The following is a 43174-nucleotide window of genomic DNA, read 5'->3' as shown; positions in this document are numbered from 1 at the left end:
TGTGACTTTTGCAGTAGGATCATCAACCGTTCCATGCAATGCAGGTGTATTATCATTACTCAATTGGGTAGAAACCGTAACTTTTGGAGGAATGTGATCAGAATTATCAACTGGAGTAGGACCACTATTTCCACCACCCCCTCCGCTACTACCAAGCGCTGCCGCAATAGCACCAACAGCAGCTACACCGCCCACCCAAGCCCACGGGCTAATAGCATTACCATGTTCGTCATATAATAAAGGTTCAACATTATTTAATGGTTCATAGACCACAGGATTAACGGTATTGCCTTGTGCATCGACAAATTGAGCCCACATTAATTTATTTGGTGCATCTTCAAATACAAGGCTATTGTTAGTGGCAGTCTGGGTACTGAAAAAATCCTGAATAATGATTTTTTCCCCATTTTTTAATTCAACTACCGCACTTGTTCCATCTCTAGTAATTGAATTTACTTCACTAGAAGGTGTTTTAATTAATACAACAGATGCTTCTGTTAATTTAACGGTGCTGGCAGTGGTGTCAGTGACGGTTGCATGACTTGCTTTAGCTATAATTTGTATTTCAGACATGTTCATATTCCTTATTTATAAAAATATTGGGGCTTTATTTGTAATTATTTCACTGTCATATCTTTAATTTTAAAATGAGAGATACTTCAGTTTTTATATAAATATTATTTAAAACCTAAAATTAAAAAAATAAAATATGCAAAAAATTACACATTACAAAGATTATGATAATTACATCACCTTAACACTTAAACAAAAATCCAAATGATTGTTTAATAAAATTATTTTTTTAAAAGAATAAATATTGTTCACACTTTATATACCTTTTCGATACAAATAATACACTATAACTTTCATTATTATTTAGAAAAACTTTAATTTAATTATTTTAGCTTTAATGTTATTTAACAAATTAACTATTAAATTAATTCTTTCTAATCTATTTATTTAAAAATCATAAATAAAAGGGTTAAAAGCTTACACACGTTAAACATTTAACCCCATAAATATTATTACTTATGTAATTACTTAGAAATTATCAGGATTTTCTAAACGTTTCACTTCTTCGATTTTGTTAGGATTATGCACGGATGTAATTCCATCGTCTGATTTTTTATCAATAATGACTTCGGGATTATAAATTGTAATTGTTTCAACTCCATTGGCATCTTCTCCTACAATATATTTAAAACCTCTACGATTCATTTTATGACATAGTTGTTGATACCAACCTTTAAAGCCTTGTTTTTCTTCGTTTGGGTTATAATAAAAAGCATTCATTACTGCTGGTAAACCCAAACCGCAAACCACTCCTGAAAGTAATACACTAATAAAAGTATAACCGATTAAAATACTACTATATTCACGTAATTCTGGAACATTTGCGACAGCAAGTATTAATGCTAATGAAATACCCCCACGCACTCCTCCCCAAGACAATATTGTCAAACTACCGTTATAACTCTTTGTTCTAAATGCAGGAAAAAAGGAAAAAGATAAAAAATTTGCAGCAAATCTAGAAATATGTAGTGCAATAAAAGCAATAATCCCACCCAAAATCATACTTGCATTTAAATCTAGAATAAAAAGTTCAAGACCAATTAATGTGAAAAGAAAAGAATTAATAATCCCTTCAACAGTATGCCAAAAATGATTTACTTCACGTATTTCGCGTTCCTGCAATATTTCTTTCCATTTATTTCCGACAATCAAACCACCAATCACACAGGCAATCGGTGCAGATGCATGCGCAAATAGTGCCACTAAATATGATCCACACGCGAGTAAAGCTGTAGTTAAAATCAGCGACTCCATTTCATGTTTCCCACGGAGTAAGCGCAAAATTGCTACACCAAATGCCCAGCCAATCAACGCCGCAACCACAATCTCATAAACAAAGCTTTCTAAAGTATGCACTAATGAAAAATGCTCGCCTTGTAGGACATTCAATAACGTCATAAAGACTGCAATACACATGGCATCATTAAATAATGACTCACCTTCTAGTTTGACAATTAAATGGTGAGGTGCTCGAACTGAACTAAGTACCCCTTTAATTCCTATGGGATCTGTTGCACCCAATGCCGAACCTAAAAGTAATAACACCAGAATTGGAACAGGATTCCCGATTAAAAATTGAAATCCATATAAAAGACCTGCAAAAAATATCGCACAAAGTAACAAAGCAATGGTGGCAAGAATCCCAATCGGTTTCCAGTGATTCCTTAAATCTGAAATTTTAAATTTGAGTGCCGATGAAGTTAAAATAAAACAGATTACCCCATTAATTAAAAAATCATAAAAATCAATACCACGAACCGCTTCTTCAATGTTATGAATATTAATCGTAATAAATTGGTTGCCTTGAAGTAGATTTGCCCCCCATTGCAAAATAAAAACTAAAACAGCGGAAACGATAGGCACCCCAATGGCTTGAGGAAAATCTAAAATTCGCTTATTGAACATTGTGGTTGCAATTGACAGTGCAAATACCACGCTAAGTGCCTGTAGTAAAAAATAATTACCCATAAAAGTCCTTCACTTATTACAGGAATAACCGAAACCTCTTTCAATTATTTCTAATAAAAATACAAATCAAAATGTCATTTCAAAGTAATGATAATTTTAACGAAAAGTTTCGTATAATCTGTGAAATAATTAATTTTTTTAACATAAAACCTTATTCTGAAATGCATATGGTTTTTTCCAGAGCCCCTTCAGCTTATGATGGATGCTGTTAAAATTTATCTTTTTCAATATTTCCCACTCTTTTGTAGATGACTATGCATCAAACTATTAAGAAAGTATTTCGCTTAAGTCTGGCGATTTGTATTTTTGTGATTACAGCTGCGTTAGTGATTACTTGCGTTGTAAAGGCAGAAGATATTTTAAAAGGCACTGAAGCCTATCAAAGCCGAAAAGTCATCCAATTTGATACAGATGCAAATCATCAATATATTTTAATGTCGAATAATCAGAGGCCAGATCAAGCAGCTCTAATCGTTTTGAAAGATCAGGGTTATATGGCTAAGCTCAGTTGCGAACACTATCTAGCAACTGTTTGTACAGATCAATACAATCTGTTTAGCACACGTTATCTCCACAAAGCGACCATTCAGTCAATCGGAAATTATTTTTATTTCCAAAACCTTCAATGGATTGATATTCAAAATAATCAATCCACTTCACTGACCTGGTCACAACAGGATATTCAACAATTTTATCAAAATGATATCAACAATTTAAAATACATTTTAGGGGCACTAATTTTATTTTCATTCAGCGGATTATACGTTTGTTATCGAATCCTACGTAATTTTAAAACATTCATTCATTAAGTCGGTCAAATTCAAAGAGAGGCTCAAAAACAATGATTTGACCAACAATTTTTACTTAATGACTCAAATTTTTGATAAAAATACAAATGAAAACTAGCTCAAATTTAATCATATAACACTCCAAAAGTTTAAGGATTGCATCGTTAAATTTGAGCCAATATCAGTCCTTATTATTTTGTTGCATAAAATCGGTCAGTAATGGTTTGAATACGCTGGGCGTAACTTTTTACTGTTTCGATATCGCCTTGTGGAATTTCATCTACACTAGCATCAGAGGGAGTTTGAATAAGTGCACCGACTGAACCGCCCAGATTATTGATATCCTGACGAGTTGCTGTCTTGGTATTTGCAGGTAATAACCCTAAACTAACCCAAATACCACCATGTTGTGATGCCAATGTCTGGAACTGAATTAGAGTGACTTGCTTGTCACCATTAAGACTAGCACTGTTGGTAAAACCACCAAAAATTTTATCTTGCCATGTGCGTGTAAACCATTTTTTAGAGGTGGCATCAGCAAATTTTTTAAATTGCCAAGGTGCAGCCGCCATATAAGTCGGCGCAGCAAAAACAATCGCAGCGGAATCATCCAGTATCTGCCAGTCTTGTTCTTTGATATCACCTTCTTGATTAATTTCGATCAGATTTGCACCTATCTGGGCTGCAAAAGTTTCAGCTAGAACTTGAGTATGACCATAACCAGAAAAATAAACGAGAGATACATTCGCCATCAGAAATGCTCTATTTGCATGAAGATAGTTTAATGATATATTTTAGAAACTAGGTGTCAATTAGTTACCAATAAGTAACTTATCATTTTATGGCGGAATACTTACATAAAGTCTACAATTTAGGAGTGCTATGATGGATTGTGCGTTCAACTATAATGTTTATAGCCAGCATTGCCCTGCTCGCTTATTCTTTGAAAAAATTGCAGATAAATGGGTTTTGCTTATTTTAAATGTATTAGAAGAACAACCGATTCATTTCAATCTACTCAAAAAAAAGATTGAAGGAATTTCTCCAAAAGTTTTATCACAAAAACTTAAGATATTGGAACGTGATGGATTTATTATCCGTCAAGTACAAGGTACAGCACCCATTCGAGTCGAATATCGCTTGACTGATTTGGGTCGCGATGTGTCCAAAACAGCATTACAATTAAAAGGATGGGCTGAAACACATATTGAAGCTGTACTCAAGGCACAAAAAAATTATGATTCAACTCAAGGTATAAGCGCATAATATAAAGAACTTTGTAACGCTAAGTCTTTAATTATAGTTGATCTATAGCCAACACGATCAACCCATACTAGCGCTTACAAGAGTATACGGGAATACGGTGAGTACGACCAATTCTTCGATGAAAACAAGAAAATAGTCTTGCAATTAGATGAGTACCGAACACACCTTTACCTTCTGCTTAGAAATCCAAATCGACTTAGAGTCAATGGTCTATTCAGTTGGTAAAAGCATACGTTTTAATGTCCATGCACAATATTCGGACAGGGATCAAATTAAAATTTTGAAAAGATCCAACGTTAACTGAAGTGCTATGGATGGCGAAGTTTGGTTTAAATATCCTGATAGTTATACCATTGTGACAAAAAATTATGAGGATATTTAAACTGTTTCCTTACGACAAAGGCCGAAAACCTTGTTGTCGCCACGCCTCATAAACAATCACTGCGGTGGCATTTGATAAATTCAAACTACGTGAATTTTCAGCCATAGGTAAACGTATCCAGTTTTTCTGAGGAAACATTAAACGCACAGATTCAGGCAAACCACGGGTTTCAGGCCCCATCAGTAATGCAACTGGACGATTTAAATCCACCGTGTGAGGCGTAGCACTGCCTTTGGTGGTAAGTGGAAAAATATCAGATTCAGTAATACCTTGCGAATTTAGAAATTCAAGACATTGTTCAATGTTATCCCAAAGCTTCATCCGTGCATATTCATGATAATCTAAGCCCGCACGTTTCAGCTTTTTATCATCAAGTTCAAAGCCTAAGGGCCTAATCAAATGCAATTGTGCCCCTGTATTGGCACATAAACGAATGATATTACCGGTATTAGCGGGAATTTCAGGCTCAAACAATACAACGTGGATCACGAAATTTCTCGACTTATATTAAGGATAAACAGTAAATATTTAACCAGCATTAACCAATGTCTCTTTTGTTATTCACCGCGGAACAGCTTTAAAATCATGAGGTTTATCATTCAAAAAGTCTGTAATTAGCTTGGTTGAAGATGAATGTTCAAACAGACCACTTTAACTGCTCTCGCAATGTAACCACTTCACCAATGATAGTCAAAGTAGGCGCATGGATTTGATACTCTGTGACTTTGGATGCAATATCAGCCAAGGTACCCACCACAACTTTCTGCTCAGGTGTTGTACCTTTAGAGATTAACGCTACAGGCATATCACTGCGTTGACCATGTGCAATCAACTGCTGACAAATATGTTCAAGCCCTAATAATCCCATATACAGTACAAGCGTTTGATTTTCATAAATTAGTTCATTCCAAGGTAGTTCTGGTGACCCCTCTTTCAAATGCCCTGTCAAGAAACGTACGCTTTGCGCATAATCACGATGCGTCAGAGGGATACCCGCATAAGCAGCACAGCCAGATGCCGCGGTAATGCCCGGTACCACCTGAAAAGAAACGCCCGAAGCAAATAGCTCCTGAATTTCCTCACCACCACGTCCAAAAATAAAAGGGTCGCCGCCTTTTAAACGGCACACTCGCTTACCTGCCTGCGCATATTTGACCAATAAAGTATTAATATCCTCTTGCGGTACGCTATGGTTAGAACGGGCTTTACCGACATAAACCTTTTGTGCATCACGACGACAGAGTTCTAAAATCGGTTGAGAGACTAAACGATCATAAATCACCACATCTGCCTGCTGCATTAAACGTAAGGCTTTTAAGGTCAATAACTCAGGATCACCTGGCCCAGCCCCGACCAAATAAACCTCACCTTTGGGTGTAGTCCAATCGGAAAGTGCTTGAGTCATCATTTGATTAGCTGCATCCAGATTGTCATTAAACACCTGTTCTTTGAGCGGGCTAATGTACAGCTCTTCCCAAAAAATACGGCGTTCATCTGGATTAGTAATTTGTGCTTTGACACGGTTACGCCATTGCCCAGAAAACTCAGCCAGCTTACCCATGCCATGTGGCACCAGTGTCTCAATCTGTGTACGGAGCTGACGTGATAACACGGGTGAAGCACCGTTAGATGCAACCGAAATCAATAAAGGTGAACGATCAATAATCGCAGGCATCATAAAACGACAATTGGGAATGTCATCGACACTATTTACTAACAGATTTCTCATCTCTGCCTGCTCAAACACCCTTCGATTGACAGCAGCATTGCTAGTTGCAGCAATCACTAAACGATAGCTTTGATCAAGATCAATATCTTCAAATGCTTTTAAATGGAACTTGCCTTTACTTTGTTCAACCAATGTCTTGAGTTGATCTTCAATTTCAGGTGCAATCACATCTAAAATTGCGCCTGCTTTAAGCAATAATAGCGCTTTTCGGTAAGCGATATGCCCCCCACCCACGATCAGACAACGTTGCTGTTGCAACTTGAGTGAAATTGGAAAAATTTCCACAGCCGACCTCTACATCAATATTTTGGGTGGGTTAAAGCAAAAATCATGCACAAAATCGATTAATCGATATAAGATGCACCGCCCATATAAGCACGTAATACTTCTGGGATCTCAATCGAACCATCGGCTCGTTGATAATTTTCCATTACGGCCAAAAGAGTACGACCTACTGCTAAACCAGAGCCATTTAAGGTATGTACTAATTCAGTTTTCTTTTGGTCCGCACGGTAACGCGCCATCATCCGACGTGCTTGAAAATCACCCATATTTGAACAGCTAGAAATCTCTCGATACGTATTTTGGCTTGGCACCCACACTTCTAAATCATAAGTTTTAGTGGAACCGAAACCCATATCACCGCCACAAAGTAAAATTTTACGATAGGGTAAGCCCAATGCCTGTAAAACTCCTTCCGCATGGCTTGTCAATTCCTCTAATGCCTGCATCGAATTTTCTGGTTTGACGATTTGCACCATCTCTACTTTGTCAAACTGATGTTGACGAATCAGGCCACGGGTATCTCGTCCATAAGAACCTGCTTCACTTCGGAAACATGGTGTGTGTGCTGCATATTTAAGAGGTAAACGATCTGCATCAATGATTTCGTCGCGCACAAAGTTCGTCACTGGTACTTCGGCAGTAGGTATCAAATAATATTCTTTTTCACCTTGTAACTTGAATAAATCTTCTTCAAATTTGGGTAACTGACCTGTGCCACGTAATGAATCGGCATTGACCAAGTACGGCACATACGCTTCCGTATAACCATTTTTTAAGGTATGCGTATCTAGCATAAATTGTGTTAAAGCGCGTTGTAAACGAGCCAATGGTCCTTTCAATACACTAAAGCGTGAGCCTGTTAGCTTGGTTGCAGTTTCAAACTCAAGACCACCCATCCACTCGCCTAGATCGGTATGATCTTTAATTTCAAAATCAAATTGACGTGGTGTACCCCATTTTGAGATTTCCACATTGTCATTTTCATCCTTACCCGCTGGTACAGATTCATCCGGCAAGTTTGGAATACTTAAGGCTTTTTCTTCAATTTCGGCTTGTAATTCTGCCAAAGCTACTTCCGCAGCTTTAATTTCATCTCCGATAGCTTGCATACGTGCCATAATGTCAGATGCATCACCACCTGCTTTTTTTATCTGCCCTACCTGTTTAGCACCAGAATTACGTTCTGCTTGTAAGCTTTCAGTTTTGGATTGAAGTTCTTTACGGCGGACTTCCAAAGATGCCCATTCAGCAGGGTCCAATTGCACACCACGTTTTGCCAAAGCCTGATTTACAGCTTCAATATTATTTCTGAGTAATTTTGGGTCGATCATAGTCAATCATAAGTTGAAGAGAAGAAACTGCCTATAGTGTAAGTGCTTCACAGCAAAAAATATAGTCACCGTTAAGTGACTATATTTATAAATCATGATTTTTAGCTTCTAGACATTTGTTATTCTTTAGGTAGCAGTGGCTGACTAGGTAAATACTCAGGTTTTACCACATCTGTTGCCTGATCGTAAGGCAATGTCAATTCAGTTAGACCCTCGGCATAAGAAGCTAATTCATAGAGTGGATAAACAAAAACGATACCTTCATTGCCATAATAAAAATTATCACTCAATTGTAATTTATCTTTTTCAATATTATGTTCTTCTAGCCAACTTTGATTATAGCTGTACAAACGATCACGCACTGTTGTGTCGCTTCCCTCTTTAAGCAAATCTGCAACGCTCACTCGTTTTTTCTTATTCAAATCAAAAATAACATATTCCTCATGATGCATCCCATGGGCAGCACCCGCCGAATAAGTATAGGTATATAATTGAAACGAAGCCAAATTGTAATTTTGTCCTAGATAACGCACAAATATAGTACTTTCACCCTCCTGCGGCATTCCCTCAGGCAGTTTGACTTGTTGATCCTGAATATTATCAAAAGCATTTGGATCAGCTTTCTTGATCCGATTCATAAAATACTCATTGATCCAAGGCTGATTGGTTTCTACAGTCTGAAAATGGTATTCGGTACAGCCATCTTCAAGACAAAGCTTATTTTTTGGCAATTTAACTGCAACAACTTTGGATTGGATAACAGGAATACTGACTTTTTCAACTTTAGTTTCTGTCGAGGTTTCCTTTTTGCTGTCTGTTTTTGGTTGACAACCTACAGTTAAAAATACAGCACTTAAAAATGGCAGAATTAATAATGTTTTTTTAAAGTGTCGTGCAGACATTGCCGCCCCTTTTGATCGTTTTCGATGTTCATTTTTATCTACTATACAAAGCTCTATTTATACTGAACATTGAAAATATGTATCTATTTGATCAACCCATAACAAATTAACCGCCCAAAATGAGCGGTTAATTTAAATAATATTGAAAAATTAGCTAAAAATTATTGGTCAATAATATCGGTACCTTTTGGTGGCGTAAAATTAAACGTCCCCGCAGGAATAGATGGATTTAGTTTCACATTATTAAACCTTACATACGTTGTTTGACCAAGAGAATCCTGCAAGATCATCAAACTTGGCGCTTTATTTGCACCAAAACTAATCGTTAGGCTTTGAAAAGCCCCTTCACTATCTTTTGGATATAAAGTGTAGTAGGTTTTGCTACTATCAGGCTGAGTCACACGATACGACTGCATAATCTGATTAGTATTCCCAGATAATAATAAAGCAGGCGTATTAGCAACCTGATCATCCAAATTTTGGCGAACAGCTTGCTGTAAATCAGGGTCATAAATCCAGACGGTTTTACCTGTTGTAGCAATAGTTTGTTTTGAAGGCGACGTGGTTTCCCAGAAGAATTTACCAGGACGCTCCACTTTCATCACACCTGTAAACGTCTGATTCATATGTTGCGCAGTCAAACCTTTATTTTTTGGTGTACGCGTATTATTTGTCGCTTTAGTGGTTTGCTCAAAATTGGCAGATAAACTTTGCATACCGCTCAATTGTTTCACAAGGTTTGAGGTTGCTTGTTGTTCCGACGCTGCCGTGGCTGCAAAAGTATTTACACTCATTACAGGTGCAACCACACTTGCCGTTAAAGTTAATCCATATGCCACTTTTTTTACGGAATTCATAAAATAAAACCTCTAATCAGTTTTTACTGTTATGTAGATATCTTACTGTTTTTGAAAACTAAAACTGTGGAGAAACACATATATTTTGTGTAATTACTGTCTCCAAGAACAATTTTATGTACAAAAATCACAGCATTATGAAGAAAATAATAAGATAAAGATATTCACTCAGATGAATGTTTAATTCAGCAACATACTAAAAATTAAAATACAGTGTTCTATTATGTGGACTGACCCCGTCTTAATAAAACAACTATGCTCCTCCTAATAATACATTTAAAAAATAATGGAGTTCCCCCATGAAAAGCCTAGCATTTATTCATCGTAATAGTACCCGTTTTTCAGTCGGTGATTTCTATCCGGTACTTTCTGTATTTTCTTATCAGGAACTTGGCAATACAACTTCACCATTTTTATTGCTAGATCATTTAGGGCCAGGAACATTAGTGCCAGCGGATAAAAGACGCGGTGTAAATCAACACCCACATCGTGGTTTTGAGACCGTCACCCTAATGTTCGAAGGCGAACTAGAACATCGCGATTCATCAGGCGGTGGCGGTATAATTGCAAAAGGTGATGTGCAGTGGATGACCGCCGCTTCAGGGGTCATGCATCGTGAACAATTTAGTCCTGCTTTCCGCGAGCGTGGAGGTGCATTTGAAATGGTGCAACTTTGGATCAATTTACCAGCCAAATATAAGATGACCGAGCCGCGCTACCAAAGTTTAAAGAGTCGCGACATTCCAACTATCAAGCTTGAGCATGATGCAGGCACAGTTCGAGTCATTGCTGGCCAATATCAACAAATCCATGGCCCTGCATTGACCTATAGCCCGATAAGCGTTTTAGATATTCAATTGCATCAAGGACAAAGCACCATTTTATCTGCGCAAGAAGGTGAAACAACACTGATTTATTTGCGGAGTGGACAAATACGATTTACGCAACACGATGATGTATTAGATGAACAAGGATTGGCCGTTATGTCAAATACTGGAAAAGATTTAAGAATCACTGCTCTACATAACAGTAAGCTACTTTTGCTTTCAGGACAGCCCCTTAATGAACCGATCAATGGTCATGGGCCATTTGTAATGAATAGTTATGATGAAATTCTGCAAGCCTATGATGACATTAAACATCATCGATTTATTCGTACGCCAGCAAAAGAAACCAACTCATCCTTGTAAACTGCAAATCCTAGCTGTAAAAAAACCCGCAAAATGCGGGTTTTTTAACTATTTCAACTTATACAGTTTCAACAGTTACATAGCGACGGCCAAATTGACCTTTCACTTCAAACTTTACTACGCCATCAGCAGTAGCAAATAAAGTATGATCACGACCCATACCTACGTTTGCACCAGCGTGGAACTCAGTACCACGTTGACGAACAATGATGTTACCAGCAGTTACTGATTGACCACCGTAGATTTTAACACCTAACATTTTAGGATTCGAATCACGACCGTTTTTAGTCGATCCACCAGCTTTTTTAGAAGCCATGTCTATTACTCCTCGTGATTAGCCTGCAATACCAGTAATTTTCAACTCGGTAAACCATTGACGGTGACCTTGTTGTTTACGGTAGTGTTTACGACGACGCATTTTGATGATGCGGATTTTGTCGTGACGACCATGACCAACCACTTCTGCAGTTACTTTTGCGCCAGCAACAACTGGAGCACCGATTTGAATGCTATCACCGTTTACAACCATTAATACGTCATCAAACGTAATAGTTGAACCAGTTTCAGCTTTCAACAATTCAACTTTAAGGGTTTCACCCTCAACTACACGGTGCTGTTTACCACCGCTTTGGATTACTGCGTACATGAATGTACTCCAACCAAGCCCGTGTCGTCGTGCCGATAAAGGGATATATCGATCTTAAAACGAACGCCACTGGGATGTATAAGGCGAAAGATTTTAAGGGATAACTTGGCAAACAACAAGTATTTTGATGCAAAAATACTCAAGCTAAAACAAAAAACATGAAGAAAACCACTTAAGCTTTATGATCGGCTGAATCAATCTAGTATTTCGTTTGAATATGTGTAAAATCACAAATAAGGTTTAAAAAACAAATTGCTACTATAAAACCACTCAACATGGAGTTTCTTCCTAAAGTTGACTCAATGACACTCAACATGAAACGGTCATACAAGGTCTGCAATGTATGAAGTCATCTTTTGTCATTCATTTGAGTTTAAGATTTTATAGCTTTAATACATTTAGCAAATTACCAATATTTTGATGAGGTTTCCTTTCATATGGCCATCGATTTTAAGCAAGATATACTCGCGCCTGTCGCTAACGACTTTGCTGTGATGGACAAATTTATTAATGAAGGCATTACCTCCAAAGTTGCTTTAGTCATGGCCGTAAGTAAACATGTGGTCGAAGCAGGTGGCAAGCGGATGCGCCCCATCATGTGCTTGCTTGCAGGCAAAGCTTGTGGTGTTGAGGACTTAGAGCATCATCGCAAATTAGCTGCAATTATTGAAATGCTACATACCGCAACGCTGGTTCATGATGATGTAGTAGATGAATCAGGATTACGCCGTGGACGTCCTACTGCAAATGCGACCTGGAATAACCAAACAGCAGTATTGGTAGGCGATTTTCTTATTTCACGTGCTTTTGACTTGTTGGTCGATCTCAATGATATGGTCTTACTCAAAGACTTTTCGACTGGAACCTGTGAAATTGCAGAAGGTGAAGTGCTTCAGCTTCAATCTCAACATGATCCCGACACGACTGAAACGACTTATTTAAATATTATTCACGGTAAAACCTCTCGCCTGTTTGAACTGGCAACTGAAGGTGCAGCGATATTAGCCAATACACCACAACACCGTGAGCCTTTGCGTCATTTTGCAGGTCATTTTGGCAATGCTTTTCAGATTATTGACGATATTTTGGACTATACCTCTGATGCAGACACCTTAGGTAAAAATATTGGTGATGACTTGATGGAAGGTAAACCGACTCTGCCACTTATCGCCGCTTTACAAAAAACTACTGGCGAAGAACATGATATTATTCGTAAAAGTATCTCCACAGGGGGCATTAGTCAGTTGGAGCAAGTCATCCAGATTGTGCAAAACTCTGGTGCTTTAGAGTATTGCCGTACTCGTGCTGAACAAGAAACTCAAGCTGCGCTTAATGCTTTAAATCAATTACCTGACAGCGAAGCGCGTCAGGCTTTAACTAACCTTACTTTAATGGCTTTACATCGAATTCAATAACCTTTTGCCTATGCATATAAATTTATCTGATCTATATACTCAAATGCAGCAACAGCTTGATCATAACCAAGCTGTTTTAGATGAAAATATTATTATTGAGCTGGTCAATCGTATCCGTCCAGCAGACACTAAAGATCAAGATGACATTAATGCCAAATTTGATGCATTTTTAGAATCTTTACTCATTACACCTGATGCAGCTAATACCTTACAAAGCTTTCTATTACGGCTAATCAATCAATATAAACAAATCAGTTTATATGCTGACAGCGGTATTTTATCTTTAGATGGTTTTTGGAACCAGTTAGTTAAACGTTTGGGGGCACATTTTTTACCCTTAATTCAGGATGATCTTGATCTTAGTACATTGATTGGCAAAGTATTTCACCAACGCAGTGATAAATACTGGCTAAATGCAATCGATCAAAAACGTTGGCATACACTTTTTGAACTCATTGGCCAAAGTAATAGCAATATCGATGAAAAACGCGCTATTCAGGATCAAATGATTAAAGCGATTACGGTTTTATCCTACCGAATTAGTGGTATTGGCTTATATCCTGAATTTATTAATGCGCAACCTGAGCTGACCGAATACGAATCCCCTTTTCTGGTACAAAATCGTGAAGTCATCGATTTTATTGAAAAATTCAAAAAGCAACATTATACCGGTCACGAAATTGCCGTACTTGAACCACCCGATGCCTCTCAGGCCTTTGTTATGTTTGAGCAATGTCGAGAGGTCGTTTTAAAAATACGACGTGCTACCAAACGTATTGGAGTAAGTCTAAGTCTCACTTATCTGTTGTCTTTGCTCGAACAATGTCTGGATCGAATTGAATTACTCTTAAACATTATGGTTGGAGATGCTCAAACTCGCTATATGTCGATGGGTGAGTTTCTCGAAGACATTACAGAGGCACATTACAGCGAAAAAAGTGTACGCTCACTGATGACTACAAACAGTGAGTTGATCGCTTTACAAGTGACTGAAAATGCCAGTCGTACAGGTGAACACTATGTAAGTACTGATAAAAAAGGCTTTGTTGAAATGTATAGAGCCGCCGCAGGTGCTGGCGTCATTATTGCAACAATGGCTACACTTAAAATTTTAGCAGCACGATTAACCCTTGCCCCGTTGATGCATGCTTTTATTTATAGCATGAACTATTCACTGGGCTTTGTTCTGATTCATGTTTTACATTTTACAGTTGCGACCAAACAACCGGCGATGACAGCAGCGGCACTTGCCTCTACCGTACAACAACGTAAAGGTTCCCGAACTGCCCAAATAGCAGAACTTGCTGCCTTGATTATCAACATTATCAGGACTCAGTTCGTTGCGATTTTAGGAAATATTTCCATTGCCATACCTACGGCTGCACTGATTACTTATCTTTGGCAATACTTTTTGGATGAGCCTTTGCTCACACATGCCAAAGCCAACGCCCTATTGCATAGTCTAAATCCATTTACCTCTCTTGCTATTCCACATGCAGCCATTGCTGGGGTCTGTTTATTTTTATCAGGTTTGCTTGCAGGCTATTTCGATAACATGGCTGTTTATCGTAAGGTTGGCCCGCGTCTTAAAGCACATCGACGCTTAGCAAACTGGATGGGGCAAGAACGTTTAAATAAATTTGCAGATTATATTCAACTCAATCTTGGTGCACTCTCTGGTAATTTTATTTTCGGCATTATGCTCGGAAGCATGGGGACTCTAGGCTTTATTTTAGGCTTACCCCTCGATATTCGCCATATTGCTTTTGCCTCTGCCAATTTTATACAGGGTTTAATGTGTGTTAATGGTCCACCCGATGTGGGCCTGATCATCGTGTCATTTATGGGGGTATTGCTGATTGGTTTAACTAACCTCTTTGTGAGTTTCTCATTGACTATTATTGTCGCTTTACGTGCACGTCGCGTCCGCTTTGAACAATGGAAACCTTTGGCTAAACTGGTTGTGACGCATTTTTTAACCCGTCCAAGTGACTTTTTCTGGCCACCACAGCAACCGCTTGAAGTAGATGATGGAACACCAAAATCAGGTTCAACACACTAGACAAATTATCATGATGATGGAGAAAATGTGCCAAAAATCACTTAAAATTGTTATCTTTATGTGCTGATTGTTAAATATTTTTCGAAAAGAAATTAGTATAAATAACCTAGACTTGAAAAAAAGTGTACTGACGAGTACACTTCAAGAACATATTCCAACCGATGAGCTTGGTTAAACTGAAGGTTATAAAATATGCCTTACCTAATACTTTGTATTGGTTGCATTTTATTTTTATTGAGTGTGTTTGGCTTATATTCTCCCTTCATTTCAGGATTTGATTTACATGCAGTTCAAACCCTGAGTGAACACCGAAATAAGGTGCTTGATCAAGTTATTATTGTTCTGGCTTATCTGGGTGGCATGCCATTTGTATTATTTTTTACATCAGTCTGGTGTTTATGTTGCGCTTGGTATAAAAAGTATTCAACACTCATCTTCATTTTAATGGGGATCAGCGGCAGTATTGCTTTAGGATGGTTGTTAAAGTGGTGTTTTAATCGGCCCAGACCGCCAGAGATTTACCATCTGGTGCAAAATTATGGTGCGTCATTTCCCAGTGCCCATAGCGTCTATGCCGCCACATTTGCCAGTTTAATAATGTTGATTTCTCAGAACCATTTCCAAAAAGTGTATTTCATGGGGGCCTCCTGTTTATGGTTGCTTTTTATGGGGTTATCCAGAATTTATGCTGGGGTTCATTATCCTACGGACGTTCTAGCGGGATGGAGTATTGGTTTTATTTGGATCTCACTGCTTTGGCTCTGGTTACAAAGTAGGTTGGACAACAACAAATTATTTGTTAGATAAAAATCTAAACGAGGTGGAACAATGATGTCTGCAAAGCTTTGGGCTCCAGCCCTTACTGCTTGCACATTAGCAGCAAGTATCGCACTTGTTGGCTGTAGCAAAGATCCCAAAAATGCGCAGCAAGCTGGTGCAGCTCAGCAAATGCCCCCTACTGAAGTCGGCGTGCTTGTTGCACAGCCACAAAGTGTCGAGCAAACGGTTGAGCTTTCTGGGCGTACAACAGCCTATCAAATTTCTGAAGTACGTCCTCAGACTAGCGGTGTGATTCTGAAGCGTTTATTTACTGAGGGAAGTTATGTTCGTGAGGGTCAGTCATTATATGAACTGGATTCACGGACAAACCGCGCCACTTTAGATAATGCCAAAGCAGCATTGTTGCAACAGGATGCAAATCTAAGCTCACTTAAGACCAAAATGAATCGTTATAAACAACTGGTTTCAAGTAATGCTGTTTCAAAGCAGGAATATGATGACCTAGTGGGTCAAGTGAATGTTGCAGAAGCACAAGTTGCCGCGGCCAAAGCACAAGTTAAAAATGCTGAAGTTGATTTAGGTTATTCGACCATTCGCTCACCAATTTCTGGGCAATCTGGTCGTTCTTCTGTCACTGCGGGTGCTTTAGTTACAGCAAATCAGACTGATCCTCTAGTCACAATTCAGCAACTTGATCCGATTTATGTCGATATTAATCAATCCAGTGCAGAACTATTACGTTTACGTCAAAAGTTAAGCAAAGGTAGTCTGGACAATAGTAATAATACCAAAGTCAAACTGCGCCTTGAAGACGGATCGACTTATCCAGTAGAAGGACACCTTGCTTTCTCTGATGCGAGTGTAAGCCCAGATACAGGTACAGTAACTTTGCGTGCAGTCTTCTCAAACCCAAATCATTTATTACTTCCAGGTATGTATGCCACTGCCCAGATTACGCAAGCAGTTATTCCAAATGCATATCTAGTACCACAACAGGTCGTCACACGTACACCAACTGGACAGGCTGTTGCTATGCTGGTTAATGAAAAAGGTGTCGTAGAATCTCGTCAAATCGAGACTGTAGGTGTACAAGGTAGTAGCTGGATTGTGACCAGTGGTTTAAAAACAGGTGACAAGATCATTGTTGATGGGATAGCAAAAATTAAAGAAGGCCAGCAAGTTTCTGCAAAACCGTATCAGGCGCCTGCAGCTCAAACTGGCACTCAACCGCAAGCCCCAAATGCAAAAGCAAATGCTGAAAATGCAAAACCAGTTGAACAGAACAAAGCTCAATCTGAACAAAAAGCTACTTCAAATACATAAGGGGTAGACTGAATGGCTCAATTTTTTATTCATCGTCCCATCTTTGCATGGGTGATCGCGTTGGTGATTATGTTGGCGGGGATTATCACGCTAACAAAAATGCCAATTTCACAGTATCCAACGATTGCACCGCCTAAAATTTCGATTTCGGCGTCTTATCCTGGTGCGTCTGCTGAAACGATTGAAAACTCAGTAACTCAGGTAATTGAGCAACAGCTTAATGGTCTGGATGGGTTGCGTTATATCAGTTCACAAAGCTTATCGAATGGTAGCGTTGCAATTGATGTTAACTTCAATCAGGGTGTAGATGCCAACATCGCGCAAGTACAGGTACAAAATAAGCTGCAAACTGCGACAGCATCTTTACCTGAAGTTGTACAGCGTCAAGGGATTACTATTAAGAAATCTGGTGCCAGTTTCTTACAGGTTATTTCTTTCTACTCGCCAGATGGTTCATTATCTGGTGCAGACATCAAAGACTATATTAATGCCAACATTAAGGATCCTTTAAGTCGTGTTCCGGGTGTAGGTGAAGTACAGGTCTTTGGTGGTCAGTATTCAATGCGCGTATGGCTTGACCCTGCAAAGCTAAATACTTACCAATTGACTCCTGTTGATGTATCTAACGCGATTCAAGCGCAAAATGCTCAAGTTGCGGTGGGTCAGGTCGGTGGTGCACCTGCTGTACAAGGCCAAGCCATCAATGCAACCATTAATGCTCAAAGCCTATTACAAACACCAGAGCAATTCCGTAATATTTTCCTTAAGAATACTACGTCGGGTGCTCAGGTTCGCTTAGGTGATGTTGCTCGAGTTGAGCTAGGTTCGGAAAACTATCAGTTCAATTCAAAATATAATGGTAAAGAAGCAGGTGGTATTGCCATCCGTCTTTCTACGGGTGCCAATGCCCTAGATACTGCCAACAATGTACAGGCAGCATTAGACAAGCTTCGTCCCAACTATCCAGCAGGATTTAAAGACGAAATTGCTTTCGATACCACACCATTCGTTAAATTATCGATTGAAAACGTGGTTCATACTTTAATCGAAGCGGTAGTATTGGTATTTATCGTGATGTTCCTGTTCTTGCAGAACTGGCGTGCGACGATTATTCCAACTCTTGCAGTTCCAGTCGTGGTTCTTGGAACTTTTGCAGTGATCAATCTGTTTGGATTTAGTATTAACACCTTGACCATGTTTGCGATGGTTCTCGCAATTGGTCTACTGGTGGATGATGCCATTGTCGTCGTAGAAAACGTCGAACGGATTATGCAAGAGGAGCATCTCGAACCTATTCCTGCAACCGAAAAATCCATGCAGCAGATTTCAGGTGCCCTGATCGGTATTACCAGTGTTCTGACTGCGGTGTTCGTACCTATGGCATTTTTTGGAGGTACCACTGGGGTTATTTATCGACAATTCTCGATTACACTCGTAACAGCCATGATCTTATCTTTGATCATTGCGCTGACCTTTACCCCGGCCCTGTGTGCAACATTCCTGAAACAACATGATCCGAATAAAGAGCAAAGCAACAATATCTTTGCGCGCTTCTTTAGATGGTTTAATAGTAGTTTTGACAAAATTTCTGGTAAATATCAAAATGGTGTAGACCGTATGACACACCATAAAATATTCTCTGGAATATTTTATGTCATCATTATTGCGATATTTGTTCTAATCTTCCGTAATTTACCAACTTCGTTCCTACCTGATGAAGATCAGGGTGTGGTCATGACGTTAATTCAATTACCACCAAATGCATCTTTAGAAAGAACAGACCAAACACTGGATAAAGTGACTGACTACTTCTTAAAACAAGAAGAGAAAAGCGTTGCCTCTATTTTTACAGTTTCTGGATTCTCGTTTACAGGTCAAGGACAAAACCAAGGTCTGGCTTTTGTACGACTTAAAGACTGGTCGGAACGAACTTCTGACGATACTCAAGTTGGCTCTATTATTGGTCGAGCTATGCGTTTGAATGGTATGGTACAAGATGCATCGATGATCTTCCCGCTTCAGCTTCCCGCTATGCCTGAGCTTGGAGTAAGTCAAGGTTTTGACTTCATCTTAAAAGATGTGGATGGTCAAGGTCACCAGAAACTTATTCAGGCACGTAATACTATTCTTGGTCTTGCATCTCAAGATAAACGTCTGATGGCTGTACGTCCAAATGGTATGGAAGATACACCTCAGTACCAGATTGAAATCGATCAAGCGAAAGCTGGTGCGATGGGCGTTAGTCTGGCAGATATCAACAATACGATGAGTATTGCTTGGGGTAGTAGCTATGTAAATGACTTTATTGATCGTGGTCGTATCAAAAAAGTTTATTTGCAAGGTGAAGCTGCCGCACGGATGATGCCAGAAGATCTAGACAAATGGTATGTAAGAAACAGTGCGGGTACGATGGTCCCATTCTCAGCCTTTACCACGGGTCACTGGACGTATGGTTCACCACGTCTGGAACGTTATAATGGCGTATCATCTGTAAACATTCAGGGGTCACCAGCAACGGGCGTAAGCTCAGGCGAAGCTATGCAGGCTATGGAAGATATCATGCAGAAACTTCCGTCGATGGGACTTTCTGGATTTGACCATGAATGGACAGGACTTTCATTAGAAGAAAGAGATTCTGGACAATCAGGTACAGCTTTATATGTGCTTTCATTGCTCATTGTATTCCTCTGCCTTGCAGCACTGTATGAAAGCTGGTCAATTCCGTTTTCTGTTATGTTGGTGGTGCCATTAGGCGTTTTAGGTGCAGTATTATTGACCTACTTTGGATTCCACATTCTGCACAATCCCAACCTTTCCAATAACATCTACTTTAGGGTGGCTATCATTGCGGTGATTGGTCTATCTGCAAAGAATGCGATTCTAATTGTTGAATTTGCTAAAGAGTTACAGGAAAAAGGCGAGGAATTGTTTGCAGCAACTATGCATGCAGCCAAAATGCGTTTACGCCCAATCATCATGACTACCCTTGCCTTCGGTTTCGGTGTTCTACCACTTGCCATCTCTTCGGGTGCGGGTGCAGGAAGCCAGCACTCAGTAGGTTTTGGTGTACTAGGTGGCGTACTCAGTTCAACACTTTTAGGTATTTTCTTTATCCCTGTATTTTATGTATGGATTCGTAGTATCTTTAAGTACAAACCAAAAACCCCAAATAATCAGGAGCAAACATCGTGATGCAAAAAGTATGGTCTATTTCGGGTCGTAGCATTGCGGTATCTGCACTTGCGCTTGCTTTGACAGCTTGTCAAAGCATGCGTGGCCCAGAACCAGTTACCAAAGCCGATATTCCTGAAAGCTATAGTTATGGTGCTTCAGGTACATCTATTGCAGAACAAGGCTACAAAGACTTTTTCTCTGACCCTCGCTTATTGCAAGTGATTGAGTTGGCTCTAGATAATAACCGTGACTTGCGTACTGCTACTTTGAATATTCAACGTGCACAGCAACAATATCAGATTACTGAAAATAATCAGTTACCTACTATTGGTGCAAGTGGTAGTGCGATTCGTCAGGTAACGCCTAGCCGTGATCCAAATAATCCTTATTCAACTTTTCAAGTCGGATTAGGTGTAACCTCTTATGAGTTGGATTTCTGGGGACGTGTGCGTAGTCTAAAAGATGCTGCGCTAGATAATTATCTGTCGACTCAAAGTGCGCGTGATGCCACACAAATTAGTCTGGTCAGTCAAGTTGCTCAGGCATGGTTAAGCTACTCTTTCGCTAGTGCGAATTTAAAATTAGCTGATCAAACCCTTAAAGCACAACTTGACTCATATAACCTGAACAAAAGACGTTTTGATGTTGGTATTGATAGTGAAGTACCTTTACGTCAGGCCCAGATTTCTGTTGAAACAGCCCGTAATGATGTCGCGAATTACAAGACCCAGATTGCACAGGCACAAAACCTGTTAAATCTGTTAGTGGGTCAAGCTGTTCCGCAGAACTTACTTCCAAATCAGCCTGTTAAATCTGTTACACGTCAAAATGTATTTGCTACAGGTTTACCAAGTGACTTGTTGAATAATCGTCCAGACGTAAAATCTGCAGAGTATCAATTGAGCGCCGCTGGTGCCAATATTGGAGCAGCAAAAGCCGCATTATTCCCAACGATTAGCCTGACGGGTTCAGCAGGTTATGCTTCGGCTGAATTAAGTGATTTGTTTAAAGGCGGTTCAGGTGCATGGTCAATTGGACCAAGCATTGATCTTCCAATCTTTGACTGGGGCACTCGACGCGCTAACATCAAGATTTCTGAAACTGACCAGAAAATTGCATTGTCTGATTATGAAAAATCAATTCAGTCTGCATTCCGTGAAGTTAACGATGCTTTAGCAACGCGTGCCAATATTGGAGACCGCATCTCTGCGCAACGTCGTCTGGTAGAAGCCACCAATACTACATATAACTTATCTAATGCTCGTTTCCGTGCGGGTATCGATAACTATCTGACTGTATTGGATGCCCAACGTTCATCTTACTCAGCAGAACAAGGTTTATTGTTACTTGAACAAGCCAATTTGAACAACCAAATTGAATTGTACAAAACTTTAGGTGGCGGTTTAAAAGAGAATTCTACCGATACCGTAGTGCATCAGCCATCTAGTGCTGACCTGAAAAAACAGTAATCTCTAAAATTAAAAAGTCCACTTCGGTGGACTTTTTATGATGAACAATTATACGTTTATTTAACTTTCATCTTACGAATCATTTTATAAAGCAAGCTTGGTGCTAATCGAGAAACCAACACTCCTAATTTCTCTTTTGCTCCCCCAACTACAATATATTCTTCTTCTTGCATCAGTGCCTTTACGACTTCCTGAGCAAACACATCTGCTTCCAAACCATTTTCAATCGCGTCATCCTGATGCCCCTGTGGCTTACCTTCACCGTTCAGGGCATTAAAGGAAACATTGGTTTTCACAAAGCCTGGAAAAATAACCGAAACGCCCACACCAAATTGGGCAATTTCAGCACGTAGGCTGTTTGCCCACATATGAATGGCTGCTTTGGCCGCTGAATAACTTGCACGATACTGAGTACCTAATAGTCCTGCAACACTCGAAACAAAAGCAATACGACCAGATTTTTGCTGAATAAATGTTGGAAGCACAATTTTGGTAAGATAGACCTGTGAAAAATAATCAATTTCCATAATCGCGCGTTCAGTTTGCATGGTTGTATCCTGAATTAATGCGCGCTGACTTAATCCTGCATTGTTAATCAACCAGTCAATTTTTCCTTTTTCTTCGAGTACTTGTACATAAGCATGCCGGATTTGAGATTCATCAGTAATATCAGCAGCAATTGAAATATGTCGTTCAGGTTTAAATAAACCAATTCTCACATTTTCCAGTTCATCGTATCGACGTGCCGTCAAAACCACTTGTGCACCCTGTAATGCACATTCTCTTGCCAAAGCCTTACCTAAACCCGATGATGCCCCAGTAATCCAGACGATTTTATTTTCAAGTGTTGTTAGCTTCGCCATATTTATTCCCTTATCAATGATTCGATCACGCTTCTTTTTGCATAAAAATTAGAAAGTGTTCAATATATTCATTTGCTGTCACAGAATCAATTTTTTCACCTAGTTTCTCAAGCCGTTTATATCCCAAATGTGTCGTCATATTAATTACCCCATTTAAGGTTTTATCGACGACCATATTAAACTTGAGTAGTTTTTTAGGCTTGCGAATGAGGCTGGTTACGCCTTCATCTACAATTTGCGTGAGTACATGAAATGCCTTAGGAACATAGCTCATTTGCCCTGCACGTACTTTTTCAATATGTGCAAAAGCTTCTTGAACTAAAATAGGATCTAATTCATAGCGTACATAAATCTGTCGATTATGTTCATTTAATAAGTCTGAAAAGTAATTCACTAAAGGGGTCAAACGTTCGTTACTAAAAAAAGAAACAGACCATGGCATATATTTACGCATGGTGTCTAAAATTTGCTGAATCACTTTTTCCGATTCTGCTGCATGTTTCTGTGCATGTGCATCATTTTTTTGTTTTTGTTGATGCAATAATTCAGCAAAAACCTGTTCAATAATCTCACAGGCAATCTCAGATAAAACGCTCCCCAATGCCTTAGACTGACTTTGTTCTGCACCCAAATTCAACTGTGTTCTAATGTTTTCAAAACGACCATGTGTCGCTTCATTAATCTTTAAAAAGACTGCATATCCCATTGCATCATCCTTAAATTCCTAACTCGTCTTCTATAGCTTATTTTTGTAGAGTAGTTAAATGACTATCTGATATAAATTTAACAACTTTCGGTCAAAACATAAACTTTTTTACTGACTCAACAGACCACTTTACAATCAAAATAAATAACAATTTTCTTCGCTAAGCCAATCTGATCGCAACGCGCCATTTTCATTGTTTTTTTGCTACAATAGATACAATTTTTTATTCTCTTTTGACTTTTAAATTATGTCTGACGCAAACGCTCAATCTGCTCAAAACATTGCGACCACTTACGATCCAACTGAGATCGAAAAAAAATGGTATCAAACTTGGGAACAGCAAGGTTACTTTAAGCCATCTGGTCAGGGGGAATCATTTTGTATCATGATTCCACCTCCAAATGTGACAGGTAGCTTGCATATGGGGCATGGTTTTAATAATACCATTATGGATGCCCTCACCCGCTACAACCGTATGATGGGTAAAAATACCTTGTGGCAACCTGGAACAGATCATGCGGGTATCGCTACACAAATGGTGGTTGAACGTCAATTGGCTGCACAGGATGTGAGTCGCCATGACTTAGGCCGCGAGCAATTTATTGAAAAAGTTTGGGAATGGAAAGAACAATCTGGTGGCACCATTACTAAACAAATTCGTCGTTTGGGTTCATCGGTAGACTGGTCACGTGAACGTTTTACCATGGATGAAGGTTTATCCAATGCAGTGAAGGAAGTCTTTGTTCAACTTCATGAACAAGGCTTAATTTATCGTGGTAAACGTTTGGTGAACTGGGATCCAAAATTACAAACGGCCCTCTCTGATCTGGAAGTTGAATCAGTTGAAGAAAAAGGTTCTTTATGGCATTTCAAATATTTCTTTGAAGATAAATCGTTAAAAACTCAAGAGGGTAATGACTATCTAGTCGTAGCGACTACGCGCCCTGAAACATTGTTAGGCGATAGTGCAGTTGCGGTACATCCTGAAGATGAACGCTATCAACATCTCATCGGTCAAAATATTGTATTACCAATTACGGGCCGTTTAGTTCCAATTGTAGCTGACGAATATGTCGAAAAGGACTTTGGTACTGGCTGTGTTAAAATCACACCTGCACATGACTTTAATGACTATGACTTAGGCAGACGTCATGATCTGCCAATTATCAATATCTTCAATAAAAATGCTGAAATTTTGGCTGATTTTGAATTTATTGCCAAAGCTGGTGAACAGATTTCAGCAACCATTGCTGCACCGACTGACTATATTGGTTTAGAGCGTTTTGCTGCCCGTAAAAAATTGGTGGCACAAGCAGAAACCGAAGGCTGGTTAGAGCAAATTCAACCCTATGATTTGAAAGCACCTCGTGGTGACCGTTCAGGTGTAATCGTTGAACCATTATTGACAGATCAATGGTATGTAAAAATTGCCCCTCTTGCCAAACCTGCAATTGAAGCTGTTCAGGACGGTCGCATTAAATTTGTTCCCGAACAATATACCAATATGTATATGGCTTGGATGAACAATATTCAGGACTGGTGTATTTCACGTCAGCTTTGGTGGGGCCATCGTATTCCTGCATGGTACGATCTAGATGGCAACATTTACGTGGGACGTAATGAAGAAGAAATACGTGCAAAAAATAATATTTCTGACGATGTGACCTTACAACAGGACGAAGATGTTCTGGACACCTGGTTTTCATCGGGTCTTTGGACATTCTCAACCTTGGGTTGGACTGGTGATACAGCCAAGGATAAAGAAAATTATTTTTTAAACACCTTCCACCCGACTGATGTTCTTGTGACTGGTTTTGATATTATCTTCTTCTGGGTCGCACGTATGATTATGCTGACCATGCACTTTATGAAGAATGAAGATGGTACTGCGCAAGTTCCTTTCAAAACCGTCTATGTTCATGGATTAGTACGTGACGGTGAAGGCCAGAAAATGTCAAAATCTAAAGGCAATGTACTTGATCCTTTAGACTTGATTGATGGGATTGACCTGGAAAGTCTAGTTGCTAAACGTACTTTTGGCTTGATGAATCCCAAACAAGCTGAAAAGATTGAAAAATCTACTCGCAAGGAATTTCCTGAAGGAATTAATGCCTACGGTACAGATGCAGTACGCTTTACTTTCTGTGCGCTTGCCAATACGGGTCGTGACATTAAGTTCGATTTGAAACGTGTTGAAGGCTACCGTAACTTCTGCAATAAGATCTGGAATGCAACGCGTTTCGTTCTTATGAATGTTGAAGGCCAAACCGTGGCTCAAGAAGCTCGTCCAGAGCTTTGGGAACTACCTGAACAGTGGATTATGAGTCGTTTGCAAAAAGCTGAGCAAGCAGTTCATCAAGCATTTGCAACATATCGTTTAGATCTTGCCGCCCAAACCATTTATGACTTTATCTGGAATGAATACTGCGACTGGTATGTTGAACTCACTAAACCCGTTCTCAATGATGCTGATGTATCTACCGAACGTAAAGCAGAAGTTCGCCGTGTCCTTCTGGCAGTAATGGAAGCATCTTTACGTCTGGCACATCCATTAATGCCATATTTGACTGAAGAAATCTGGCAAACACTTGCACCAATGATTGGTAAAGGTGGTGATACGATTATGACGGCACAATACCCTGTGCCTGAAGCAGCCAAGATCAATGAACAAGCTGAAGCCGATATGCAATGGTTGCAAGGTTTGATTGGTGCTGTTCGTAATATTCGTGGTGAAATGGGCTTGGGTAATGCACGTCTGTTGCCTGTCTTACTACAAAATATTTCAGATGCAGAACGTACTCAAATCGAGCGTATTGAGTCCTTATTTAAAGCCTTGGCAAAGGTTGAAAGTATTGAGTTCTTGACTAAAGATCAAGAACCACCACTTTCCTCTTCTAGCGTCATTGGCCATGCATCTGTATTTGTACCTATGAAAGGTTTGATTGACCCGAAAGCAGAGCTTGGACGCTTGCAAAAAGACTTGGATAAAGTCCAAAAGCAGCATGATCAAATTGCCAATAAATTGGGTAATGAAGGTTTTGTGGCAAAAGCACCTGCAGCTGTGGTCGAAGGCGAAAAAGCGAAGTTAGCTGAATGTGCTGATCAGTTAGTTAAAATTAAAGCGAGTATGGAGCAGATCGCTGCGCTTTAATCTTTAAATTTAACCTGCAGTATAAAGGGCTGAATATTCAGCCCTTTATACTGTCATATGGTCACAATTGCCATACTCTAAGATTTAACGCTCATTACTCGAAATATTAAAAATATTAGACTCAATAAGTGGTTTGAATAATTAAATAAAATCACCCCGCCCACCAAATAACTAACGGTAAAGTCACCGCAGCGCATAAAGTCTGAAAACTTATCACCGCGGCCATAAGCTGACTGTCACCTTTTAACACCTTCGTCAGAATATATGCAGCAGAGGCTGTGGGTAACGCAAAAAAGATTACAGTAATCTGACTTTCTAACTTTGAAAGCTCCAAATGCAAACAAACAAAATAAGCCAATGCCGGCATCAATAGTAATCGAGCAAAAGTATCCAAAATTAAAACAGGAACATCCTTTTTCATCTCCTTAAACTGCAAGGCAGCTCCAACACAGAGCAATCCTAATGGTAAACTCGATGCTGAAAATAGCTTAAGTAAATTCATTAAACCTTCCCAAACAGGAACATGCAATGCATTGACCAAACCACCCAAAATGCAGGATAGAATTAAAGGATTTTTAATCAGAGCAACCATAACAGGCTTAACCGACATATGTTCTGAAGGCGTCAAGGCAAGCACAGAAATGATATTGACGACAGGCACACAGACTGCCAGTAAAATAGCCAGAATCGCCATGCCTTCTTTTTGATAAAGTGCCGCAACTAAAGCCAATCCAATATAAGTATTAAATCGAACAATACTTTGCACATGCACACCAAACCGTGCAGGCGGTATCCTCTTTACAAAACGTAAGATATAAAGCGCACATGTGATGATGAAAAGCACCATAAACATAGCGGCAATTACTGTTTTTAGACTATGCGAGTCGATGTTTGCTGTAGCCAAGGTGTGAAAGAGTAAAGCTGGAAATAAAAGGTAATAATTTAATTTCTCAGCGCCATTCCAAAATCCTTCACTTAAAAAGTGGTGTTTTTTAAATAAGTAACCCGTCGCAATTAAAGCAATTAAGGGAAACAATGCAAGCAGAATATGCGACATAAATAATCACTTTTTTGATCTATCATTCTTTTTTCAACTCACTCCATTCTAGGATGAAAACTAGATGATGTCTTAAATTTAGGTTTAAAATGAAGTAAATAAATAAAGATAAGATATTCAGTATGAAACGGTCTATTTTTCAAATTTTTCAAAATGCTCTTTTTATTACTTGCCCCTTATTATGCATTTCATCTGTGCAGGCCGCTGCAACTCAGCCTTCGGCTAAAGAAACTGCCGCAATTTTTAAGGCTGCTGGCTTTCATCAACAAGGTAAACAATGGGTGGGTTCCTGTGGAGAGGGAACTATCGAAAATTATCAAGATTTAAATCAGGATGGTTTACCCGAAGCGCTAATTACAGACTCAAGTAGTATGTGCTATGGCAATACAGGAACAGGTTACTATTTATTGTCAAAAAATAAGCACGGTCAATGGAAACAGCTGTTTAATAATTCTGGTGTGGCCGAATTTTTAAAAATAACAGGCCAAAATAACATGCCTGATATTTCTAATGGTGGACCAGGCTTTTGTTTTGCAGTCTATCGCTGGAATGGTAAACACTACGAAATCAATCGATACGAATATGAAGGTAAACGCTGTAAACTTAATTAATCTGTATCAATAAAAGCACCATATTTGCCCCATATGCACCACGATTATCAAAAAAATGACAAATAACCTCTAAACTGGTGCATTTTTTGCTTAATGATTTTTATCATCAAAGTACAACTACTTTGATTCCTATTTTTTAGATTTACTAAACCATTTTGGTGCAACACGGCTAGAAATTGTGTCATAAAAATGGTTTTAAGCACCTATTTTGAGCAAACTATGCAAAATGTAGATCTTTTTTTCTTGTTGTTAGGCGCTGTATTAGTATTAGCCATGCATGCTGGCTTTGCTTTTTTAGAACTAGGGACAGTTCGTCATAAAAATCAGGTCAATGCACTAAGTAAAATCCTCACTGATTTTTCAATCTCGGCAATTGCTTACTTTTTTGTGGGTTATTATATCGCCTATGGTCTGCATTTTTTCCATATGGGAACAACACTTTCGGCAGAACATGGCTACAACTTGATGCGTTGCTTTTTCTTGCTGACCTTCGCCGCAGCAATTCCTGCCATTATTTCAGGTGGTATCGCAGAACGTGCCAAAATGAGACCGCAAGCGATTGCTACTTTTCTATTGGTTGCTCTAGTTTATCCATTATTTGAAGGCATCGCATGGAATGGTAATTTTGGTCTACAAAATTGGTTAGAGACACATTTTGGTGCACCCTTCCATGATTTTGCAGGTTCTGTTGTCGTGCATGCGATGGGGGGATGGATTGCTCTTGCAGCCGTAATTTTATTAGGTGCACGTCATGGTCGCTATAAAAACGACGGACGTGTTAGCGCCCATCCACCCTCTTCGATTCCTTTTCTGGCTTTAGGTTCGTGGATTTTGATTGTGGGTTGGTTTGGCTTTAATGTCATGAGCGCACAGCGCGTCGATGCGATTTCTGGTCTTGTAGCCATTAATTCACTTATGGCAATGGTAGGCGGTACATTAAGTGCAAATCTGGTGGGCAAAAATGACCCAGGCTTCCTACACAATGGTCCCTTGGCAGGTTTAGTTGCTATTTGTGCTGGTTCTGATGTTGTACACCCTTTTGGTGCATTAATTATTGGGGCGATTGCGGGAGTAATTTTCGTTAAGCTCTTTACTTATACTCAAAATAAACTGAAAGTGGATGATGTCCTAGGCGTTTGGCCTTTGCATGGAGTATGTGGCGTATTTGGCGGTCTTGCTGTTGGAATATTTGGACAACAGTGGTTGGGTGGCTTAGGTCATGTTTCTTTTATATCCCAGTTGATTGGAAGCTTACTGGCAGTGAGTATTGCTTTAATGGGTGGTTTCATTGTGTATGGTCTTTTAAAAGTGACCATGGGCATTCGATTATCACAGGAAGAAGAATTTCAGGGTGCAGATCTTTCTATTCACAAAATTTCTGCCAACTCAGAAGAAGGAATGTTTTAAATCATTCAAATCGGGTTAAATGGTGCGTGAAACGGTTCTGTAGAGCCGTTTTTTGACTGAACTTTCTATTATGTTTAAACTATATTTCTAAAAAGTGACATGCTCTAAAAATCGAATTAAAATACACATAATAAAATGCGGGGTTAAAATTTATGGCTAACTTTGCGGATTTTCTTCATATATCCCTCGATCAACAGAATGAATCTATTCAGGCTTATGAATTAGAGCATGGCAAAGTCTGGCTAAAAAAAGCATCCCTGCGGCATTCGATCTGGATTTATACGCCGCTTAGATGGCTCGCACGCTTTCTTCATGTCGAAGCGCTGACACCTGTCCCTAATTATGGCGGTAAGAAAGCGATTCAATGCGAATATCAACGGATTACTTCTCTTGCAAAATTAGGAGTGAACACACCCAAAGTCCTTGCTTTATCTGACGACGGAATTTTACTGCAGGACGCAGCGAATAATGGTCAACATGTCATGCAACTTGATCATGCTCTTGCACAAGCATCCTATACTGAACAGCGATTAAAGCTTTATTCTGATGCCATAGCTGAAATTCAAGGTCTTCATAACAAGGGAAGCTATTTAAGTGAAGCTTTTGTTCGAAATATTTTAGTAGATGCAAACCATCATTTCACTTTTATTGATTTTGAAACAGATCCCGGAGAAATCCTAGATTTAAAAGACTGTCAAATACGCGATTGGTTATGTTTTATTTTTTCATCTTCTTATCGTTTTAGATTAGATGAGCTCGACCAAGCCAGCAGTATTTTTTATGATGCATTGAGTAAAAATCTCAAAGTTTTTCGCGAGATCTGCAAAATTGGGCATAAGTTACAATGGATATTACATTTTAAACCAGAAAAATTGGGCAACGATGGAAAACGAATCCAAAAATGTATGCTGTTTTTAAGGAAACTTGAACAACAGGAACCTCTTCCAATGATCTGACTGAAACTGGCCAGATTATTTCAAAACCAGTTAGCTCTTCAATATCTTCGGTAAACGTACCAATACACAAAGCCCTCTCAATTCTGGACTTTGTGAAAGGATTAACTCTCCGCCCAAACGTTGCGTTGCTTTATCCACAATGGATAGCCCTAAACCACTGCCGACTTCTAGATGATGATGAACACGGTAAAAGCGTTTTAATACCTGATCGTAGTATTGGGGATCAATCCCTGCTCCACTGTCTTCTATTTGCACGCACGCGAAGCTATTTTCATCTTCATATACAGAAATATTAATTACGCCATCAACGGGAGTGTACTTGATCGCATTATCAATCAGATTAAAAATGATGGAATGAACGGTAGGTTCGATACTTACCATTTCAATATTTTCATTGCGCTCAAAGCCCAAATCAATTTCTTTTTCCATGGCTAAATTCATCAACTGCTCTACACAGTTCAAGGCGACATTATTCAGTTGAAATGTACTAAAACGTTCAAGACTATTCATAGAGGCATCTTGCTTCGCCAAAGCCAAAAGTTGGCTGACTAAATGCTGAATACGTGCTAAGCCTTTGCTTAAGTTTTGTAATGCTGCATGGTCTGGAAATTGGCTTAATAGAATCTTGGTCTGCAAATTTAAAGCTGTAATCGGAGTCCGCAGTTCGTGAGCAGCATCGGCAACAAATTGTTTTTGCTCTTGCTGTGCAGTTGAAATTCGTTCAAATAAGCGGTTCATTTCATGAATGGTTGGAGAAAGTTCTTCCGGGTAATCTTTTTCATGAATAGGAGCCAGATCATTAGAATCACGTTGAATCAACTCAGATTTAAAGTCATCGAGTGGTTTCAAACTACGCCGAATAATTCCTGCCAAACCAATCAAAGCAAAAGGCAAAATAATGACATAAGGTAGAAACATACTACCTGCCAGCTCCAATGCCATCACCTGTCTGACTTTTTGTTGTTGGCTAATTTGAATCTGGAAATCTTTGGTTGGCATGACATAAGTACGCCAGATTCCATGTTCGGTCTGCTGTGTATAAAATCCCGCATATTTGACAGGAGGAACCAGCAAACGGTCCGCATGACTTAAATGGCTCTGATCTTTGTAAGCCCAGATATCAACGAACAAGTCTTCTTCACGATAGACGCGATCGTTTTCAAAGTGACTCACTACAGCTGCGTAGGGCTGAGTTGCGGCACGTTTAGCCAGATATTGCATTTGCGCATCAAGAATCTGATTACTTTCCTGCAAAGCAATTTTATACGCTGAAAAAATAAGAACACAGCCCAGCAAAATACTAAAAATAGACGTGTACCAAATTAGGCGTCGCTTTAAAGAATAATGCTGGAACATAGATAATTAGAATCCCTTAGCTATGCCCAAGACGATAACCTAGACCACGAATTGTACGAATAAAATCTTTACCCAGTTTAGAACGCAAATGATGGACATAAACTTCAATCGTATTACTGGTGACTTCACTATCAAAGTCATACAATTTATCTTCCAGATTTGCCTTGGAAAAAATCTTGTTAGGATGAGTCATTAGTGGAATTAAAATTGCCCATTCACGATTAGAAAGTTCAATTTCCTGACCTTTTACGGTGGCAACATGCTTTTCGATATTAAGGATAACATCCCCACTTTTGAGAATTTGATCTTGACTAGTGGCCTGCGCCTCTTTACCACTACGGCGCAATAATGCATGAATACGTGCCAGTAACTCGTCAAACTCGTAAGGTTTGATCAAATAGTCATCCGCGCCTTGATTTAAACCATCTACACGATTTTCAAGTTGATCACGCGCTGAAATAATTAATACAGGAACGGTGGTTTTCTGTCGAATTTGTTTAAGCACCTGCATACCATCCATCATGGGCAAACCAAGATCCAGCAACACCAGGTCAAAAGTTTGTTTTGCAAGTTGTGCTAAACCATCAATTCCGTTATTTACCCAGTCCACATCAAATTGATGATACTTAAGCAAAGTGAGCGTGGACTCTGCAATCATGAAGTCATCTTCAATAATCAGGATTTTAGGCATGGTATTGGCTCACAGCTAATCAATTTATTATCAGGATTTCTATCAGTATGTCATGTCGACCCAATATTCAATACATCTGAAATATATTAAGTACAATGACAGTGTCATCTGAACATTAAAATGTTTATTTTCATCCGTATTTAAACAGGTTATGTTTAAAATGACTAGTCCGATATAAATCCAGCAAACGTTTATATCGAATAAATACTTGCCATCATTTTCGTCTTTATGCGCTTTTATTTTTAGCTAATTAAATGATCCAAATGGGGTAATCTGTATCGGTCAAATTAACTAAAGTATCCTAGAAGCTCAAAAATGAGATTGAACATCGACATCATATTCTGATTACACCCTGCTAATCTAAGAATTTAAACTTAAAAATCTCTTAAATAAATAAAGGCGACCATTGTGATCGCCTTTATTTAGCCTATTGATTTATTAGAATTTAAACTCTAGACCGACACCGCCCACAGGTTGTTTATCTTTTTTATCTGCCTGCTCAAGAGTTAAATAGCCTGCATAGCCATACGTTCTAAATTGTTTACTGAATGCATAATCCAATCCTGCAATCCATTGTGTAGCTTCAAAGTCCGATACATTGGTTTTAAAACTGGTGTTATTCTGGCTATATTGCCCTTTTACAGTCCAGTTTTTTGCATTTGGAAAATTATATTCTGCACCAATAAGCCAGCCATTTGCATCGTCAATATTTTCAGAACCTACTGCATTCCCTGTCACTTTTTCGACTTCAGAGCTTTGATAAAGTGCTTTTAGCGCCAAATTATTATCGAGTAAATTAACTCGACCAATGGCTCGAATGGTATTGGCAGCGGCTAAAAGAGAACCACCTGAAATTTCAGGTTCAGAGGCATTTAAAAAACCACGACCTAAAAAGGTACTTGGAATAGCTTTATCGTAGCCGATACCTGCAACTACAATTTTATTGTCATAAACAGCTGATGCAGACCATGCATTTCCCAAACCACCGCCAGCAGCTTTTACACCACCACTAGATGACTTGATGCCCGAACCTTCACCAGTTGCTAACAGCGCATTAATTTTAATCTGACCATTGGGTAGCTTAATTGCAGGAGATTCATACACTACGACGTTATCTACCCGGTTTTCACCTGTAAAGATACCAGTAACATCAGCTTTATTCGCAACATAGTTATTGAATGTGTCGACAACTGACGAAAGCTGCTTAACTGGGGTATCGTGTTTACCAATTTTGAGTGTCCCCAATACATTATCCTTTAATCCAACAAAGCGGTTACGCTGCGCCCAATCAGTTCCATCGCCATCGGCATTAAATGCCCATTCTGCTAAATAAACTGCACTCAAACGTTCCGTTAACTTTTCCTCCCCTTTAATCCCGATAAACGAACTATTTGAACTCACTTCCCAAACGTCGCTATCGGATTGGGTTGCATTACGTTCTGGCAAATAATCCAGTGAAGTATCGATTTCCCCGTATAAAGTGGGTGCAGCAAAACTAGTTCCGGCAAAGAAAGATAAGGCAAATGCCAATGCAATTTTGGTTTTCATATTTTGTTCCTGTGTAAATTTGTTACAAATCCTACACAGTCCCCAAATGTTACAGAACGATTAAATTTTTATTAACTTATTCAGTTTTTAGCTTAGGCTAATTTTACATAATTGATTTTTAATCAATATTTATGAGGTTTTTAGATAACATCTTTTCCATTGATACAGTGGAATCAGACAAAATAGAGCAATTCCCACAATAGAGCTCAAATACATGGCGTAACCAAGCCAATCTCCCAAAATCCCACTTACGGTATACAACCCTCCTCCCACAGTTGCCATAATCGCAACCTGAAAAGTAAAGTCAGTACCCGCTAAAACTTTCCGGCTATATTGCATCACTAATGTTAACATCACGACCAAAAGCATGGCAGAAATAGCATCTTCAACAGCATTGATCAGATAAATAACAAGGTTTGATATCTTAATTTTCTGCTCAAAAAGAAAGGCTAAAACTGCATAAGCCAATAGACTTAAAATTTTCAAATAAGAAAATAAAATCAAAAGTATAGGACGTGCGTAATGCCTGAGTAAATAGCCTGCAATGGCTGCTCCACATAACGCAGCAAATGCACCTAGCATGGTGATATAAACACCAATCTGGGTAAAATTAAGCCCCATATCCACCATTAATGGTTTTAATAAAGGCCCACTTAATCCATCAGCAATTTTAAAACTAATCAATACTATTAACCAGCAACGCAACTCTCTGGATTGAGTAAAGTGATCAAAATAGTCTTTTAATGAAAACCTCAATTGTGCGTGTTGCAGAGCGGTATTCGTTCGGATGTGCTCGTTTTTATAGAACCAAACAGGAATGGTATTGATGAGTACAATCAGAGCCAGTCCCAAAAATGTCAGTTGCCAGCTCAACCCATCCAAAGCCCACAGTAAAACCCCACCACCCACAATAAAACCCAAGCGTGAACCAACAACCTGAAAAGTATTACCCCAATGTTGTTGATCCGTTTTGAGTAAATTGACTGCTAAGCCATCAGTAGCAATGTCTTGGGTTGCACCCGTCAAATTTAGACAAAGTAGCAATATAAAAAATAAAAACAGGTAATGAGTTTGACTTAATGAATCAATGGGGAAAAAAGACAAAATAACTAGAATTACAACACTGAGAATTTGGGTAGGTAAAATCCAGCTACGATAATGTCCTATTTTAGAATCACCAAAACGATCAACCAATGGTGCCCAAAATATCTTGATTGACCACGGAAGCATCAATAAACCAAATCCACCAATATGCGTCAATGAAACACCCTCTGCCCTTAAAATCACGGGTAAAGCATGTGTCATAAAACCAACAGGTAATCCTTGTGCCCAATACAATGAAAATAATAATAAGTATAACCGCACAGGATTTAGCATCCGTTTCCCTTTGCACATAATGAGCATTGAAGTCTACATTTTGCCAATGTTAGTTTATTTTCAAAAGACTATGATGAATAAAAAGGATTTTTTACACAGATCAAGCTATGCAACATTTTCCAGAATTACCTGATCAAGTACCGCAACGCGGTACAGCGTTGAGTCGTAGAATATTCAAAAAACTATTTTTAACACAAGGCTGGAGCATCGAAGGTGAATTCCCTAATCTAGCCAAAGCTGTTGCAATCATTGCACCGCATACATCCAATATCGATGCATGGTATGGTTTTTTAGCAATTGGTGGATTAGGAATAAAAATCACTGTATTGGGTAAAGATAGCCTATTTAAACCACCATTTCAGCCCTTATTAAAATGGGCTGGTTTGATTCCTGTTAAACGTGATCGTGTGAATGGATTAACTGAACAAGTGGTTCATTTTATTGAACAACAGGATAAAATCTGGGTAGGAATGGCACCTGAAGGCACGCGAAAAAAAGCGGAAAAAATAAAAAGCGGTTTTTATCAAATCGCATTAAAAGCCCAGATTCCAATTGTGATTTTTTCTTTTGATTTTGATCACAAAATAATTCATAGCTTAGGCGTATTTTATCCTACAGGTCATTACCAACAGGATCTGGATCAAATTATGCAGCGCTTCGCAGGAAAATTTTCACCACATACGTCAAACTGGCTGTCTTTACCTTTACAAAATCTAGTGAAAAAACGCTAGTATTCATCCTTCAAATCTGTTGAGATGTGCGCATCTTTTTTGGCCACTTTTGCTGTTTAATTGAAGATGAAAGTTGCACATTTTGCCATCCTTGGCACCCTGAGCCTTGCGCTATTTGGTTGTGATAAAACCGTTAAAACTCCTACTCAAACGACTTCCCTCAAAGCCCGTGAACCCGTGATTGCTCTGGCACTCGGTGGCGGCGGCGCGAAGGGTTTTGCCCATATCGGTGTAATTAAAGTTTTAGAGTCACATGGCATCAAACCTAAAATTGTTACAGGCACCAGTGCCGGTAGTTTTGTCGGTAGTATTTATGCTAGTGGGCAAACCCCTTATCAAATGCAAAGTCTCGCCCTAAAGTTACAGGAATCTGATTTACGTGATCTCACCCTCAACCGTCAGGGCATTATTTTAGGCCAAAAGTTGCAGGATTACGTTAATACCCAAGTTGGCAATAAACCGATTGAAAAGTTTCCTATTCGTTTTGCTGCAGTTGCAACCCGTCTGGACAATGGACAAAAAGCCGATTTTATTAAAGGCAATGCGGGTCAGGCAGTTCGTGCTTCCTGTAGTATTCCCAATGTTTTTGTGCCTGCAACTATTGGCAATGTAAAATATGTCGATGGCGGTCTCGTCAGTCCAATTCCAGTTAAAACGGCAAAAGATATGGGTGCGGATATTGTCATTGCAGTTGATATTTCTGCTCGTCCAACCGGTTCAGGGGCTGGCAATATGTTGGGGCTTTTGGATCAAACCATTAATATTATGGGGCAGCAAAGTATTAGCACTGAGCTGAATCAAGCTAATGTCATCATTCAGCCCAAAGTTGGAAATCTTGGTGTACTGGATTTGAAATCTAGTAATCAGGCAATTTTAGAAGGTGAAAAAGCAGCTCAGCTGAAAATTAAAGAAATTCAGGGCGTAATTAATAATTTTAAAAAATCCCCTGCTGCTCTTCAGCCTGCATCTCGGCCAAAATTTTAATTCATAGTTATATAAAATGAGATATTGTGTAAAACATGACAATATCTCGTTTTATTGCCATTCAATTGAATGATTTTGTTATTTTGATCTTGATTTTGCTATTTTAATATTCATCTTTGCCCAGTTCTGTTACATTGATTAATGATGATTTTTTCATCTTTAACATAATGAATATGAGCAACGCTATGGAATTAGTTTTACAACCCTGGCATTGGTTTGTTTTAGGTATTATCCTCATGCTTTCTGAGCTGATTTTGCCTGCTTTTGCCGCCCTTTGGTTTGGTATTGCCGCTATTTTGGTCGGTGTTTTATTGTGGCTTTTCCCAATGATGGGACTCACCACCCAAATTGTAATGTGGATTATCTTATCCATTGTTTGCACTATTCTATGGTTTAAATTTATTAAACCGCTCTCTATTGATAAAACTAAAGCAGGATTATCTCGTGAAGCCACCATCGGTCAGATCGGTATGGTGATACAGGTTGGTCTGACTCACGATCAGATCGTAGTTCGATTTTCTCTGCCTGTATTGGGGGCAGACGAATGGAATTGCCGTAGTTTATCTCCTGTTCAAGTGGGTGACCGTGTTCGTGTGGTCGATATTATGGGCAACGATCTGGTTGTCCAATTACATAAATCTCAAGAATCATAAGAGGATTTTTTATGCCAGTCGGTACAATTATTGGTTTAGCCTTTCTCATTTTTGTGGGAGTCACCATTTTTAAAGGGGTGCGTATTGTCCCACAAGGCTATAAATGGATTGTTCAGCGTCTTGGGAAATATCATGCAACGTTGAGTCCCGGACTTAACTTTGTCATTCCCTATGTAGATGAAGTGGCTTATAAAGTTACGACCAAAGATATTGTGTTAGATATTCCATCGCAAGAAGTAATCACCCGCGATAACGCAGTTTTGGTCATGAATGCAGTGGCCTATATTAATTTAACTACCCCAGAAAAAGCCGTCTATGGTATCGAAAACTATACATGGGCAATTCAAAATCTGGTTCAGACTTCTTTGCGCTCCATTGTCGGCGAAATGGATCTAGATGATGCCCTGTCCTCTCGTGATCATATTAAAGCTAAACTCAAAGCTGCCATTTCTGATGATATTTCAGACTGGGGCATTACCTTAAAAACGGTGGAAATTCAGGACATTCAACCGTCTACAACCATGCAAGCTGCGATGGAAGCACAAGCCGCTGCAGAACGTCAGCGTCGTGCTACTGTGACTCGTGCGGATGGGGAAAAACAAGCCGCAATTTTAGAAGCCGATGGCCGTCTGGAAGCTTCACGTCGTGATGCTGAAGCTCAAGTTGTACTTGCTCAAGCTTCACAAAAAGCCATTGAAATGGTGACATCTGCGGTAGGTGATCAAGAGATTCCTGTGGCTTACCTACTCGGTGAGCAGTATGTCAAAGCCATGCAGGATATGGCGAAGTCTAATAATGCTAAAACCGTGGTACTTCCTGCTGATATTCTCAGCACCATTCGTGGTGTGATGGGTCGAAATAATCCATAACTTACTATAATCCCTTGCCTATAAAGGAAAGGGATTATAACTTGACTTCTAAAAGTCAGTTTTTTCTGGACAGCACAAACTGCGCAATTTCCAGTAAGTCTTTGGCTGATTCACCAAAATGCTCCAACGCAGAAAGTGCCTCTTGCTGTAAAGATTGTGCATAGTGTTGTGCCTGTTCCAAGCCCATCAATGCAGGATAGGTTGATTTCTCTACCTGTTCATCTTTACCTGCAGTTTTACCTAAGGTTTCTGTGGTTGAAATAATATCCAATACATCATCATGCACTTGAAACGCTAAACCTATGTTTTGCCCAAATTGGCGCAATTGGGGAATTGCCTGATCCGTACCAGAAAATGCAGTCACTGCTCCCATCATAATCGCAGCCTGAATCAATGCACCTGTTTTATTACGATGAATGGTTTCTAGTTGTTGTTGGTTGATCACTTGGCCTTCTGCTTGCAAGTCCATGACTTGTCCGCTTACCATTTTAGAACTTGCAGTTGCCAAAATTTGAACTTGTTTTAAGACGATGTCCGTATCAACATTACTCTGCTGGTCAAATAAGCGACTGGTCAAAACTTCAAAAGCCATTGACTGTAAAATATCCCCTGCAAGCAGTGCAGTATCTTCACCAAAAGCCACATGGCAAGTCGGTTGCCCGCGACGTAATAAATCATTGTCCATGCACGGAAGGTCATCGTGCACCAGTGAATAACAATGAATAAACTCAACAGCGACTGCAGCACGACGTGCCGCAGCAAAATTTGGATGCTCTTTGAGAGAAGCTGCTGCATAGCACAGCGCTGGACGTACACGTTTTCCACCTAACATGACAGCATGATAAACCGCAGATTTTAAAGGTTCAGCCAAGGAGAAGGCATCCAAAGCTATTTTTAAATCTTGCTGAATACGTTCTTGTGCCGCAAATAATGCATTGGCATTTACTTGTGAAATCGATGTCACGACAGCCTCGAATGAAACAAAGAAAAAGAGATCTTCACACCATAAGTGCGATCTGGAAAATTGCCCATAAAGATAACATATTCAAATCACCTACAAACTTTTTTCATGTGTTAAAACAAAACCGCTCGACCTGTTTTGTTTAAAAAATGAGAGTTAAAAATCCAAATAAAGCTAAGCTTTAGATTATTCCAATGAAATGCTTTTATTCTTTTCTCTGACTTTAACATTCTTAATTGCAAAACATAAACGTGATTCAATTTCAGAAAAAGAGTTTAACTCTTGAAAAGAAGGTTTATAAATAGCAACGGTTGCAGTCAATCGGTCATGAAAACCATTTTCAAATAGATAAGCCGCATCATAAATTGCGATCCGAAGACGTTCAGCCAAAGTATAAGCTGTTAGCTCGGATGCATTAGGCATAATGATTACAAATTGTGCAGAATTTAGTCGATAAAGCATGCTTTCTTTCGGATTTAAATAACTTTCTAAAAGTTCGGCAATTTCCTTTAAAGCAACATCCCCTTGACTATAACTATATGTCTGATTAAATTTTTTGAAATCGTCCAGATCAATCATCAAGGCATAAAATGAAATATGTTTCTGCTCTGACTGAGTTTCGCTCAACCATTGTTCCAACGCTAACCGATTCGCTGCACCTGTTACAGGATCAACATATAGATATTCCTGTAAACGTAGATTATTCAGTTCAAGTACACGTTCACGGCGTTTTAACCTCGTTACTTCCGCCCAGACAATCATGATCGCAATAGTTTGTTCATTATCGTCTTTTAAAGCGCGCCAGTAGGTATTATAAAAACGCCCCTTTACATAGAGTTCTTTTTCATAATGCCCGTCTTTGTGTTCAAATTGATCTAGAATAGCAGATATTTCAGCTTCAATATTTTCAATAAAGCTGCTCATCGATTTACCCTGCATATACAGGGCATCACTTGCATAAATATCTGCAAACAACTGATTTACTTTAAGAAAAATCCCTTCACTACTTAAAATAAATGCGGGAACAGGTAATTTATCCAATAAAGATAATGTCGGTACCGAGCTTTGAATGTTTTCCTTGGAGATTAAAGGCGTCAGCGTACGTAATTGTTGCTGCCCCAAAATAAACACCGTTTCTAAATCATTATCATTAAGCATATTCAATTATATTTTTCCACCAGAAGGATATTGTACTCAAAACTTATCCAAAATATGTACCAAAATTAACTTAATTTATTCTTTTAATGACTTAATTCTCATAACGACATTGATGCTTATCTCAAAATAAGATTGTGCATCACTGAATGAGTATTTAAAAATATTTGCACAATATTGTAGTTATTATTCATAATTATTTTAATATATATTAACAAAACCCCATACTTATCACTAAAAAAGTTATGGGGCTTTTGAATCCCATCAATGTTACATCAAGTTGACGTACTATAAACTATCTTCGGGCACACGCACCCAACCTTCCATTAATACTCGGGCACTACGACTCATAATCGCTTTTTTTACTCTCCATTTTTCTCCTGTTTTTTCAGCTTGGGCCCCTACGCGTAAACTTCCAGAAGGATGACCAAAACGTACTGCCTCACGTGCGCCACCTCCCGCAGCTAAATTAACCAATGTTCCTGGAATCGCCGCTGCCGTTCCTATCGCAACCGCTGCCGTTCCCATCATGGCATGATGTAATTTTCCCATCGATAATGCACGTACCAACAAATCGACATCCTGCGCCTCAACCATTTTCCCGCTAGAAGATGGGTAAGAGTTTGCTGGTGCAACAAATGCAATTTTGGGGGTGTGTTGTCGTGCTGCTGCTTCAGCCACCCCAGAAATCAAGCCCATTTTCACTGCGCCATAAGCGCGAATTTTTTCAAAACGCGCCAATGCTTGAGCATCACTGTTAATTGCTTCCTGTAATTCAGTACCGGTATAACCTAAATCAGCTGCATTTAAAAAAATTGTGGGAATACCTGCATTAATAAACGTAGCTTTAAAGCTTCCAATTTCTGGAACGTCCAAAGTATCTACTACATTTCCTGTTGGGAACATATCCCCCCCCTCTTCTCCATCATCCGCTGGATCAAGGAATTCAATTTGTACTTCGGCTGCAGGAAAAGTCACGCCATCCAGTTCAAAACTCCCTGTTTCCTGAACTTGACCACGGGTCATCGGAACATGCGCAATGATGGTTTTTTGAATATTTTTTTGCCAAATTCTAACTGTACAAATACCATTTTCAGGAATGCGGCTCGCATCGACCAAACCATGACTAATCGCAAAGGAGCTAACCGCAGCAGTCAAATTGCCACAATTCCCGCTCCAGTCTACAAAAGGCTGATCTATTGAGACCTGACCAAATAAATAATCTACATCATGTTCTGGCTGAGTACTTTTTGCCAAAATCACCGTTTTACTGGTACTAGAGGTCGCGCCGCCCATTCCATCAATTTGTTTACCATAAGGATCTGGACTACCAATAACTCGAAGTAATAACTGATCACGTGCCTGTCCGGCCACTTGCGCAGATTCAGGTAAGTCATCCAGTTTAAAGAATACGCCTTTACTGGTTCCACCACGCATATAAGTTGCTGGAATTTTAATTTGCGGTCGCGCGCTCATGATCGGTTATCCTTTTCATTTATATTTGTGTATTACCAAAATGTAACATGTATGGTTTCAGACATCATATAATCAAAAAAAGCTGATGTTTGAATGTCTAGACTTAAGTCTAGCTCATTTATTTTCTAACAATGCAGCACATTTTCTCAATGACCGAAATCATTGCGAAATAATTTAAAATGTCCATGAACCGATCAAAATCTCCATAAATACGACTATTAAGTTCAACTAAAGTTGATCGCTTTTTTTATAGTCAGGCTAGGCTAAAACCACTTGATCTATTAGAATATCCCACTTATTCACGGTCGAGCGAAGTCCTTTGAACAACGATTCTTCAAAACTTCAGCGGGGGTTAAAAAACCGTCACATCCAGTTGATTGCCATGGGAGGCGCAATTGGTACAGGTTTATTTCTTGGTTCCGCACAAGTTATTCAATCTGCTGGTCCCTCTATTATTTTAGGTTATGCCATTGGTGGCTTAA

Annotated in this window: 38 protein-coding genes (1 of these 38 running past the window's edge); 18 read left to right on the top strand and 20 right to left on the bottom strand. The window is 39.2% G+C overall.

Going from position 1 to position 43174, the window contains the following annotated elements:
* Both IAE19_RS11465 and IAE19_RS11460 read right to left on the bottom strand, forming a co-directional pair.
* The coding region (locus IAE19_RS11465; protein ID WP_200461057.1) for a BapA/Bap/LapF family prefix-like domain-containing protein at positions 1 to 573 on the bottom strand (573 nt) is incomplete at its 3' end.
* 468 nt (positions 574 to 1041) lie between these two features.
* Positions 1042 to 2541 (bottom strand): cation:proton antiporter, encoded by a 1500-nt coding sequence (locus IAE19_RS11460; protein ID WP_200461056.1) that lies wholly within the window; start codon positions 2539 to 2541, stop codon positions 1042 to 1044.
* A 254-nt stretch (positions 2542 to 2795) separates the two neighbouring features.
* On the opposite strand from IAE19_RS11460, the gene IAE19_RS11455 reads away from it, so the two are divergent.
* Complete coding sequence (locus tag IAE19_RS11455) at positions 2796 to 3350, top strand: hypothetical protein (protein ID WP_200461055.1); 555 nt, start codon at positions 2796 to 2798, stop codon at positions 3348 to 3350.
* A gap of 170 nt (positions 3351 to 3520) precedes the next feature.
* Here IAE19_RS11455 and IAE19_RS11450 read toward each other — a convergent pair whose 3' ends face one another.
* Positions 3521 to 4081: a flavodoxin family protein gene (locus IAE19_RS11450; RefSeq protein ID WP_200461054.1), complete on the bottom strand. Its 561-nt coding sequence runs from the start codon at positions 4079 to 4081 to the stop codon at positions 3521 to 3523.
* Between the two features lie 133 nt (positions 4082 to 4214).
* Here IAE19_RS11450 and IAE19_RS11445 point away from each other — a divergent pair, with 133 nt between their 5' ends.
* Positions 4215 to 4595, top strand: coding sequence for a winged helix-turn-helix transcriptional regulator (locus tag IAE19_RS11445; protein WP_200461068.1), 381 nt, complete (start codon positions 4215 to 4217; stop codon positions 4593 to 4595).
* 391 nt (positions 4596 to 4986) lie between these two features.
* Here IAE19_RS11445 and IAE19_RS11440 read toward each other — a convergent pair whose 3' ends face one another.
* The 5 genes from IAE19_RS11440 to lolA form a co-directional block, all read right to left on the bottom strand.
* Entirely contained in the window at positions 4987 to 5466 is a 480-nt protein-coding gene (locus IAE19_RS11440) for a tRNA (cytidine(34)-2'-O)-methyltransferase (RefSeq protein ID WP_200461053.1), read from the bottom strand.
* A 148-nt stretch (positions 5467 to 5614) separates the two neighbouring features.
* Complete coding sequence (gene cysG / locus IAE19_RS11435; protein ID WP_200461052.1) at positions 5615 to 6991, bottom strand: siroheme synthase CysG; 1377 nt, start codon at positions 6989 to 6991, stop codon at positions 5615 to 5617.
* Positions 6992 to 7050: 59 nt separating this feature from the next.
* Positions 7051 to 8322 (bottom strand): serine--tRNA ligase, encoded by a 1272-nt coding sequence (gene serS / locus IAE19_RS11430; RefSeq protein WP_200461051.1) that lies wholly within the window; start codon positions 8320 to 8322, stop codon positions 7051 to 7053.
* Between the two features lie 119 nt (positions 8323 to 8441).
* Positions 8442 to 9224 carry an RsiV family protein gene (locus IAE19_RS11425; RefSeq protein WP_200461050.1) on the bottom strand — a complete coding sequence of 261 codons (783 nt, stop codon included), beginning with the start codon at positions 9222 to 9224 and terminating at the stop codon, positions 8442 to 8444.
* 161 nt (positions 9225 to 9385) lie between these two features.
* Positions 9386 to 10081 carry an outer membrane lipoprotein chaperone LolA gene (gene lolA, locus IAE19_RS11420; RefSeq protein WP_200461049.1) on the bottom strand — a complete coding sequence of 232 codons (696 nt, stop codon included), beginning with the start codon at positions 10079 to 10081 and terminating at the stop codon, positions 9386 to 9388.
* Between the two features lie 299 nt (positions 10082 to 10380).
* On the opposite strand from lolA, the gene IAE19_RS11415 reads away from it, so the two are divergent.
* Positions 10381 to 11271 (top strand): pirin family protein, encoded by an 891-nt coding sequence (locus IAE19_RS11415; RefSeq protein WP_200461048.1) that lies wholly within the window; start codon positions 10381 to 10383, stop codon positions 11269 to 11271.
* A gap of 58 nt (positions 11272 to 11329) precedes the next feature.
* On the opposite strand, the gene rpmA is transcribed toward IAE19_RS11415, so the two are convergent.
* Positions 11330 to 11587 (bottom strand): 50S ribosomal protein L27, encoded by a 258-nt coding sequence (rpmA, locus tag IAE19_RS11410; RefSeq protein WP_200461047.1) that lies wholly within the window; start codon positions 11585 to 11587, stop codon positions 11330 to 11332.
* 18 nt (positions 11588 to 11605) lie between these two features.
* Positions 11606 to 11917, bottom strand: a complete 312-nt coding sequence (rplU, locus tag IAE19_RS11405) for a 50S ribosomal protein L21 (RefSeq protein ID WP_004664501.1) — start codon at positions 11915 to 11917, stop codon at positions 11606 to 11608.
* Between the two features lie 437 nt (positions 11918 to 12354).
* On the opposite strand from rplU, the gene sdsA reads away from it, so the two are divergent.
* The 6 genes from sdsA (at position 12355) to adeK (ending at position 22140) form a co-directional block, all read left to right on the top strand.
* Positions 12355 to 13332 carry an All-trans-nonaprenyl-diphosphate synthase gene (gene sdsA / locus IAE19_RS11400; protein ID WP_200461046.1) on the top strand — a complete coding sequence of 326 codons (978 nt, stop codon included), beginning with the start codon at positions 12355 to 12357 and terminating at the stop codon, positions 13330 to 13332.
* A gap of 10 nt (positions 13333 to 13342) precedes the next feature.
* Entirely contained in the window at positions 13343 to 15394 is a 2052-nt protein-coding gene (locus IAE19_RS11395; protein ID WP_200461045.1) for a site-specific recombinase, read from the top strand.
* Between the two features lie 192 nt (positions 15395 to 15586).
* Positions 15587 to 16201 (top strand): phosphatase PAP2 family protein, encoded by a 615-nt coding sequence (locus IAE19_RS11390; RefSeq protein WP_200461044.1) that lies wholly within the window; start codon positions 15587 to 15589, stop codon positions 16199 to 16201.
* A 21-nt stretch (positions 16202 to 16222) separates the two neighbouring features.
* Positions 16223 to 17497, top strand: coding sequence for an AdeA/AdeI family multidrug efflux RND transporter periplasmic adaptor subunit (locus tag IAE19_RS11385; RefSeq protein ID WP_200461043.1), 1275 nt, complete (start codon positions 16223 to 16225; stop codon positions 17495 to 17497).
* Positions 17498 to 17509: 12 nt separating this feature from the next.
* A complete protein-coding gene (locus tag IAE19_RS11380; RefSeq protein WP_200461042.1) occupies positions 17510 to 20689 on the top strand; it encodes an efflux RND transporter permease subunit in 3180 nt (1059 codons plus the stop codon).
* Positions 20689 to 22140: a multidrug efflux RND transporter AdeIJK outer membrane channel subunit AdeK gene (adeK, locus tag IAE19_RS11375; protein WP_200461041.1), complete on the top strand. Its 1452-nt coding sequence runs from the start codon at positions 20689 to 20691 to the stop codon at positions 22138 to 22140. Before IAE19_RS11380 ends, adeK begins: the two co-directional genes overlap by 1 nt.
* A gap of 56 nt (positions 22141 to 22196) precedes the next feature.
* Here adeK and IAE19_RS11370 read toward each other — a convergent pair whose 3' ends face one another.
* Together IAE19_RS11370 and IAE19_RS11365 are read right to left on the bottom strand one after the other, a co-directional pair.
* Positions 22197 to 23003, bottom strand: a complete 807-nt coding sequence (locus tag IAE19_RS11370) for an SDR family NAD(P)-dependent oxidoreductase (RefSeq protein ID WP_200461040.1) — start codon at positions 23001 to 23003, stop codon at positions 22197 to 22199.
* A 25-nt stretch (positions 23004 to 23028) separates the two neighbouring features.
* The gene (locus tag IAE19_RS11365; protein WP_200461039.1) at positions 23029 to 23709 is read right to left on the bottom strand and encodes a hypothetical protein; all 681 of its coding nucleotides are present in this window, start codon (positions 23707 to 23709) and stop codon (positions 23029 to 23031) included.
* A gap of 247 nt (positions 23710 to 23956) precedes the next feature.
* Here IAE19_RS11365 and IAE19_RS11360 point away from each other — a divergent pair, with 247 nt between their 5' ends.
* Positions 23957 to 26860 (top strand): valine--tRNA ligase, encoded by a 2904-nt coding sequence (locus IAE19_RS11360; protein ID WP_200461038.1) that lies wholly within the window; start codon positions 23957 to 23959, stop codon positions 26858 to 26860.
* A 151-nt stretch (positions 26861 to 27011) separates the two neighbouring features.
* Here the strand turns inward: IAE19_RS11360 and IAE19_RS11355 are convergent, their stop codons facing one another.
* Positions 27012 to 27917 (bottom strand): AEC family transporter, encoded by a 906-nt coding sequence (locus tag IAE19_RS11355; RefSeq protein ID WP_200461037.1) that lies wholly within the window; start codon positions 27915 to 27917, stop codon positions 27012 to 27014.
* Between the two features lie 122 nt (positions 27918 to 28039).
* On the opposite strand from IAE19_RS11355, the gene IAE19_RS11350 reads away from it, so the two are divergent.
* From IAE19_RS11350 to IAE19_RS11340, 3 genes are all read left to right on the top strand, one after another.
* Entirely contained in the window at positions 28040 to 28528 is a 489-nt protein-coding gene (locus tag IAE19_RS11350; protein ID WP_200461036.1) for a hypothetical protein, read from the top strand.
* 219 nt (positions 28529 to 28747) lie between these two features.
* A complete protein-coding gene (locus IAE19_RS11345) occupies positions 28748 to 29935 on the top strand; it encodes an ammonium transporter (RefSeq protein WP_200461035.1) in 1188 nt (395 codons plus the stop codon).
* Between the two features lie 152 nt (positions 29936 to 30087).
* A complete protein-coding gene (locus tag IAE19_RS11340; protein WP_200461034.1) occupies positions 30088 to 30891 on the top strand; it encodes a serine/threonine protein kinase in 804 nt (267 codons plus the stop codon).
* A gap of 30 nt (positions 30892 to 30921) precedes the next feature.
* Here the strand turns inward: IAE19_RS11340 and IAE19_RS11335 are convergent, their stop codons facing one another.
* The 4 genes from IAE19_RS11335 to IAE19_RS11320 all read right to left on the bottom strand — a co-directional run bounded on the left by IAE19_RS11335 (position 30922) and on the right by IAE19_RS11320 (position 35863).
* Positions 30922 to 32247 carry a sensor histidine kinase gene (locus IAE19_RS11335; protein WP_200461033.1) on the bottom strand — a complete coding sequence of 442 codons (1326 nt, stop codon included), beginning with the start codon at positions 32245 to 32247 and terminating at the stop codon, positions 30922 to 30924.
* Between the two features lie 16 nt (positions 32248 to 32263).
* Positions 32264 to 32938, bottom strand: coding sequence for a response regulator transcription factor (locus IAE19_RS11330; protein ID WP_200461032.1), 675 nt, complete (start codon positions 32936 to 32938; stop codon positions 32264 to 32266).
* 438 nt (positions 32939 to 33376) lie between these two features.
* The gene (locus IAE19_RS11325) at positions 33377 to 34486 is read right to left on the bottom strand and encodes a porin (protein ID WP_200461031.1); all 1110 of its coding nucleotides are present in this window, start codon (positions 34484 to 34486) and stop codon (positions 33377 to 33379) included.
* 129 nt (positions 34487 to 34615) lie between these two features.
* A complete protein-coding gene (locus IAE19_RS11320; RefSeq protein WP_200461030.1) occupies positions 34616 to 35863 on the bottom strand; it encodes an MFS transporter in 1248 nt (415 codons plus the stop codon).
* A 107-nt stretch (positions 35864 to 35970) separates the two neighbouring features.
* Between IAE19_RS11320 and IAE19_RS11315 the strand changes: the two genes are divergently transcribed.
* From IAE19_RS11315 to IAE19_RS11300, 4 genes are all read left to right on the top strand, one after another.
* Positions 35971 to 36594 (top strand): 1-acyl-sn-glycerol-3-phosphate acyltransferase, encoded by a 624-nt coding sequence (locus tag IAE19_RS11315; protein ID WP_200461029.1) that lies wholly within the window; start codon positions 35971 to 35973, stop codon positions 36592 to 36594.
* A gap of 66 nt (positions 36595 to 36660) precedes the next feature.
* Positions 36661 to 37578, top strand: coding sequence for a patatin-like phospholipase family protein (locus tag IAE19_RS11310; RefSeq protein WP_200461028.1), 918 nt, complete (start codon positions 36661 to 36663; stop codon positions 37576 to 37578).
* Between the two features lie 185 nt (positions 37579 to 37763).
* Positions 37764 to 38231, top strand: coding sequence for an NfeD family protein (locus IAE19_RS11305; RefSeq protein ID WP_200461027.1), 468 nt, complete (start codon positions 37764 to 37766; stop codon positions 38229 to 38231).
* A gap of 11 nt (positions 38232 to 38242) precedes the next feature.
* On the top strand, positions 38243 to 39100 hold the full coding sequence (locus IAE19_RS11300) for an SPFH domain-containing protein (RefSeq protein WP_200461026.1): 858 nt from the start codon (positions 38243 to 38245) through the stop codon (positions 39098 to 39100).
* A gap of 55 nt (positions 39101 to 39155) precedes the next feature.
* Here the strand turns inward: IAE19_RS11300 and IAE19_RS11295 are convergent, their stop codons facing one another.
* The 3 genes from IAE19_RS11295 to prpF form a co-directional block, all read right to left on the bottom strand.
* Positions 39156 to 40064 carry a polyprenyl synthetase family protein gene (locus IAE19_RS11295; protein WP_200461025.1) on the bottom strand — a complete coding sequence of 303 codons (909 nt, stop codon included), beginning with the start codon at positions 40062 to 40064 and terminating at the stop codon, positions 39156 to 39158.
* Between the two features lie 183 nt (positions 40065 to 40247).
* Complete coding sequence (locus tag IAE19_RS11290; protein ID WP_227610986.1) at positions 40248 to 41219, bottom strand: sensor domain-containing diguanylate cyclase; 972 nt, start codon at positions 41217 to 41219, stop codon at positions 40248 to 40250.
* A 285-nt stretch (positions 41220 to 41504) separates the two neighbouring features.
* Positions 41505 to 42692: a 2-methylaconitate cis-trans isomerase PrpF gene (gene prpF / locus IAE19_RS11285; protein WP_200461024.1), complete on the bottom strand. Its 1188-nt coding sequence runs from the start codon at positions 42690 to 42692 to the stop codon at positions 41505 to 41507.
* A gap of 319 nt (positions 42693 to 43011) precedes the next feature.
* Here prpF and IAE19_RS11280 point away from each other — a divergent pair, with 319 nt between their 5' ends.
* Positions 43012 to 43174, top strand: partial view of an amino acid permease gene (locus IAE19_RS11280; protein ID WP_200461023.1) — the 5' portion only. Its footprint extends 1202 nt past the window's final position; only the first 163 of its 1365 coding nucleotides appear in the window; the start codon lies at positions 43012 to 43014; its stop codon lies off the right edge, out of view.

It is taken from the genome of Acinetobacter sp. S40, assembly GCF_016624705.1.
In the GTDB taxonomy this organism is placed as follows: Bacteria; Pseudomonadota; Gammaproteobacteria; order Pseudomonadales; family Moraxellaceae; genus Acinetobacter.
The sequence above is the reverse complement of the archived record's forward strand: the minus strand, read 5'-3'. Positions and strand labels throughout refer to the sequence as shown.

Bases quoted from the DNA above. Each gene is read 5' to 3' on its own strand.
- IAE19_RS11460 (WP_200461056.1), bottom strand. From the start codon at position 2,541: ATGGGTAATTATTTTTTACTACAGGCACTTAGCGTGGTATTTGCACTG.
- IAE19_RS11325 (WP_200461031.1), bottom strand. From the start codon at position 34,486: ATGAAAACCAAAATTGCATTGGCATTTGCCTTATCTTTCTTTGCCGGA.
- IAE19_RS11385 (WP_200461043.1), top strand. From the start codon at position 16,223: ATGATGTCTGCAAAGCTTTGGGCTCCAGCCCTTACTGCTTGCACATTA.
- IAE19_RS11355 (WP_200461037.1), bottom strand. From the start codon at position 27,917: ATGTCGCATATTCTGCTTGCATTGTTTCCCTTAATTGCTTTAATTGCG.
- IAE19_RS11445 (WP_200461068.1), top strand. From the start codon at position 4,215: ATGGATTGTGCGTTCAACTATAATGTTTATAGCCAGCATTGCCCTGCT.
- IAE19_RS11455 (WP_200461055.1), top strand. From the start codon at position 2,796: ATGCATCAAACTATTAAGAAAGTATTTCGCTTAAGTCTGGCGATTTGT.
- rpmA (WP_200461047.1), bottom strand. From the start codon at position 11,587: ATGGCTTCTAAAAAAGCTGGTGGATCGACTAAAAACGGTCGTGATTCG.
- IAE19_RS11390 (WP_200461044.1), top strand. From the start codon at position 15,587: ATGCCTTACCTAATACTTTGTATTGGTTGCATTTTATTTTTATTGAGT.
- IAE19_RS11380 (WP_200461042.1), top strand. From the start codon at position 17,510: ATGGCTCAATTTTTTATTCATCGTCCCATCTTTGCATGGGTGATCGCG.
- IAE19_RS11370 (WP_200461040.1), bottom strand. From the start codon at position 23,003: ATGGCGAAGCTAACAACACTTGAAAATAAAATCGTCTGGATTACTGGG.
- serS (WP_200461051.1), bottom strand. From the start codon at position 8,322: ATGATCGACCCAAAATTACTCAGAAATAATATTGAAGCTGTAAATCAG.
- IAE19_RS11300 (WP_200461026.1), top strand. From the start codon at position 38,243: ATGCCAGTCGGTACAATTATTGGTTTAGCCTTTCTCATTTTTGTGGGA.
- IAE19_RS11365 (WP_200461039.1), bottom strand. From the start codon at position 23,709: ATGGGATATGCAGTCTTTTTAAAGATTAATGAAGCGACACATGGTCGT.
- IAE19_RS11320 (WP_200461030.1), bottom strand. From the start codon at position 35,863: ATGCTAAATCCTGTGCGGTTATACTTATTATTATTTTCATTGTATTGG.
- rplU (WP_004664501.1), bottom strand. From the start codon at position 11,917: ATGTACGCAGTAATCCAAAGCGGTGGTAAACAGCACCGTGTAGTTGAG.
- adeK (WP_200461041.1), top strand. From the start codon at position 20,689: ATGCAAAAAGTATGGTCTATTTCGGGTCGTAGCATTGCGGTATCTGCA.
- IAE19_RS11345 (WP_200461035.1), top strand. From the start codon at position 28,748: ATGCAAAATGTAGATCTTTTTTTCTTGTTGTTAGGCGCTGTATTAGTA.
- IAE19_RS11395 (WP_200461045.1), top strand. From the start codon at position 13,343: ATGCATATAAATTTATCTGATCTATATACTCAAATGCAGCAACAGCTT.
- IAE19_RS11360 (WP_200461038.1), top strand. From the start codon at position 23,957: ATGTCTGACGCAAACGCTCAATCTGCTCAAAACATTGCGACCACTTAC.
- lolA (WP_200461049.1), bottom strand. From the start codon at position 10,081: ATGAATTCCGTAAAAAAAGTGGCATATGGATTAACTTTAACGGCAAGT.
- IAE19_RS11290 (WP_227610986.1), bottom strand. From the start codon at position 41,219: ATGCTTAATGATAATGATTTAGAAACGGTGTTTATTTTGGGGCAGCAA.
- IAE19_RS11315 (WP_200461029.1), top strand. From the start codon at position 35,971: ATGCAACATTTTCCAGAATTACCTGATCAAGTACCGCAACGCGGTACA.
- IAE19_RS11335 (WP_200461033.1), bottom strand. From the start codon at position 32,247: ATGTTCCAGCATTATTCTTTAAAGCGACGCCTAATTTGGTACACGTCT.
- sdsA (WP_200461046.1), top strand. From the start codon at position 12,355: ATGGCCATCGATTTTAAGCAAGATATACTCGCGCCTGTCGCTAACGAC.
- IAE19_RS11450 (WP_200461054.1), bottom strand. From the start codon at position 4,081: ATGGCGAATGTATCTCTCGTTTATTTTTCTGGTTATGGTCATACTCAA.
- IAE19_RS11310 (WP_200461028.1), top strand. From the start codon at position 36,661: ATGAAAGTTGCACATTTTGCCATCCTTGGCACCCTGAGCCTTGCGCTA.
- IAE19_RS11330 (WP_200461032.1), bottom strand. From the start codon at position 32,938: ATGCCTAAAATCCTGATTATTGAAGATGACTTCATGATTGCAGAGTCC.
- IAE19_RS11350 (WP_200461036.1), top strand. From the start codon at position 28,040: ATGAAACGGTCTATTTTTCAAATTTTTCAAAATGCTCTTTTTATTACT.
- IAE19_RS11340 (WP_200461034.1), top strand. From the start codon at position 30,088: ATGGCTAACTTTGCGGATTTTCTTCATATATCCCTCGATCAACAGAAT.
- prpF (WP_200461024.1), bottom strand. From the start codon at position 42,692: ATGAGCGCGCGACCGCAAATTAAAATTCCAGCAACTTATATGCGTGGT.
- IAE19_RS11415 (WP_200461048.1), top strand. From the start codon at position 10,381: ATGAAAAGCCTAGCATTTATTCATCGTAATAGTACCCGTTTTTCAGTC.
- IAE19_RS11305 (WP_200461027.1), top strand. From the start codon at position 37,764: ATGGAATTAGTTTTACAACCCTGGCATTGGTTTGTTTTAGGTATTATC.
- IAE19_RS11425 (WP_200461050.1), bottom strand. From the start codon at position 9,224: ATGTCTGCACGACACTTTAAAAAAACATTATTAATTCTGCCATTTTTA.